Here is a 54,339-nt window from a genome sequence, read left to right on the forward strand (position 1 = left end):
GCCGAGCAGTTGGCCAGCATGGCGGCCATCCATTTGAGCTGGAACAGGCTGCCGTCCAGGCGGATCGCCAGCGGCGCATGTTTCTTGAAGAGCCATTTGATCGCCTTGAGCGGAATGCCGGGCGCGGCCCAGGGCGTGGAATAGCCCGGCGACACCTGACCGGCATTGGCGTAGCTGGTCTCCTGCGCCGCGGCCGGCTGGCGGTCCAGTACGGTCACTTTGGCGCCCTGCCGGGCCAGGTAATAGGCGGTGGTGGTGCCGATGACGCCGCTGCCGAGGACGATCACATGCATGATTCTTTCCGGTATTTGGATTTGTCTGGGAATTTCGGTAGTCTATGACCCCTGCAGCAGTGAAAAACACTGAAAATTTTCCTTCGGCAGTGGTTTTTCTCGGGCCAACCTTGTTTTTCGACCGGCGTTAGTGAAATGCGCGACCTCGACCGAATTGACCTCAAAATCCTCGACATCCTGCAGCGCGAAGGCCGGATTTCGGTCACGGAATTGGCCGAGCGCGTGAGCCTGTCGGCCACCCCCTGCTCCGACCGCGTCAAGCGCATGGAGCGCGAAGGCGTCATCACGGGTTACCATGCGCGCGTCAATCCTGCGGCGCTCGGCAAGAATCTGCTTGTCTTCCTGGAGATCAAGCTGTCGGCCAAGTCGGGCGACGTCTTCGACAAGGTCAAGCAGGAACTGCTGTACGTGCCCGAGGTCATGGAATGCCACCTGGTGTCGGGCGAATTCGACTACCTGGTCAAGGCGCGCCTGTCTGAAATGAATGAATACCGCCGTCTTCTGGGCGAAATCCTGAAGCGGCTGCCCGCGTCCGCCGAGTCTCACAGCTATATCGTGATGGAGGAGATCAAGGAGACGCTCTTCCTGCCGGTGGACCGCTAGGGCCTGTTCACACTAAAAGAAGGGATGCGCCGCGCCCGGCTAGGGGCGCCCGGCCTGGGGCCCCCGGCCAGAGGCGCCCGCCTTGTTACCGATAATTCCTGCGGCGGCTGCTATGCTGCGGCCCTCCCCGGCGAGCCGATGCGCTCGTCCGACCCTAATTTTTGCTCTTGCCCATGACCCGTCTTTATAAATACTTCTTCCGCGGCCTGATCACCGTCCTGCCGCTGGCGCTGACGATCTACCTGCTGTACCTCTTTCTGGCCTGGACGGAAGGCGTGGCGCTGACGTTCCTGCGCCCCTTCATCGGCGGCTTCTATGTGCCGGGCATGGGCCTGGCGCTGGGCATCCTGGGCATTCTGGCCATCGGCTACCTGGTGTCCAAGCAGCGCGTGCAGCGTTTCCTGACGCTGGTCGAGATGCCCTTCACCAATTTGCCGGTGGTCAAGAGCATCTATTCGTCGCTCAAGAGCTTTGCGGATTACTTCTCCCCCAGTTCCAAGAACACGGCCCAGCAGGTCGTTGTCCTGCGCATCCCGGGCCAGCAGCTTGAGCTGGTGGGCCTGGTGACGCGCCGCGGCACCGATGGCCTGCCCGAGGGATTCACCCAGGGCGATCGTGTCGCCGTCTACCTGCCGATGGGCTACATGATTGGCGGCTATACCGTGTTCGTGCCGCAGGAATGGGTGCAGCCCATCCAGATGTCGGTCGAGGAAGCCATGCGCTCGTCGCTGATCGCCTGGATGGCGCGGGCAGAAACCGGCGGCATCCGCCCCGTGCCCACCGCCAGCCCGGACGCGGCCGCGGATAAGCCGGTGGCTCATCCGGTGTCGCAGCCGGCCGCCCAGCCCGCGGGCCAAACCGCCGGCTCGTCCGTTTCCCCGTCCGTCGCCCCGGCCGTCTCCCCGTCCGTCGCGCCGCCCGCAGACCAGCCCGCCGCTACCGGAAACCCGGCCAACCCGGCCAATCCGCGCACCCCCGGCAACGGCCCCGCCTGACCTCGATTTACCGAAGCACTTCCATGTCCATCATCGAATTCACGCTTGCCGAAGGCAGCCCCTACATTGAAATCAATCAGCTGCTGAAGGCGACCGGCGTCGTCGACAGCGGCGGCGCCGGCAAGATGCTGGTGGCCGACGGCCAGGTCAGCGTCGGCGGCGTGGTTGAAACCCGCAAGACGGCCAAGATCCGCGATGGTCAGATCGTCACCTGCGGCGGTGTGCGCATCGTGGTTCGCGCCTTTGCCGGCGGCCACGACGACCACGGCGACAGCGCCTGACTTCCCTGTTGATCCCACCACGCCGCGAGCTGCCATGAAATTCAAGATGTCCCAGAACTCCATCTTTGCCGTGCTGCTGCGCTCGCCGTGGTGGATGAGCGCCGGCGTGGCCGTGCTGCTGAGCGCAGGCGGCTTTGCCGCGCTGCCGCTGGAGTATGCCGCGATGGGCGTCTTTGCCGCGGTGCCGTTTGCCGTGATTTCGATCATGGCCGCCTACAAGCAGCTGCGCGCGCCGTCCGGCGCCCGCGTGCAGGCGGTGACCGAAACCGTTGCCGCCATGTCGTGGGCAGACTTTTCAAAGACCGTTGAAGCCGGTTTCCGCCGCGACGGCTGTGAGGTCGAACGCCTGCAGGCGCCTGGCGCCGATTTCGCGCTGAGCAAGGACGGCCACGTGGCCATCGTCAGCGCCAAGCGTTGGAAAGCCGCCAGAAATGGCGTGGAACCGCTGCGCGAGCTGCAGGCCGTGCGCGAAAAGCGCGGCGCCCGCGAAGCCATCTACATCGCGCTGGGCGACGTGTCGGACAACGCCTTGCAATACGCCAAGGCGCAGGGCGTCTCCCTGATGACCGCCCCGGAACTGACCAAACTGCTGCGCGACCTGAAGGTCTGAAGACCGCCGGGCAGCCTTAGACCACCATCACCGAACTGGCCGCGATGACGCGCCACGCACCTGCCGTGGCACCAGGCGTCGCGCCGGCCCCCTCACCCGCCGCAGCACCCGCCCCCGAATCCGGCGCCCAGGTTCGCATGAACCGGAACGTGCCGTTGGCCGGCACGCCGTTGTAGCTGCCCGCGATGCGGGCCAGCACCGACACCACCGCGCAATCCGCGCGCGGCAGGATGCACTGTTCGGACAGGTCCAGCGCGTGGATCTTCAGCAATCCGCCGCGGTGCGCATCCAGGTCATCCTCGCGCGTGACGGTCCAGCCCATGTGATTGACGAACAGCAGGTCCGGATGCAGCAGCGCTTCCAGCGCGGCAATGTCCGAGGACAGCATGGCCTGGCGCAGCCGTTCCTCGGCGTCCTGGATGGCGGCGGTGATCGAAGCATGCATGGCGCGGGTCCCGGAAGTATCTTGGATTGAACACGCCCGCATTCTATTCGGTCATCAGCCGTCTTGCCTTGTTGCCAATGCCCCGCACGTCGCGTTCGGGCATACGCTTTAATGCACCTCCCGCCGGTTTCCGGCGCCCCGCCATTTACCCATTTCAAAGATGACCTATCGCATCCTTGCCGACCTCGTGCTGGTCATACATGGCCTGTTTGTCGCGTTCGTGGTGTTCGGCGGCCTGCTGGCGCTGTGGAAACCGCGCATGGCGTTCTGGCACCTGCCGGCGCTAGCGTGGGGTGCAATGGTGATCGGCATGGGCTGGATCTGTCCGCTGACGCCGCTGGAAGTGTCGCTGCGCGAACGCGCGGGGCAGGAAGGCTACGCGGGCGGCTTCATCGAGCACTACGTGCTGGGCATCATCTACCCCGAGGGCATCACGCGGGCGACGCAGATGCTGCTGGCGGCGGTGCTGATCGTGGGCAACATCGTCGTCTATACCGTGTGGGCGCGCCGCCGGGCCGATGCGCGCCGCGCGGCTGCGGCTGCGGCTGCTGCCCAAGCGGGGCAGTCCATACAGGGCCGCTCCTGAACAACGCGAACCGCCCCACCCCCGCCCCGCGCCGCTACAGGCTGCGCGCGATCACCAGGCGCTGGATGTCGCTGGTGCCCTCGTAGATCTGGCAGACGCGCACATCGCGATAAATGCGCTCGACCGGAAAATCCTTCAGGTAGCCATAACCGCCCAGCGTTTGAATCGCCGCCGAGCAGACCTTTTCAGCCATCTCGGACGCAAACAGCTTGGCCATGGACGCCTCAGTCAATGCCGGCCTGCCCGCTTCGCGCAAGGCCGCGGCGTGCAGCACCATCTGGCGGGCCGCGTGGATCTGCGTCGCCATATCCGCCAGGCGAAACGACACGGCCTGGTGTTCGATGATGGGTTTGCCGAAGGCTAGTCGATCGCGGGCGTAGTCGCGCGCGCATTCGAAGGCCGCCCGCGCCATGCCCACCGACTGCGACGCAATGCCGATGCGCCCGCCTTCCAGATTGGACAAGGCGATCTTGTAGCCTTCGCCTTCTTCGCCCAGCCGCCACGCCGCCGGGATGCGCATGTCTTCAAATGCAATCTGGCAGGTGTCGGACGCGTGCTGACCGAGCTTGTCTTCCACGCGCAGCACCTTGTAGCCCGGCGTATCGGTGGGGACGATGAACGCCGAGATGCCGCGCTTGCCCGCGTCGGGGTCGGTGACCGCGAACACGATGACCGTCTGCCCGTTGCGCCCGGACGTGATGAACTGCTTGGCGCCATTGAGGATGTAGTGGTCGCCGTCGCGCCGCGCGCGGGTATGCAGGCTGCTGGCGTCGGAGCCGGCCTGCGGTTCGGTCAGCGCGAATGCGCCGATGTGTTCGCCACGCGCCAGCGGCCGCAGGAACTGCGCCTTCTGGTCGTCGTTGCCGAACTTCAGGATGGGCATGCAGCCGACCGAGTTGTGCACGCTCATGATGGTGGAGCAGGCGCCGCTGCCCGCGGCGATTTCTTCCAGCGCCACCGCGTACGAGATATAGCCGCTGTCGTTGCCATCCCACGCTTCCGGCACCAGCATGCCGAAAAAGCCCAACTGCGCCATTTCGGCGATGGCATCCGCGGGATAGTGGTGTTCGCGATCCCAGCGCTCGGCATTGGGCGCCAGGCGCTCCTGCGCAAACCGGCGCGCCATCTCCTGGACGCTTTGCTGTTCGTCGGTCAAAAGCATGCTTGTCTCTCCTGATGCGGCGGGCCGTCGATCGAGCCGCGGCGCGCGTTTTTTGTGGTGTGCATGACCGGCGCCGGGCGGGCGGCGCCGTGTGATTGCGAGAATACACCGGCGCGGGCCCCGGCCGGCGCGCGTTGTGCAACACCCGCGGTGCACCTTTTAAGCCCGCGCGGCCCGTCCCCTATGCCCGCGGCGCGTCCTGTTCCGCACGCTGCTGCGCCGGTCCCATGGCGCGGCTCAGGTTGTAAGCCGTGTTCACCAGGCCGATATGCGAAAAGCCCTGCGGAAAGTTGCCCACCAGGCGGCGGCGCACGACGTCATACTCTTCCGACAGCAGCCCCAGGTCGTTGCGCAGGGACAGCAGACGGTCGAAAAGCCGCTCCGCATCGCCCAGCCGGCCCTGCATGACGTAGGCGTCCGCCAACCAGAAACTGCACGCCAGGAAGACGCCCTCCTCTCCCTCCAGCCCGTCGTCGGTATCCTCGACCGAATAGCGGCGCAGCAGGCCGCCGTGCATGAGTTCGCGTTCAATGGCGTGCACGGTGCCCGCCACGCGCGGATCGCTTGCCGGCAGAAAGCCCACCTGCGGGATCAGCAGCAGGCTCGCGTCCAGCGCCGGCGATCCGTAACTCTGCACGAAGCAGCCCCGGGTGCGGTCGTAGCCATGCTCGCAGATGTCCTTGTGGATGCGTTCGCGCAGCCGGCGCCAGGCATCGACCGGCCCCTTCAGCCCCCAGCGCTCGCAGGCCTTGACCGCCCGGTCGAACGCCACCCAGCACATCACGCGCGAATGCGTGAAGGCGCGCCGTTCGCCCCGGACTTCCCAGATGCCGTGGTCCAGTTCGCGCCAGCGCTGCTCCAGCGGCTTGAGCAGCACGTTCTGCAGGCGCCAGGCTTCGGCCAGCGGCGCCAGATCCGCGACGCGGGCGGCGTAGAGCGTATCAATGAGTTCGCCGTAGATGTCGAGCTGGCTCTGCCCCGCCGCGCCATTGCCCCGGCGCACCGGCTGGCTGCCTTCGTAGCCGGGCAGCCACGGAATCTCCAGCTCGGGCAGCCAGCGATCGCCCGCGATGCCATACATGATCTGCAGCTGGTCGGGGTGACCGGCCACCGCGCGCAGCAGCCATTGGCGCCACGCCTCGGCCTCTTCGCGATAGCCGGCGTTGAGCAAGGCGTACAGCGTCAGCGCCGAGTCGCGCAGCCAGCAATGGCGGTAGTCCCAATTGCGGCTGCCGCCCAGCGCTTCAGGCAGCGAGGTCGTCGGCGCGGCGATGATCCCGCCCGTCGGCTGAAACGTCAGCAGCTTCAGCGTGATCAGCGAACGCACCACGGCATCGCGACGCCCGTCGCCCGGCCCGTCCCAATGACAGCGTTTGGCCCATTCCTGCCACCACGACACGGTGCGGTCCATGCTTTCGACGCGGTCCGGCACGAACCGGGGCGTACGGTGCGAGCGGTGATAGGACAGTGTGAACGGCACGACGCGGCCCGGATGCAGCGAGAACCGCGCCGTGGTCTTCATGTCGTGGCCTTCGAGCTCGATGGGCGTATGCAGCTCGACCGCGTCCGGGCCCGCGATGGCGTTCAGGCCATAATCGCGCCGCCGCACCCACGGCACGCTCTGACCGTAGTTGAAGCGCAGGATCAGCTCCATGTCCATCTGCACATGGCCGGACTCGCCGCGCACGATGCGCACCACGTCCACGCGCTCGTCGTCGTCGCTGAGCGGCATGAAGTCGTACACCAGCACCGAGCCCGTACGGGTCTCGAAGCGGGTCTCCAGCACCGCCGTGTCGGGCACGTAGCGGCGGGACGTCGACTTGATCTTGCCGTGCGGCGCGATCAGCCAGCGCCCGTGACGCTGGTCGCCCAGCAAGGCGGCAAAGCACGCGGGCGAATCGAAATGCGGCAGGCACAGCCAGTCGATCGAGCCGTCGCGCGCCACCAGCGCGGCGGACAGCATGTTGCCGATGAGTCCGTAGTCTTCAAGGGGTTTGGACATGCGCGCCTCAGCCTGCACCGCGGAATTCGGGGTATAGCGTCATGCCGCCGTCCACGAAGAGCGTGGTGCCGGTGACGTAGTCGGACGCATCGCTGGCCAGCCAAACGGCCGCCTGTGCGATGTCCTCGGGCTCGCCGATCCGGCCGTAGGGGATGAGTTCCAGCAGCTTGGCCAGCGCCTGCGGGGTGTCCCACGCTGGCTGGTTGATCGCGGTGCGGATGGCGCCGGGCGCAATGGAGTTGACCCGGATGCGGTCGGGCGCCAGCTCCTGCGCCAGGGATTTCATCAGCAGCGAAATGCCGCCCTTGGACGCGGCGTAGTTCACCTGGAACGCCCAGGGGATCACTTCGTGCACCGAGCTGATGAAGAGGATGTTGCCCACCGAGCGGTTCTGGCGGGAGGGATCGGGCGGCTGCGTCTTGAAGGCTCGGGCCGCCGCACGGGCGCACAGAAAGTGGCCGGTCAGGTTCACGTCGATCACGCGCTGCCAGTCTGCGAGCGTCATGTCGGCAATGGGCGACGGGTGCTCAACCCCCGCGTTGTTGACCAGGATGTCCACCCGTCCGAAGTGCTGCACGGCTTGCTCGAACAGGTGGTCGACGTCGGCTTCCCGGCTGATGTCTGCCGCGGCTGCGACCGCCGTCCCGCCGCTACGCTGGATCGATTCCACCACCGCCGCGCCCCGGGCTTGGGAGTCTCCGCCCGCCCGGTGGTTCACCACCACTCGCGCTCCCGCTTCGGCAAGGCCGATTGCGATGGCGCGCCCAATGCCTGAAGACGCGCCTGTCACCACGGCCACGCGGCCGTTCAGGTCAGTCGTGTGCTGCATGCCAGTCTCCTTGGCGGCCGGCGTGTGGCCGGGCTGCCGGTATAGAGGGTTTCAGGGTAGTCCCGCCCGGGGGGCCGGCGCAACCCGGCGGCGGGGGGATGCCCGCTACGCGCAGCGTGTTCTCTGGACCGCTCAATGCGGCGGGGCGCTCTGCCGCAAGCGGCATTCCTGCCCGCGACCGGGCGAGACGCAACAACATAAGTTGCATAAGATTGAATGCACTTCTATCATGCAACTTATCAAGTATCGTAACCACCGCGCGAGGGTCTCACCATGCACTACGACGTCATCATCATCGGCGGCAGCTTTGCCGGCCTGTCCGCTGCCATGCAACTGGCGCGCGCCCGCCGGCGGGTGTTGCTGGTCGACGCGGCCAAATCCCGCAACCGCTACGCCGCGCACGCGCACGGCTTTCTTGGGCAGGACGGCGTGCCGCCGCACGAGATCGTAGCCACCGCCCGCGCGCAACTTTCCCGCTATCCGACCGTTGCCTTCCTGGACGGCGAGGCGGTCCAGGCCCAGCCGCAAGATGGCGGATTCGGCATCGTCATGGCGGACGGCAAGCAGGTACGCGGCGCGCGCCTGATCCTGGCCACCGGCATGCGCGACGAATTGCCGCCGCTGCCCGGACTTGAGGAACGCTGGGGGCAGACGGTGCTGCACTGCCCGTACTGCCATGGCTACGAAGTCGCAGGCAATCCGCTGGGCGTGCTGGCCGCGCATCCGATGTCCGCCCATCAGGCGATGATGCTGCCCGACTGGGGGCCGACCACGTATTTCACGCAGGATCAATTCGAACCTTCTGCAGAAGACGCGCAGCATCTCGCCGCGCGTGGCGTCCACATCGAGCGCACGCCGGTAGTCGGGCTGCTGGGCGCAGCGCCCGCCCTGGATGGCGTCGTGCTGGCCGATGGACGCGAGGTGCCGCTGCGCGCGCTGTTCGTCGCCAGCCGCGCACACATGGCCAGTCCGCTTGCCGATCAGCTGGGATGCGCGTTCGACGAGGGGCCGCTGGGACCCGTGATCCGCGTGGACGATCTGAAGCAGACCACGGTGCCCGGCGTGTACGCCGCCGGCGACGCGTCCACACCGATGTCCAACGCCACGCTGGCCAGCGCCTCCGGCGTCATGGCCGGCGTCTGCACGCACCGGTCGCTGGTCATGGCGTAAGCGGTCTTTGGCCTGAACCCGAGGCCGTGCATAATGGCGGGATTGGCGGCCCGGTCTCCGGCATGGAGCACGGGCCGCAAGTTCATCCGACCACGAATCCAGGAGCAGCCGTGCTGGATCCCATCCTCGCCGAACTTTCCACGACCCTGCCCGCCGCCAAGTCGGTCGAGCAGTTGACCCGCCCGCTGCTGGACATGCTGGGCGCCGTCACCGGACTTGAATCCACCTACCTCACCGCCATCGACCTCAAGGCCGACCTGCAGCATGTGCGCTACGCGCGCAACGTGGGGCAGCTGCAGATACCGGAAGGACTGTCCGTGCCCTGGGACGACACGCTGTGCAAGCGCGCGCTGGACGAAGGCCGCATGTGCACCAGCGACGTGTCGCAATGCTGGCCGGATTCAGACGCGGCCCGGCAGTTGGGCATCCAGACCTACGTCAGCGCGCCGGTGCGCGCCGATGACGGCGCCCTGTACGGCACGCTGTGCGCCGCCAGTGCGCGGCGCCACAACATCAGCCCGCAGGCCGAAGCGGTGCTGAAGCTTTTTTCCAGCGTGATCGCCAGCTTCATCGAACGCGAAATGCTCGTTGAACAGTTGCACTCGGCCAACGTCCGGCTCATGTCCTATGCGCTGACCGACACGCTGACGGGCCTGCCCAATCGGCGTGCCGTCTATGAGGCGCTGGACCGGCTGCTGGCGCGCGCCGTGCGCGAAAACGGCAGCGTGCTGGTCGGCGTCATCGATCTGGATGGTTTCAAGAGCATCAACGACACGTACGGCCACCAGGCTGGCGACCTCTTTCTGCAAGAAGTCTCGCGGCGCATGGCGGCGGCGCTGCGCGGGTCGGACATGCTGGGACGCGTGGGCGGCGACGAATTCTTGCTCATCGGGCCCGGCCCCGCGCTGACGGGCAAACGTGCCGACGAAGGCGGCGTGAGCCAACAGGCCGAGCCGGACGAGGCCGCCCGCGCGATGGAAGAACGCGTCCTGGCCGCCTCCATGGGCCGTTATCGGCTGGGCGACGCCACCGTGGCCTACGAAGGCGCCAGCGCCGGCGTCGTGGCGCTGGACCCCGCGGGCCTGGACGCGGAGGCTGCCGTCCGACTGGCCGATACCCGCATGTATGAAATCAAGCACGCGCGCCGGGCGGCGCGCGTCATTCACTGATCGACCGCGCGGCGCATTTACCGTTGAAGCGGCGGCGCGCGACCGTTCTCCGATGCGCCGGCGCGCTCGCTCCGGAAAGCGCGGATGCGCGGCTGCTCCTTTGGGACGCGGATGCGCGGCCGTTCCTTTGGAACGCGAATGCGCGGCTATTGCAGCCGCGCCTTGAAGAACGCCGTCACCTGGGCGTTCAGTTCACGATGAAACGCCAGCCGATCAATACCCGCCTCGTCGCGGCAGATGCCGGGCAGCGCCTCGGCCTGTTCAGTCGAGCACGGCGCTAGAAACGCGTAATGTCCCGCGCCCGCAGCAACCCGGAAATCCGGCGTGACGCCCAGGCCCTGGCGCACGGCCTCGACGCTGGCCGGGCTGACCCCTTCGCCGCCCCGCTCCGACGCCCATAGCTGAATGGGCAGCGTCACGCGCTTGAGCGCATCGCCGGGAAACACGTTGAGCGGATCGGCAATGACCGCCGCCTTGATGCGTGGCTCCGCCGGATAGGGTTGCTGCGGCACCTTCCCGGCCGCGATGTCGCGGCACATCGGCAGCGACGGCTGGTCAGCGCAGATCGCCAGCCCCGCCGCCAGATCCGGCGCCGCGCCGGCCAGCACCAGGCCCGTATACCCGCCGCGCGAAAAACCGAAGAAGCCGATCCTGTCGGGATCGATCCTTGCCTTGTCCGGCCACGCGCCCGTCATGTAGTCGATCAGCCGGCGCATTTCGCGGGGCCGGGTGGAAAAGATCGACAAATATCCCTGCCGCGATTTGTCCTGCGCGTTGTCGCCCACGTGGTTGATCGCCGCCACCACGAAGCCGGCATCCGCCAGCGCGGCCGCGGTGTCGTGGTGGCTGAGATACGAGCCCGCCGAGCCGTGCGACATGACGATGAGCGGATAGCGGCCTTCCGGCGCCTTGCAGCCCTGCACCCCTTGAATGGCGACGCGGCCCACCTTGATTTCCGCTGCGGGCTCGGCGCACGGTGTCCAGACCGCGCCTTGCAGGCCCGGGCCGTTCTGGTCCATCGGCAGATTCAGGCGCTGGAAGCCGGCGGCGTGCACTGTACCGCCAGAAAGCGCCAGGACGGCAGGAATCAGAACGTGCAGAAATTTCGAGGCGTAGGTCATACGGGCAAGTTGAGGAAAAGCGTTGAATCGATTTGTCGCGCGCAGGGTATCGGCAATACCAGTATTCGGGCTTGTCTTGTTGCCATTTTCAGCCGGCACCAGAATGCCGCTTTCGACATTCACGAAGCCCAAGGTTTTTCCCCATGCAGATTTCCTTGTTGCACACCATCGACAGCAACCCGGCGATTTTCGAACAGGCGGCCCGCGACGCGGGATTGGCCGCCGACGCGCTGCGCCATGCCGTGAGGCCAGCGTTCAGGCTTGCCGTTGATCAGGCGCGGGCCACGGCCAGCGCAATACCCGGCAGCGTGAAGGACGACATCGCGGCGGCGTTGCAGGCCTTGGCGGCCGGCGCGGACGCCGTGATTGTCACATGCGCCACGCTCGGTCCCGTCGTTGACGGCATCACGGGGATAGGCGCCCCCGTCATCCGCGCGGATGAGGCGCTGGCGCACGCGGCGGCTCGTGCAGGCGCCCGCATCGTGGTGCTGTGCGCCGTCGAATCCACCCTCGAGGCCAATCGCGCACTGTTCGAACGCCAGGCGGGCCCCGTCGGCGGCACGGTCGACGTGCGTCTGGTGCCCATCGCCTGGGATCTGTTCAAGCGCGGCGAGACGGCGGCATGTCTGGCTGCCGTCGCGCAAGCGGCCCGCGACGCCCAGGAAGGCGGCGCGGACGTGGTGGCATTCGCCCATCCGTGGATGGCGGACGCCGCCAGCGCCCTGCCCGCGGAGTGCCGTCCCCTGGACGGCGCCTCCGCATCCTTGGCGCTGGCGGCGCGGTTGACGGCGCCGTTGGTGGCGAGGTTGGCGGCGCCCTGAGCCTGCCGCTTACCTCACCTTCCCTGCCTTCCACGCCGACAGCAGTTGCTCGTAGGGAATCGTCTCGCCCTTCGGCTTTTCATTGGCCAGCTTCTTCCACGGCGCGTGCTGGTCCGACAGCCATTTGCTCGGATCGCTCTTGGGGTTGAGCTTCGGCGCGCACTGCGCCATGCCCGCCCGTTCAAGCCTCGCCATCACCTGATCCATTTCGTTGGCCAGGTTGTCCATCGCGGCCTGCGGGGTCTTTTCCCCTGTGACCGCGGTGGCGACGTTCTTCCACCAGAGCTGCGCCAGCTTCGGATAGTCCGGCACGTTGGTGCCGGTGGGCGTCCATGCCACACGCGCGGGACTGCGGTAGAACTCGATCAGGCCGCCGTAGTTGGCCGCGTTCTTGGTGAAGAACTCGCTGTTGATGTCGCTGTCCCGGATGAAGGTCAGGCCGGTGATGGACTTCTTGAGCGACACCGACTTGGACGTGACGAACTGCGCATACAGCCACGCGGCCGCCATCTTGTCGGGGTTGGTGGACTTGAAGAAGGTCCACGAGCCCACGTCCTGGTAGCCGTTCTGCATGCCGTCCTTCCAGTACGGGCCGTACGGCGACGGGGCCATGCGCCACTTCGGCGTGCCGTCGTCGTTCACGACCGGCAGCCCCTTCTTGGTCATGTCGGCGGTAAAGGCCGTGTACCAGAAGATCTGCTGGGCGATCTGGCCCTGCGCGGGCACGGGTCCCGCTTCCGAGAAGGTCATGCCCATGGCCTGCTGCGGCGCGAACTTCTTCATCCAGTCGATGTACTTGGTCAGCGCGTACACGGCGGCCGGGCTGTTCGTGGCCCCGCCGCGCGACACGGACGCGCCGACCGGCGTGCACTTGTCGTCAGCCACGCGGATGCCCCATTCGTCCACAGGCATGCCGTTGGGCAGGCCCTTGTCGGCCGCGCCCGCCATCGACAGCCACGCATCGGTGAAGCGCCAGCCCAGCGACGGATCCTTCTTGCCGTAGTCCATGTGGCCGTAGACGCGCTTGCCGTCGATCTCCTTGACGTCGTTCGAGAAGAACGTGGCGATGTCTTCGTACGCCGACCAGTTGGTGGGCACGCCCAGTTCATAGCCGTACTTGGCCTTGAATTTTTCCTTCAGGTCCGGCCGCGCGAACCAGTCGGCGCGGAACCAGTACACGTTGGCGAACTGCTGGTCCGGCAACTGGTACAGCTTGCCGTCGGGCGCGGTGGTGAACTTGGTGCCGATGAAGTCCTTCAGGTCCAGATCGGGATTGGTCCATTCCTTGCCGGCCCCGGCCATGTAGTCGGACAGCGGCAGGATGGCGCCGTAGCGGTAGTGGGTGCCGATCAGGTCGGAATCGGAGATCCAGCCGTCGTAGATGGACTTGCCGGACTGCATGGACGTCTGCAGCTTCTCGACGACGTCGCCTTCCTGGATGAGGTCGTGATTGACCTTGATGCCGGTGATTTCGGCAAAGGCCTTGGCCAGCGTCTTGGACTCGTACTCGTGCGTGGTGATGGTTTCGGACACCACGCTGACTTCATTGACGCCCTTGGCCTTGAGCTTGGCCGCGGCGTCGATGAACCATTTCATTTCGGCCATCTGCTGTTCCTTGGACAGCGACGAAGGCTGGAACTCCGAATCTACCCACTTCTTTGCCTCCGGCTCGCCGGCCCAAGCCCCTGACGTTCCGATCAGGGCGATAGCGGCCGCCATGGCGTGCATGCGCAATTTCATGACCTGTCTCCTCGATAAGTCTTCCCCTATCGTGCTGCGGACCGCTGGCCGGGGAAGACGCTGGCCGATAGTCCTTTTCCTGACTGCCCGAAACCAACGAAGGGTCTGGCGCCCTTCTCTCACCCTTTTTTCATGATGAAGGCCAGCAGCAGCATGGACAGCACGAAGCTGATCCACACCGATGGCGGCTGATCCAGCGAAAACCACTCGACCGCCTTCTGGCCAAACCCCAGAAACGCCAGGTTGAGCCACGCCGCGGCCATCAGGCCGATGAAGAGCCGGTCGCCCCGCGTCGTGCGCAGTGGCAAAAATCCCTTGCGCTCCTGCGTGGGCGACTTCAGCTCCCAGATCGTCATGCCCACCAGCATCAGCACGATGCAGCTGAAGAACACGGCAACCGGGGTGGTCCACACCATCCAGCTGAACATGGGCACGCCCTCCTGTAGTCCCGATGCCTACACGCGGCCCATCGCGAAGCCCTTCGCGATGTAGTGCCGAACGAACCAGATGACGATGCCCCCCGGCACGATGGTCAGCACGCCCGCCGCGGCCAGCACGCCCCAATCCATCCCGGAGGCCGATACGGTGCGCGTCATGGTCGCGACGATGGGTTTGGCGTTCACAGACGTGAGCGTGCGCGCCAGCAGTAGCTCCACCCAGCTGAACATGAAGCAGAAGAACGCCGCCACACCCACGCCCGACTTGATGAGCGGCAGGAAGATCGTCAGGAAAAAGCGCGGAAACGAGTACCCGTCGACATAGGCGGTCTCATCGATCTCGCGCGGCACGCCGGACATGAAGCCTTCCAGGATCCACACCGCCAGCGGCACGTTGAACACCAGGTGCGCCAGCGCCACCGCCAGGTGCGTGTCCATCAGGCCGAACGAGCTATAGAGCTGGAAGAACGGCAGCAGGAATACCGCCGGCGGCGTCATGCGGTTGGTGAGCAGCCAGAAGAACACATGCTTGTCGCCGATGAAGCGGTAACGCGAGAACGCATAGGCGGCCGGCAGCGCCACGGCCAGCGAGACGACCGTGTTGATGACGACGTAGATCAGCGAATTGATGTAGCCGGAATACCAGGCCGGGTCGGTGAAGATGGTGCGGTAGTGCTCGAACGTGAAGTCGCGCGGCCAGAGCGTCAGCGTGCTGACGATCTCGGTGTTCGACTTGAACGACATGTTCAGCATCCAGTACAGCGGCAGGATGGCGAACACCAGATATAGCGTCAGAAAGGCGCCGCGCCACCAGGTGGATTTCTCAGGCATTGCCCCGCTCCTCGTCGAAACCGCCCGTGGTGCCCGCGCGCTGCATCCAGTTGTAGAGAATGAAGCAAAGCAGCAGGATGATCAGGAAGTAGATGATCGAAAACGCCGCAGCCGGGCCCAGGTCGAACTGCCCCACCGCCTTTTGCGTCAGGTACTGCGACAGGAAGGTCGTGGCGTTGCCCGGGCCGCCGCCGGTCAGCACGAACGGCTCGGTGTAGATCATGAAGCTGTCCATGAACCGCAGCAGCACCGCAATCATCAGCACGCCGCGCATCTTGGGCAGCTGTATGTACCGGAACACGGCAAAGCGCGAGGCGCCGTCGATCCGCGCGGCCTGGTAGTAGGCGTCCGGAATGGCGCGCAGCCCCGCGTAGCACAGCAGCGCAACCAGCGGCGTCCAGTGCCACACGTCCATGACCAGCACCGTGACCCAGGCGTCGACGTCGTTGCCCGTGTAGTTGTAGTCCACGCCCAGCCAGGACAACGTGGCGCCGAGCAGCCCGATATCGGTGCGGCCGAACACCTGCCAGATGGTGCCCACCACGTTCCACGGAATCAGCAGCGACAGCGCGATGATCACCAGCACGGCCGACGCGCGCCAGCCGCTGGCCGGCATCGACAGCGCCAGCAGGATGCCCAGCGGAATCTGGATGAGCAGCACCGCAAACGAAAACCCGATCTGCCGGAACAGCGCGCCGTGCAGTTCCTCGTCCTGCAGCACCGCGGCGAACCACTCCGTGCCGACGAACACGCGGCGCTCGGGCGAAATGATGTCCTGCACCGAATAATTGACGATGGTCATCAGCGGCAGGATGGCCGAGAACGCCACGCACAGCACAACCGGCATGACCAGGAACCAGGCCCGGTGATCGGTGGGTTTCATCGGATCAGTTCCTCGTCGCGGTAGAAGCAGGTGTGCGGGTTGAGCACGGACAGCCACACCGTGGCGTCCTTGCCGCCGGCCACGACGTTGCTGCCCAGGCGGGCGCGCACCGGCGTGCCTTCAAAGTCAGCCACCAGCAGCGTGTAGGTGCCCACGTCCTGCACGCGTTCCACGCGCATGGGCACGGCGCCGGGCGTCCCGGGATCGGTCACGCGCAGGTATTCCGGCCGCACGCCCAGCTTGACGAGGCCCGCGCCTTCCAGCTTGACGGCCAGCTCGGCCGGCACGCCTTGCAACCGGTGCTGGCCCACCATCAGCGCGCCGTCGCGCCACTGCGCCGACAGGAAGTTCATGCCCGGCGACCCGATGAAATGACCGACGAAGGTGTGCGCGGGCCGTTCGAACAGATCATCCGCGCTGCCCACCTGCACGGCGCGGCCCCGCGCCATGACCATCACCTGATCGGCAAAGGTCAGCGCCTCGGTCTGGTCGTGGGTCACGTAGATCAGCGTCAGCTTGAACTCGTGATGGATCTCCTTGAGCTTGCGGCGCAGTTCCCACTTGAGCTGCGGGTCGATCACGGTAAGCGGTTCGTCAAAGAGAATCGCGGACACGTCGCTGCGCACCAGGCCGCGGCCCAGCGAGATCTTCTGCTTGGCATCCGCCGTCAGCCCGCTGGCCCGGCGGTCCAGCACGTTGGACATTTCCAGCATTTCGGCGATGCGGCCCACGCGCTCGCGGATGCGATCGGGCGCAACGCCCCGGTTGCGCAGCGGAAACGCGAGGTTCTCCGCGACCGTCATGGTGTCGTACACCACCGGAAACTGGAACACCTGCGCGATGTTGCGTGCCTGCGGGGTCTTGTCGGTGACGTCCTGCCCGTCGAACAGGATGCGCCCGTGCGATGGCCGCAACAGGCCCGACACGCAGTTGAGCAGCGTGGTCTTGCCGCAGCCCGAGGGCCCGAGCAAAGCATAGGCCCCGCCGTCGCGGAAGGTGAACTGCAGCGGCAGCAGGGCGTAGTCGTCGTCGGACTTGGGATGGGCGACATACGAATGGGACAGGTCCAGCTCGATCTGCGCCATCAGGCCACCTCCCCCGCCCCCGCCGGCTGCCGGGGCGCCGCGAGCAGCGCGCCGTCCGGGCCAAACGCGTAGGTTTGCGCGGGGTCGAAATACAGCCGCACATGCTCGTCCAGCGTGTACCGGTGCACGCCGGGCAGTTGGGCGACCACGTCGCCCGCAGCCGTCTCGGCATGGACAAAGGTGTCGGACCCGGAGATCTCGGCCAGCTTGACCCGGCCGGGCAGCCCGACGTGTCCGGGCCGCGATTCCACATCCAGCGCGCCGGCGCGCAGACCGGCCGTGATTTCGGCGTCCACGCCCGCCGGCAGCGCGCGGTCCACCGCCACGTCGCCCTGCAGCACGAACCCGCCGTTGTGGCGGCGGGCGGCGAACAGGTTCATGGGCGGGTCGCTGAAGGCGCGTGCCACGCGGATCGAATTGGGCCGGTGAAAAACCTCGGCCGTGGGGCCGTATTGCAGCAGTTCGCCCGCGTCCAGAACGGCGGTGTGGCCGCCGAGCAACAGCGCCTCGCCCGGTTCGGTGGTGGCGTAGACCACGGTCGACCGCCCCTGCGCGAACAATTCCGAGAGTTCGTCGCGCAATTCCTCGCGCAGTTTGTAGTCCAGATTGACAAGGGGCTCGTCCAGCAGGATCAGCGGCGCATCCTTGGCCAGCGCCCGCGCCAGCGCCACCCGCTGCTGCTGCCCGCCCGACAGTTCGGACGGATAGCGGTCCAGCAAATGGTCGATGTGCAGCCGCGCCGCCATGGCGTGGACTTTTTCACGCGTGTCGCGCTCGCCGCGCAGCTTGAGCGGCGAGGCGATGTTGTCGTAGACCGACATGGACGGATAGTTGATGAACTGCTGGTAGACCATCGCCACGTTGCGCTGGCGGACGGGCACGCCGGTGACGTCCGCGCCGTCGACCCGCACGTGGCCCTCGGAAGGCCGGTCCAGCCCGGCCATGATGCGCATCAGCGAGGTCTTGCCGGCCAGGGTGGCCCCCAGCAGGACGGTCATGGCCCCCGGAACCGGGGCCAGGCTCATGGGATACAGGTGCGTCTGCGAGCCGGCCCGCAAAGCTATCCCGTCCAAGGTCAGCTGCATCTAGTCTCCTCAACCTACTTATACGTCCCTGTTTTCTACGGACTTCGGTATTCGGCACAGCGTCCCAGCTTGCGCGCCGCCACGTTCCCGCGCGGGCGCAACACGATGAGCATACTCTTTCAGATGGCTTTCGTTTTTTGTGCGTTTTACTGAAGAAGCGAACAAAAAACAATCTTGCGGTGCGTCATTATTTTTCGCTTTTGTTGTTTTATCATTCGAACATGACACTGAATCCACGACAGAGCGCGCTGATCGAAATGGTGCGGGCCCAGGGCTCGGCCTCGATCGAAGAGCTTGCCAAACGTTTCGACGTCACGCTGCAGACCGTGCGGCGGGACGTCAACATCCTTTCGGAAGCCGGCCTGCTATCGCGCTTTCATGGCGGGGTGCGCATTGAAGCCTCCACCATCGAGAACATCGCCTACCGCAAGCGCCAGGGGCTGCACGCCGCGGGCAAGCAGCGCATCGCCGAAGCCGTGGCCCGCGCCGTGCCGGACGGCTGTTCGCTGATCCTGAACATCGGCACCACCACCGAGGCCATTGCGCGCGCGCTGCTGCGCCATCGCGGACTGCGTGTCATCACGAACAACCTGCACGTGGCCGACATCCTGTCCGACAACCCGGATTGCGAAGTCATCGTCGCCGGCGGCGTGGTGCGCTCGCGCGACCGCGGCATCGTCGGCGAAGCCACGATGGACTTCATCCGCCAGTTCAAGGTCGACATCGGCCTGATCGGCATTTCGGGCATCGAGGCCGACGGCACCCTGCGCGACTACGACTTCCGCGAAGTGCGCGTGGCGCGCACGATCATCGAGCAGTCGCGCGAGGTCTGGCTGGCCGCCGACAGCAGCAAGTTCAAGCGCCAGGCCATGGTGGAACTGGCGCATATCTCGCAGATCGACCGCTTCTTCACCGACGCGCATCCGCAGGAACCGCTGGCACAAGTGTTGCTGGACGCCGGCGTGCGCTGCGACGTCGCCGCCGCGCCGCACGTCCCCAAACCTACACCCTGACCCGAGCGCCGCCGCGGACGCATCGTCCGCGCAAGCCCCGCCGGCAAGCACATCGACGCATTTACCTCGCGGCCCTGCCGCCCTAAAAGAACATGAACCAACCCCTCGCCTCCGTCACCCCGCCCGACCGCAGCCGTCTTCTGAACACGCTGGACAACACGCATTCCTGGGACGTCATCGTCATCGGCGGCGGCGCAACCGGCCTGGGCACGGCGGTCGACGCCGCCGCGCGCGGCTACCGGACGCTGCTGATCGAAGGCGCCGACTTCGCCAAGGGCACGTCCAGCAAGGCTACCAAGCTGGTGCACGGCGGCGTGCGCTATCTGGCGCAAGGCAACGTCAGCCTGGTGCGCGAGGCCCTGCATGAACGCGGCCTGCTCAACCGCAACGCGCCGCACCTGGTGTGGCCGCTGGGCTTTGTGGTGCCGGCCTACACGATGCTGGACCAGCCGTTCTACGGCATCGGCCTGAAGATGTACGACATGCTGGCCGGCAAGCTGAACCTGTCGCCCAGCCGCTGGCTGTCGCGCCGCGAAACGCTGGCCAACGCCCCCACCCTTGCGGAAACCGTCAGCGGGCGCAGCCTGAAGGGCGGCGTGCTGTACTACGACGGCCAGTTCGACGACGCGCGCCTGGCCATGAGCCTGATGCGCACGCTATTCGACCTGGGCGGCACGGCAGTCAACTACGTGCGCGCCACGGGCCTGACCACCACCAACGGCAAGGTCGACGGCGTGACCGCACAGGACGTGATCGGCGGCGCGTCGTTCACGCTGCGCGCGCGCTGCGTGGTCAACGCCACCGGCGTGTGGGTGGACGCCGTACGCCGCATGGAAGACAAGAACGCGCAGACGATGGTCGCGCCCAGCCAGGGCGTGCACCTGACGCTGCCGCAGGATTTCCTGCCCGGCAAGCGTGCCGTGCTGATTCCCAAGACCGATGACGGCCGCGTGCTGTTCGTGGTGCCCTGGAACGGCCACACCATCGTCGGCACCACCGACACGCCGCGCCAGGATCTGCCGCTGGACCCGGATGCCGGCGCACAGGACGTGGATTTCATCCTGAGCACCGCCGCGCGCTATCTCAGCCGCAAGCCGACGCGCGACGACGTGACCAGCGTCTGGGCCGGCCTGCGTCCGCTGGTCAAGGCGACCGGCGAAGCCTCCACCAAGAAGCTGTCGCGCGAGCACACGATTCTGGTGTCCAAGGCCGGCCTCGTGACGGTCACCGGCGGCAAGTGGACGACGTACCGCCGCATGGCGCAGGACGTGGTCGACACCGCCATCCAGCATCAGTTGCTGACGCAGGCCTCGTGCCGCACCGAATCGTTGCCGCTGCATGGCGCCAATGGTCTTGCACCGTCGCAGGAACACGCCGGCACGCCGGACAGCTACTACGGCAGCGATCTGGCGACGTTGCAGGCGTTGCCCGGCGCGCAGCGCATGCTGGTCAAGGCCAGCGGCCTGACCGAAGCGCACGTGCGTTTTGCGGCGCGCTTTGAACTGGCGCGCAGTGCCGAGGACGTGTTGGCGCGCCGCAACCGCGCGCTGTTCCTGGATGCCGAGGCCGCGATGCTGGCCGCGCCGGAAGTGGCCCGCATCCTGGCCGAGGAACTGGGCCACGACGCGGCCTGGCAGCAGCGCACGCTGCAGGACCTGGCCACCGTCGCGGCGACCTATCGCCTGAAGTAGTTCGCTACGGTAAACCGCTACGGCACGCGCAGGCGGCTTTCGCGGATCAACGATTCGAACACGCGCAGCAGGTCGGGATCGAACTTCGATCCCGACTCCTGGTTCAGGATGTCCATGATCTGCGTGTGCGAGCGCGCCGGATGATAGGGCCGCGTATCGCCCAGCGCGTCATAGGAATCGGCCACCGAGATGATCCGCGCATGCAGCGGGATGGCGTGGCCGGCAAGACCGTCCGGATAACCGGAGCCGTCGACATGCTCGTGATGGTGCCGCACCGCCAGCGCAATGGCCTCGCGCTGCGGCATCGCGGTCTGCATGATGAGGGCAGCGCCCGCGGCGGCGTGCGCCTTCATGATTTCCCAGTCTTCCCATACCAGCCGGTGCGGGCTGTGCAGCACACGATCGGGCGTGGCGATCTTGCCCACGTCGTGAAGCCGCGCGGCCACGGCAATGACGTCCACCTCGTGCTCCGGCAGTCCACAGGCTTCGGCCAGCGCCACGCTCAACGCAGCCACTCTATTGCAATGCCGGCCGGTGGCCGGGTCACGCGCCTGTATTGCGGCAAAGAGCGCCGCTTCATAGGATCCTGCGGATATGTCGGGTACGTCGGGGGGCATTGGAAAACTGCGCGCCGCACTGGCATGGCGGCGCGCGCATATCGGAAAGCCGGAATTCTGACACAATTCGCAACGATGTCCGGCCGCCGAGCGTCGAGCGCGGGGCCGCGCTTCGTCTTCCTGCTGTTGTGCCGTGACGGCGTTCAGTCCTTCAGGCGTTCCAGCAGCGCCTTGGCCACGCCCACCGACGAGCCGGGATTCTGCCCCGTGATGAGCAGGCCGTCGCTGACCACATGCGACTGCCAGTCCGGCCCGCTGCTGTACAGCCCGCCCAGCTTTTTCAGCTCGTCTTCCACCAGGAACGGCACCACATCGGTCAACTGCACGGCGGCTTCTTCCGCATTGGAAAAGCCCGTGACCTGCCTGCCCTGCACCAGCGGCTTGCCGTCGGCCGTCTTGGCATGGCGCAGCACGCCCGGCGCATGGCACACCGCCGAGACCGGCTTGCCCGCGGCCAGCATGGTCTCGATCAACGCCACCGATTTGGCGTCCTCGGCCAGGTCCCACAGCGGGCCGTGACCGCCCGGGTAGAAGACCGCGTCGTAGTCCGACGCCTGCACGTCGGATAGCCGGCGCGTGGACGCCAAAACGCGCTGCGCGTCCGCGTCTTTCTGGAAGCGGCGCGTGTCGTCGGTCTGCGCGTCAGGATCGTCGCTCTTGGGATCCAGCGGCGGCTGGCCGCCCAGCGGCGAGGCCAGCGTGATCTTCGCGCCCGCGTCCAGGAACGCGTAGTACGGCGCCGCAAACTCTTCCAGCCAGAAGCCCGTCTTGCGGCCGGTGTTGCCCAGCGTGTCGTGGGAAGTCAGCACGATCAGGATGTTCATGTAGCGCTCCATTCGTCAGGGCCGACGCGCACAATGCGCTTGCCGGCGTTTTCACCCTTGAGCAGCCCAATCAGCCCGCGCGGGGCGTTCTCCAGGCCGTCGACCACGTCTTCACGGTATTTGATGCGTCCTTGCTTGATGAGGTCCTGCATGGCCTCGCGGAATTCGCCGTAGCGATGCGCATATTCGTTGAAGATGATGAAGCCCTGCATCCGCAGCCGCTTTGTCAGGATGGTGCGCATCAGCAGCGCCAGGCGATCCGGGCCCTCGGGCTGGCTGGTGGCGTTGTAAGCCGAGATCAGGCCGCAGACGGGGATGCGGGCGCGCGGGTTCAACAAGGGCAGCACGGCATCGAAGACCGCGCCGCCGACGTTTTCAAAGTACACGTCGATGCCTTGCGGCGCCGCCTTTGCCAGGCGCCCGGGCAGGTCCGGCTGACGGTGGTCCACGCATTCGTCAAAGCCCAGTTCCTCGACCACGTAGCGGCACTTGTCCGGCCCGCCCGCAATGCCGACGACCCTGCAGCCGTGGATCTTGGCGATCTGGCCGACCACCGCGCCGACCGCGCCGCTGGCCGCGGCGACCACAACCGTTTCACCGGCCTTGGGCTCGCCGATGTCCAGCAGCCCCATGTAGCCGGTGAAGCCCGGCATGCCCAGCACGCCCAACGACCACGACGGGTTTTCGGGATTGGCGCCCAGGCGCAAGAGTCCAGCGCCGTCGGACACCGCGAAATCCTGCCAGCCGGTCTGCGCCAGGACCCACTCGCCGACCTGAAACTGCGGATTGTTGGAGGCGTGGACGCGGGTGACCGTACCGCCCACCATCGGCTCGCCGATCTGCACGGGCTCGGCATAGGACGGCGCGTCGCTCATGCGGCCGCGCATGTAGGGGTCGAGCGACAGATAGACGGTGCGCAGCAGCACCTGGCCCGGTCCCGGTTGAGGGATGTCGCCGGTTTCCAGGCGGAAGTCGGCATCGGTGGGTTCGCCGTGCGGCCGGGCGGCAAGCACGATGCGGCGGTTAGTGGATGCGGATTGCGGCATGAGGTTCGGTCTCCTTCGTAGCGCCGGCCGGGCCTTGCGGACAACCCCGGGCGGCAGGTTGGGGAACCGGCCCATTACACCACCCATGGCCGCGCGGCCGGCTTGAAACCCTGTTGATCGAACCCTCTTTTAATTAATTAAGTCTTTAATTAGAATCGGCCGCATGTCTTCCCCCACTCGCCTTCCCGCCCGCCGGCCCGGCCGCCCGCCCCGTCCGGACAACGCCGCCGCCCGCGCCAATCTCCTGGATCTGGCCACGCAATTGTTCGCCGCCCAGGGCGTCGCCGCCACCACCATCGCCAACATTGCGCAGCGTGCCGGCGTGACGCCGGCGATGCTGCATTACTACTTCAAGAGCCGGGATCAGTTGATCGACGCCGTGGTTCTGGAACGGATCGTGCCCGTGATCGGATTTGTCTGGGCGCCCGTGCCGCTGGAGGGCGGAGGGGCCGTCATCGACGGGGCCCCCACTACCGGGCCCGGCGCATCGCCCGACCCGGCCGCCGCCGCCCGCGGTTTCATCACCGAAGTGGTCGGCCGCGTGGTGCAAAGCGCCACGGAAAAGCCCTGGCTGCCGTCGTTGTGGATGCACGAGGTCGTCAACGAAGGCGGCCAGTTGCGAGATCGCGTGCTGCGCCATCTGCCGTCGGACCGGCTGCAGGCGTTCGCGGGCCTCATCGCCGAATGCCAGCGCCGCGGCGCCATCACGCCGGGCGTGGAACCGCGCCTCGTGTTCCTTTCCATCCTGGGCCTGACCCTGTTGCCGCTTGCCACGTCCAACCTGTGGCGCCGCATCTGGCAGGACGACCCGGTGGCGCAGTCGATCGATAACGAGGCGATTGCGGCCCACGCCATTGCCATGCTGACCGGCGGCCTGTTCGCGCCGTCTCTACCCTCCCCGACTCCAGGACGCTGACCATGCGCACCTTACGCCGCCTGTCCGCCCCCCTCGCCTTGCTGCCGCTGTTCGGCTGCGGCAATAACGACCAGCCGTTCTATCAGGGCTATGTCGAAGGCGATTACGTGTATGTTGCCTCGTCCGAACCGGGCCGCCTGGACACCCTGGCGGTGCGGCGCGGCCAGCAGGTCGACGCCAACCAGCCGCTGTACGCACTGGACGCCACACGCGAGGCCGCGGCACGCGATCAGGCGCAGGCAGAAGCGGCCGCGGCGCGCGCGCAACTGGAGGACATCGCCACCGGCAAGCGGGCGCCGGAGGTCGACGTCAGCCTGGCGCAATTGGCGCAGGCGCAGGCCGCCAGCCGCCGGTCCGCGGCGCAGCTGGCCCGCGACAACGCGCAGTTCCGCATCGGCGGCATCGCGCGCTCGCAGTTGGACGACAGCCGCGAACAGGCGCAGTCGGACGCGGCGCGCGTGCGCGAACTTCAGGCGCAGGTCGAGGTAAACCGGCTGCCCGGCCGCGACGAGGCCCGCCGCGCGCAGGCCTCCCAGGTGGAGGCCGCCGACGCCGCGCTGGCGCAGGCCGAATGGACGTTGAACCAGAAGCGGCTGGCCGCGCCGGCCGCCGGGCGGATCTTCGACACGATGTACCGCGTGGGCGAATGGGTGCCGGCCGGCAGTCCGGTCGTGAGCCTGCTGCCGCCCGGCAACATCAAGGTGCGGTTCTTCGTGCCGGAGACGGTGGTCGGGTCGCTGAAGATCGGCCAGCAGGCCACGCTGCGCTGCGACGGCTGCGGCGATCCGATCCCCGTGCGCATCGACTACGTGTCGGACCAGGCCGAATACACGCCGCCGGTCATCTACAGCCGCGAAAGCCGCAGCAAGCTGGTGTACATGGTGGAGGCCCGCCCCGCCGCCGACCAGGCGGCGCGGCTGCATCCGGGTCAGCCGGTGGAGGCGACGCTGCCATGAATGCGCCCAACGCCGGCGGCAACGTCATCGACGTACGCGGCCTGAACAAGCATTTCGGCAACAAGCATGTCGTGAACGACGTGTCGCTGCAGGTTCGCGAAGGCGAGATCTTCGGGTTCCTGGGGCCCAACGGCAGCGGCAAAACGACGTGCATCCGCCTCATGTGCGGCCTGCTCACGCCGGATTCCGGCAGCGGCACATGCCTGGGCTACGACATCCTGCGCGACAGCGCCGAGATCAAGCGCAATGTCGGCTACATGACGCAGAAGTTCTCGTACTGGGAGGACCTGACCATCCGCGAGAACCTGGACTTTGTCGCGCGCATGTACGGCATGCCGCAGCGCAAGGAGGCCGTGGACCGCGCCCTGCAGGAACTCGGGCTGCAAACGCGTGCGGGGCAATTGACGGGATCCTTGTCAGGCGGGTGGAAGCAGCGCCTGGCGCTGGCCGCCTGCCTGCTGCACCAGCCCCGCCTGTTGCTGCTGGACGAGCCCACGGCCGGCGTGGATCCGACGGCGCGGCGCGACTTCTGGGAACAGCTGCATGAACTGGCGGCGCGCGGCATCTCGGTGCTGGTCAGCACGCATTACATGGACGAGGCCGAACGCTGCCACAAGCTGGCCTACATCTCGTACGGCAAGCTGCTGACGCAAGGCACCGCCGACGAGGTCATCGCCGAGCAGCAACTGACCACTTGGGCCATCCACGGCGTCAACCTGGTGCCGTTGGGCCAACAACTGCGCAGTGCGCCCGGCGTTGACCAGACGGTCGCGTTCGGATCTGCGCTGCACGTCAGCGGCCGGGACGCGGCCACGCTGGAAAGCACGCTGCGCGCGGCCATCGCGGGCCAGGATCTGCGCCTGGAACGCATCGACACCAGCCTGGAGGACGTCTTCATCTACCTGATGAACCGGTCCACCGACAACTTCGCGGGCCAGCCATGACCGCGCGCCTGAACGGCTTTTCGTGGTCGCGCTGGTGGAGCATGGTGCTCAAGGAGTTCCTGCAGCTGCGCCGCGACCGCATTACCTTCGGCATGATCGTGGGCCTGCCGATCATGCAGCTCGCGCTCTTCGGTTATGCCATCAACACCGATCCGCGCCAGATGCCCACCGCCATCATCGCGGCGGACCACAGCCCGTTCACGCGCAGCTTCATCGCGGCGATGCGGTCGTCGGACTACTTTCACATCGTCGAGGAACTGGACACCGAAGAAGCGGGCCGCGCCGCGCTGGCGCAGGGCCGCGTGCTGTTCGTCGTGACCATTCCGCCGGATTTCACGCGCAGCCTGCTGCGCGGCGAACGCCCGGCGCTGCTGATCGAAGCCGATGCCACCGACCCCATGGCGACCGGGATGGCGCTGGGCGCAGCAACGCAGCTGACGCAGGCCGTCGCGCAAAAGGATCTGACCGGACCGCTTGCCAGCCTGGCGGGCGGCCAGCCTCCCTTCGACGTGCGCATCCACCAGCTCTACAACGAAGAGCAGATCTCGCAATACAACACCGTGCCGGGGCTGATGGGCGTGATCCTGACGATGACGCTGGTGATGATGACCGGACTGGCGATGACCCGCGAGCGCGAACGCGGCACCATGGAAAACCTGCTGGCGATGCCGGTGCGGCCGATCGAGGTGATGACGGGCAAGATCGTGCCGTACATCGCCATCGGGTTGATCCAGGCCAGCATCATTCTCGCGGCGGCGCATTTCGTCTTCCACGTGCCCATCATGGGCAGCCTGCTGTCCGTGTACCTGGCCGCGCTGCTGTTCGTCGCGGCGAACCTGACCGTGGGCATCACGCTGTCGTCGCTGGCGCAGAACCAGCTGCAGGCGATGCAGCTGACCATGTTCTATTTCCTGCCGAACATGCTGCTGTCCGGCTTCATGTTTCCGTTCCAGGGCATGCCGATGTGGGCGCAGCACCTGGGCAACCTGCTGCCGCTGACGTATTTCAACCGGCTGATCCGCGGCATCCTGCTCAAGGGCAACGGCTGGTGGGACCTGTGGCCCAACATCTGGCCCCTGATGCTGTTCACCGTCATCGTCATGACCGCCGCCGTGAAGTTCTACCGCCGCACCCTGGATTGAAGCCCATGTCCTGCCCCGCCTTCATGCCCGCTTCCCGTCCCCTGGTCTCGATGGCGCTGTGCGCGCTGCTGTCGGCCTGCGCGGTCGGCCCCGACTTCGATACGCCCGCCGCGCCGGACGTTGCAGCCTATACGCCAAACGGGCAGGACGCGCTGCCCGCGGGCCAGCAGCGTCTGCAAGCGGGCGCCGACATTCCCGCGCAGTGGTGGCAATTGTTCCGGTCGGACGCGCTGGACCGGCTGGTGCGGCAGGCGCTGGACGCCAGCCCCACGCTGGAAGAAGCGCGTGCGCGCTTGCGGCAGGCGCAGGAAGACTTGGCCGCGGACACCGGCGGGCGCATGCTGCCCGCGGTGGACGGCAATCTGTCGGCGGCGCGCAAGAAGGTCGATCCCGCCGCCTACGGCGTGCCGGTGGCCGAGCCGCCCCCGCCTTTCACGCTGTACAACGCCTCGATCGACGTGTCCTACACGCTGGACGTGTTCGGCGCCAACCGCCGCGCGCTGGAAAGCCTGGCCGCCCAAACGGATTACCAGGCGCATGAACTGCAGGCGGCGCGCATGTCGCTGGCGGCCAACGTGGTCACCGCCGCGATCCGCCAGGCGGATCTGGCCGAGCGGCTGACCGCCACACGCGACCTGCTGGCGGCGCAAGTCAGCCAGCAGGACATCATGCGCAAGCGCCTGGACGCCGGGGGCATTGCCCTGGCCGATCTGCGCAACCAGGAGCTGCTGGTCGCGCAGACCCGCGCCACCGTCCCGCCGCTGGAATACCAGCTTGCGCAGGTGACCCACCAGCTTGCCACCTACCTGGGCGTGCTGCCCGCCGCCCTGCAATCGCCGCCGCTGCGCCTGGCGGACCTGACGCTGCCGCCCGACGTTCCGACCGGCGTGCCGTCGGCGCTGACGCGCCAGCGGCCCGACATCCTGGCGGCCGAAGCCCTGTGGCGCAAGGCGTCGGCCGACGTGGGCGTGGCGACGGCCAACCTGTATCCGCAGTTCACGCTGACCGCCAGTTTCGGTTCGCAGCGCACGGGCGTGAACGAACTGTCAGACGGCGTCAACGTGTGGAATTTGGGACTCGGGCTGGTTCAGCCTCTTTTTCATGGTGGCGAGCTGCGGGCCCGCAAGCGCTCGGCGGAAGCGGCGTATGACGCTGCCGCCGCATCATTTCGCCAGACGGTGCTTGACGGCTTTCGCCAGGTGGCCGATGCGTTGCGCGCGCTGCAGACGGACGGTGACGCCTTCGCGGCCTACGACGATGCGTGGCGCCGCGCAGACGAGGCCGAACGCATCGCGGCGGGCCGCTACCAGGCCGGCGGCATCAGCCACCTGAGCCTCCTGGACAGCCAGCGGCAGGTGTTGCAGACCAGGATTTCGCGCATCGAAGCGGATGCCGCGCGCTACACCGACACGGCGGCGCTGTTACAAGCGCTGGGCGGCGGCTGGTGGAATGAGGCGGTTGCACCCGCCCCGTAAGCCCGCAAAACGCGCTCTGCGCGGCCATGTCCGAGAATTCGGGTAGGAAAGTGTCGTTGTGCGGGGCTTGGGAAAGCGCGGTATCCCCTCATCATGCAAGCGCTCAAGCTGCATGATGTTTACAACGATTTCATGAATGACCTATTAGACCTGATCGTCTTCGCGCCCGACGCCGGCCAGCGCGTCCGCCGTAGCGACGAACTGGCCGAAATGGGGTTCTCGCCGCGCCCTTGCGAAGACTCCAACGGACTGTTCCGCCTGTTTCAGGCCCGCCGCACCCCGCTGCTCGTGATGCAGGCCGAGTTCACCGATCTCTGCATGGCCGTCGCAGGTCTGCGCGCCATGGACACCACCGCCGGCATCGTTGCCATTTCCGCCTTCGATACCCCTGAGAACCGCATCCTCGGCCTGCATTGCGGCGCCGACGCCTGCTTTTCGCCCGAGGTCGTCACCGGCGAAATCGCCGCAGCCCTGCAGGCGCTGGTGCGCCGCGTCCCCACCTCCGCCAACCGCCGCGGGGCGGCCGAGGCCGATGCCCGGCCCGCGCCGCCGCCCGTGGCGTCCGCCGAGCCGACCGGCAAGTGGCAATTCCTGGACGCCGCCTGGACGCTGGTCAGCCCCCAGGGCAGACGCCTGGCGCTGACCCAGGCCGAGCGCGAGTTCCTGCTCAAGCTGACCGGCGCGCCGGACAAGCGCATGCCGCGCGGCGATCCGCCTGGCATCGACCCGCATTCCGGCCGCGAATCCATGCGCCGCACGGACGTCGTCGTCAGCCGCCTGCGGCGCAAGGCGCAGGACGTCGACGTGGAACTGCCCATTCGCACCGTCTGGGGCTGGGGCTACGCGTTCACCGGGGAAATCTGACGCGCGGCGGGCGTATGATTCCGCGTACAGGGCCGACTCCCGGCCCGCCTCTGCCCCATCCGTCCCATGGAAGTCTTTGAACGCCTGCAAGCCCTGCTCATCCAGAATCGGGCGCGCTACCGCCTGCTCGAACACGCTGCCGCCGGCAAGTCCGTCGAAGTGGCCGCCATCCGCGGCACCGAGGTCAGCCAGGGCGCCAAGGCGCTGGTCTGCCGCGTGAAGATCTCGTCCAACCAGCGCAAGAACGTGCTCGCCGTCTTTCCGGCGGACAAACAGGCCGACCTGGACGCCATCGCGCGGGCGGCCGGCGGCAAGAAGGCCTCGCTGGCATCGCAGGACCTGGCACGTGAACTCACGGGCTGCGAGATCGGCGCCATCCCGCCCTTCAGCTTCAATCCCGACCTGACGCTGCTGGTGGATCCCAGCCTGCGCGAGCGCCACGACGAAATCGTGTTCAACGCCGGACGCCTGGACGCGTCCATCCTGCTGAACACCGACGACTATTTCCGCCTGGCCGCGCCCGACGAGGCGCCGCTGATCAAGGCCTGACCGGCGCCGCCCATGAGGCCACCTTGTCCCGCCCTTTGATGACCCACGGCGCGCGCGCCTCCAACATGCGCTGGCTGATGAGCCTGGCGCACATGGAGCCGTCGCCGGTCAACCCCTGGGTGATGCTGCGCGCCGCCCTGGCCATCGGCCTGCCGACCGCGGTGGGCATGGCGCTGGACCAGGGTGCGGCGGCCGCGCTGGTGGCGCTGGGAGCGCTGCCCGCCATCACGGGCGACAACGGTGGCCCCTACCGCAACCGCGCGCTTTCCATCGGTTCCACGGTGTTCGGCGGCGCGTTCGGTTATCTGTTGGGCAACCTGATGTCGGGCCACGGCCTGTGGACGTCCGCCGGCATGACGCTGCTGGTGCTGGCGGCCAGCCTGGTCGGCACCTTCAACAACATCGCCGCGGTCGCGACGCTGCAATTTGCCACGTATGTCATCGTCGGCTCCAGCTTGACGCCCACGCTGCCGCCCTGGCTGCCGCCGGTGCTGGTGGGCGTGGGCGGTCTGTTCGGGCTGGCGCTGACGCTGTCCGGCTGGGTCGTCAACCCGATCGCGCCGGAGCGGGCCGCCGTGGCGCAGGCCTACCGCAAGCTGGCGGCGATGTTCGCGGCCATCGGCACCTCGCGCGTGATGGCCGCGCGCCGCGACATGGAAGCCGCCATGGCCACGGCCTACGACACCGTCCTGGCCGCGCGGGGCCGGTCGGCGGGTCCGTCGCCCAGACTGGCGCGGCTGGCCGCACAGTTGCAGGCCTGCACGCCGCTCACCAACGCCGCGCTGGCGCTGGCGCGCGCCGGCCGCGTGTTGCCGGACGAATGTGCCCGGGTCATGAACCATCTGGCCGACCGGGTCGAAAACGATGCGCCACCGGACGCCCGCGACGACATCGCCGCGCTGCACCGCGCCGGCATGCCGCAGTTGGCCGAGGCGCTGGAACAGGTGCAGCCGCTGCTGCACGGCGCCCGGGCCAGCCAGGCCAACCAGGCCCCCGGGGCCACTGAAGCCATCCAGGCCACCGAGGCCGACGCCTTCGCCACCCTGCAGCCCGCACCGGCGCGCACGCCGTGGCGGGTGCTGATCCGCACGTACCGGCCCGGGCCGACGACGGTCCGTTACCTGGTCCGGTTGGGCCTGTGCCTCGTCGCCGCCGAGGCCGTCGCCCTGGCGGCCGCGCTGCCGCGGTCCTACTGGGTGCCGCTGATCGTCGTGGTGGTGTTCAAGCCCAACTTCGGCTCGGTGTTCGCGCGCGCGCTGCAAAGCTGCGCGGGCAGCGTGGTCGGCGTGGCGATCAGCGCCACCGTGCTTGCGCTGGATCGCGGCGGTCTGGCCAGCTTGCTCACCGTTGCTGCGCTGGCCGCGTTGCTGCCGTGGTCGATACGGCGCAACTACGGGCTGTTCTCGGCGATTCTGGTGCCGATCCTCATGCTGCTGATCGGGGCGCTGCAGCCGGGAAGCTGGGCTATTGCGCTGGCGCGGCTGATCGATGTGGGGGTTGCGGCGGCCATCGTGCTGCTGGTGGGCTACCTGCCGTGGATCCGCATCGAACGCAGCAACCTGGACCATGCCGTTTCCGCCGCCACGTCCACGCTGGCGGCCTACCTGAACACCGTCTTCCAGACCGACCCCGGCAACCGGCATGACCTGCGCGCCCGCGCCTACGCGCGCCTGTCGGACCTGCGCATCGCCCTGCAGCGCGGGCTGTCCGAACCCCGGCTGGTCAGCCGCCGCGCATTGGCCTGGTGGCCGGTGGAAGTCGCACTGGAACGCGTGGCCAACGCGATTTCGGACACGGCCTGGTCGCTGCCCGCCGGACAGGACGCGCCCGCCGCCGCGCAGGTCGCCCAATTGGCCGCCGCGCTGGACAGCATTGCGGCCGCCGTCGAACAAGGCCTGCCCGTGCCCGCGGCCCCCATCGTGGCGCCATCACCGGCGCTGCGGGACGTCGCCGCCGAAATCGAATCCCTGCGCGTCACGCTGGCCGGCCCCGACTTCACGGCAACGCCCGGCCGCCCCGCCGCCCCTTCCCCCCTTCATCAGGTCTGAATCATGTGTCTTGCCGTACTGGCTCTGCATACGCTGCCCGGCATCCCCGTGCTGATCGCCGCGAACCGCGACGAATTTCATGCGCGCGCCACCCTTCCCGCGGCGCAATGGTCCGACGCGCCGGCCATCTACGCCGGGCGCGATGGCCAGGCGGGCGGCACCTGGATGGGCGCAACCGTTCAGGGCCGCTATGCGTTGGTCACCAACTTCCGCGAGCCCGGCCGGCATCTGGACAACGCCCCTTCGCGCGGCGCGCTGGTCGAGGACTTTCTGCGCGGCGAAATGACGCCGCAGGCCTACCTTGAGACGGTGCACGCCATGGACCAGGCGTACAACGGCTTCAATCTGATCGTGGGCGACACGCGGCAGGCGTGGTATCTGAGCAATCGCGACGGCGGGCCGCGCGCGTTGGACCCCGGCATCTACGCCCTGTCCAACCATCTGCTGGACACGCCCTGGCCCAAACTGGCGCGCACGAAGGCGGCGTTCTCGGCCGTGCTGGAACATCCGTCGCAGCCCGACCTGCCCGCGCTGTTTACCGCGCTTGGCGACCGCAGCCCGGCGGACGACGCCGACCTGCCGGCCACCGGCCTGCCCTTGGCGCGCGAACGCCTCTTGAGCAGCCCGTTCATCGTCAGCCCGGAATATGGCACGCGCAGTTCCAGCGTCATGGCGCTGCACGGCGACGGCGCCGGCGAATTGGAGGAACGGCGGTTCGCCCCGGACGGCTCGGTCAGCGGCGTCAGCCACCTGACGTTTTCCTGGCAGGCGGCCGGCGGCGGCGTGTGATGCGCGGCGCCTGATACAAACGGTTGATTTCCGAGGCGGACGGACGCGAACTCGCCTTGCGCGCGCACGTCGAATGGTTGCAAGCTACCGGCGGAGGCAGCGACAACGCGCTGCCACGCCGGTTTTTCTGCAGGAGAACTCCATGAACAAACGTTTTGAACGCTGCACGATCGCCGCCGCCATGACCCTGGGCACCTTCGCTTTAGCGGGTGTCCTGTCCACCGCCCAAGCGGCCATGCCGCCCGTGCAGCACCAGGGCGCTATCGAATATGTCAGCGGCGGCATCGGCATCGACGAATCCGAATCCATGAAAGCCGCGTCCAGCAGTTATCCGCTGGCATTGACCTTTGCTGCGCAACGCGGCGGCAAGGCCGATTATGTCGCCGACGTGACCGTCGCGATCCGGGATGCGCAGGGCAAGGCCGTGTTGCAGACGACCGCGCAGGGGCCCTACATGCTGGTGAAGCTGCCGGCGGGCAACTACCGCATCTCGGCCACGTTTGATGGCAAGGCGCAGGAGCGCGAGGTCACCGTGCAAGGCTCGGGCACCGCGCGCGCCATGTTCGAGTGGAAGTGATGGCACTGAGGCGCGGCTGATACGGCCGCGCCCCCTATCCTGTTCAAAGGAGCCGGACGCGTCAGACGCCCGCGAACAGGATCGCAATGACAAAGCCCACGCCCGCCGTCCAGACCAGCGAGCGCAGCGCGCCCCAGTTCGCCAGGTACATCGCCAGATAGCCCAGCCGCGTGCCCAGCCAGCACGCCATCAGCGTCGCGACGTGCGCGGGGGACGCCTGGTTATACAGCGCAAACAGCACGGCGGCGTAGAAGAACGGCAGCGCCTCGAAGGTGTTGACCTGCGCGGCGTTGGCCCGCGCGCGCCACCCCTCCTGCCGGGCCAGCCAGGCCCGCGGGTCGTTGTTGTCGAATTTCTTGCCGCCTGCCTTGGCGATGATCGTGGACACGAACGGCAGCAGCGCCGCCGCCAACATCAACCACGCGATTGTCTTCATTCCTGACTCCATTGCTGGCGGCTTGATGTCCGCCGGACGCGCGGGGCGTGTGCCGCCGCTGCCGCATGGTCGCCTGAAAAGCGGGGGAAGGCAAAGGCGCGGTGGGGGGGCTCGGGCGGCTCGGGCTGCTCGAGTGGCGCCGCCGGCTTGGAGTTGAAGTTGGCGTTGGCGTTGGCCGCATCAAACTTGCCGGCGTCGAAAGCGCCAAGGTTGGCGAAGACCGCGCTTACACTCGGTCCTTTGCGATTGCCGCCCGCCCGTCGATGCCGCCTGTCATGCCCTGGTTTGCCCTGTTCCTGGCCGCCGCCTTGCTATGGCCGCCCGGCACCCGCCGCTGGGCGCTTGCCCCGTTGGCGGTGACATGGGCGTGGGCATTGGCCGACGGATCGGTCGACCTCGTTGCGCTCGCATGGCCCGCGTTGCTGCTGATTGCCGCGGCGCTGGTGCGATCCCACGCGGGACCGGCCGCGCGCATGGCCGCGCATGGACTCTTCGTGATCCTGGCCGTGCTGCTCTTCGCACATCTGCTGCCCGGGTTTCACAACCTGCGCGTGATTGATCCCGCGCCGCTCAGTCCGGATGCAGTTCCTTTCAGCATGTACCTGAACCTGGACAAACCGCTCGTGGGCTTCTGGGTGGTGCTGGTGCTGGCGCCGCCCATGGCCGCGGCCCATGCGCGTTTGAGCTTGCAGGCGGCGGTTCTTGCATGCGCAGCCGCGGTGGCGGTCTGCCTGGGATTGGCGCTGGCGCTGGGCGTGGTGGCATGGGCGCCGAAGTGGCCGGCCTCAGGCTGGATCTGGCTGATCAACAATGCCTTGCTGGTGACGCTGGCGGAAGAGGCGCTGTTCCGAGGTTATGTGCAGCAACGCCTGGCGCAGCGGTGGCGCCATCGCGCATGGGGCGCGTGGGCGGCGGTGGCCGTGGCGGCCGTGCTGTTCGGATTGGCCCATTACGCGGGCGGTTGGCAGTGGATGCTGCTGGCTGGCCTGGCGGGTACGGCGTATGGCGCGGCCTATCGTTACGGCGGTTTGGGCGCCGCCGTCCTGGCGCATCTGGGCTTGAACGCGGCGCACTTCGGATTGTTCACCTATCCAATGCGCGCCGCGTTCTGAAAGGCCGCCGCTTCAGGCCGCCAGCGCCGGATAGTCCGTATACCCTTCAGGACCCGAGGCGTAGAAGGTGGCCGGATTCGGCGTATTCAGCGGGGCCTTGCGCGCCAGGCGCTCGGCCAGGTCGGGCGTGGCAATGTACGGCACGCCAAACGCCACGGCGTCGACCTTGCCGGCCGCGATGGCGGCCTCGGCGGTGTCGCGCGTGTAGCCTTCGTTGCCGATATAAACGCCGCCGAACTCGGCCTTGATCATCGGCGCCAGGCTGTCGGGCGCTTCGTGTTCGCGGGCGCAAATGAACGCGATGCCGCGCTTGCCCAGTTCACGCGCCACGTAGCCGAACAGGCCCGGCAGATCCGAATCACCCATGTCGTGGGCATCAGCGCGCGGCGACAGATGCACGCCGACGCGGCCCGCGCCCCACACCGCCACGCAGGCGTCGACCACTTCCAGCAGCAGCCGCGCGCGGTTTTCGATGGAACCGCCGTATTGGTCCGTGCGGTGGTTGGTGCTGTCCTGCAGGAACTGATCCAGCAGGTAGCCATTGGCGGCATGCACCTCGACGCCGTCAAAACCCGCCTCCTTCGCCATCTTCGCGCCGTGGCGGTAGGCTTCGACCACGCCGGGGATCTCTTCGGTTTCCAGCGCGCGCGGCGTCACGTATTCGCGCTTGGGGCGCACGTGGCTGACGTGGCCCTTGGCGGCGATGGCGCTGGGCGCGACCGGCAGTTCGCCGTCCAGGAACATCGGGTCGGAAATGCGGCCCACGTGCCAGAGCTGCGCGACGATCAGGCTGCCCTTGCCGTGCACGGCGTCGACCACCTTGCGCCAACCCTTGACCTGCTCCGGCGACCAGAGCCCAGGCGTGTCGGCATAGCCCACGCCCTGCGGCGTGACCGCCGTGGCTTCCGTCAGGATCAGGCCGGCGCCCGAACGCTGGGTGTAATACTCGACCATCAGATCGTTCGGCACGCGGCCGGCGCTGGCGCGTTGGCGGGTCAGCGGCGCCATCACGACGCGGTTGCGCAGGGTCAGGTCGCCGACTTTCAGCGGTTCAAACAGGGGGTTCATGCAAAATCCTTTCGTCCCGGCAATGGGGCGCTTGCGGGTATGGCAGACGGGCTACATATCCAGATTCAATTGCCGCAGAAATGCGGCAATCACGGGTTCATTGCGACGGAAAAAGACCCACTGCCCCACCTTGGTCGCCGAAATCAGGCCGGCGCGCTGCAACACGGCCAGATGCGACGAGACCGTAGACTGGGACAGGCCGCAGCGATCATCGATGTGGCCCGCGCACACCCCGTGTTCGAAGGTGTGGCCCGGACGCTCCTCGAAATACGCATGCGGCGTCTTCAGCCAGGCCAGGATGTCGCGGCGAACCGGATTGGCCAGCGCCTTGAGGATGGCGTCGGCGTCGATCGCGGGTTGCGCGGCGTTCTGGTCGGAGGGTGAGGAAGTTGCGGTCATATTGGTATATCGCAATTTATCGAATCATATATCGGGTTTATCCGATATATCGTCATGCCCCTGTTGCAATCAAGGATTTCGGGCGCCGGTCGTGCGATCCGGCGACCGGCGATCTGGCCGGCGGCTCTCCGGCTTCAGGCTATCGGCCCAGTCACGGGCAAGGTCGCGCTGTGCCTTCCAGTTGACCAGCGCCGTGATGGCCATGGCAATCACCGCGCCCAGCGCTGCCAGCGCCATGTCCTTCTGCGCGTCCCAGATATCGCCCTGCGTGCCCAGGTAGGCGGCCCCCAAGTCTCCGCCAAAGAACTCCGCGGCGCCCCACTCGATCAGTTCGTAGAGCGCCGAGGTCGACAGCGTCACGTCCATCGGCAGGAAGTACGCCCAGAAGCCGCGCACCTCGGCCACCCGCAGGAAGATCTCGCGGATCGGATAGGCCAGCAGCAGCCCATACGAAAAATGCACGACGCGGTCGAAATTGTTGCGTTCCCACCCGAGCACGCTGTTCAGGGTGCGGCCGGTCAAGGCGCGCCACCAGTCGTCGTACGGCACGAGCGAATACGTGTAGTGCGCGCCCACCGTGTGCAAGCACAGGAACAGAAAGATCAGCGTGTATGACACCCGCGAAAACACGAACGCCCGCCGCGTGGCAAACAGCACGGCGCCCAGTCCCAGCACCAGCGCGTTCTCCAGCGCCCAGGCCGAGCGGTCATGCGGATTGATGGCCAGCGCCACCCAGATGACGGCGAACACGCCGGCCAGCGTGACCAGATAGCGGCGGCGCGCGTCGGCCATGGTGCGTCCTAGTCGCCCTGCACCCGGCCGCGCAGCCGCTTGACCTCGCCATGCAGCACCTTGCGCTGCACGCGGCGGCGTTGCGACGAGCGCGTCGGCTTGGTGGGGCGGCGCGGCTTGTCGACCTGGATGGCTGATCGCACCATGCCCACCAGCCGTTCGATGGCCTCGGCACGGTTCTTTTCCTGGCTGCGGAAGGATTGCGATTTGATGACGATCACGCCCTCTTTCGAGATGCGGTGGTCGTTGACGGCGCACAACGCATCCTGCACCTCGGGCGGCAGGCGCGAAGCGCGCACATCGAAGCGCAGGTGGACGGCGCTGGACACCTTGTTGACGTTCTGCCCGCCCGCGCCCTGGGCGCGAATCATGGTGAAGGTCAGGTCGCGCTCGTCGATGAAAAGCGAATCTTGGACGTGAAACATAGGCGGGAAGTCTACAGGGCCGGCCGTCTTCCTGCACCCGGCGGTTGAAACCGCTGGATCCGCGGCTTGGCGCCACACAGCGGCCATGCGCCGCCCGGCGGCGGACCCGTCTTGCAGGGTCTTTCGGCGGATATCGGCCGCGCCAAGTAAAATAGTGCGCTTTTGCTCGAATTCCGTGGCGCCCAGCCGCCCGCATCTCCTATGACTTACTCCGCCAAAGAAATCTTCAAGACCCTGCAAGGCGAAGGCGCCCACGCAGGCCGCGCGGCGGTATTCTGCCGGTTTGCGGGCTGTAATCTGTGGTCCGGCCGCGAAAGCGACCGTGCCAGCGCCGCCTGCACCTTCTGTGACACCGATTTCATCGGCACCGACGGCGACGGCGGCGGCAAGTTCGCCACGGCCGAATTGCTGGCCGACGCCATTGCCGCGGCCTGGGGCCCGGACGCCGGCAACCGCTACGTCGTCTTTACGGGCGGCGAGCCGCTGCTGCAACTGGACGCGCCGCTGCTCGACGCGATCCACGCCCGCGGCTTTACCGTCGCCATCGAAACCAACGGCACGATCAAGCCGCCTGCCGGCATCGACTGGATCTGCGTCAGCCCCAAGGGTACGGCCCCGGTCGTGATCGAACGCGGCAATGAGCTCAAGCTGGTCTATCCGCAGCTCAACGCCCTGCCCGACGCCTTCGCACATCTGGATTTCGAGCATTTCTTCCTGCAACCCATGGACGGACCGGCGCGCGCAGCCAACACCGAGCAGGCCGTTCAATACTGCATGCAGCATCCGCAATGGCGGCTCAGCCTGCAAACCCACAAATACATAGGCATTCCATGATTTACCCCCACGCCTTGCGGAGCACGCGATGATTTCCGTGACCCGCAGGCTCGAGTTCGACGCCGGCCACCGCATCCCCGACCACCGCAGCCAGTGCCGCAATCTGCACGGCCACCGCTACGTGCTGGAAATCACGCTGACGGGTGACATCGTGCAGGCGCCCGGCGAGTCCGACAACGGCATGGTCATGGACTTCTCCGAGATCAAGCAAATCGCCAAGACGCATATCGTGGACGTCTGGGACCATGCGTTCCTGGTCTACGAGGGCGACGACGCCGTGCGCGGCTTTCTGGATACCCTGCCCGGCCACAAGACCGTCGTGCTGGACCGGATTCCCACCGCTGAAAACCTGGCCACCATCGTTTTCGAGACGCTGGCGCCGCAATACCACGGCCATTACGGCGCCGAACTGCGCCTGACGCGCGTGCGTCTGTACGAAACGCCGAACTGCTGGGCCGACTGCAACGGTTGATCCCCGATAGCGCATGAAGGCGGGCTTCGGGCCCGCCTTCAGTTTTCCACCCACGGAAAACCGCACCGCCATCTTCCCAATTGAAAGAATCTATCGCGATAGTCGCCATTTTCAATCATTAGTAAGCTAATAGATAGGATACAATCGAATTCATGCTTACTCCATCCGACTCCCAGCTCATGGCCACCACCGCCAACCTGATGGTGCTGTCGCGCGCCTACCGCGGCGCCGCCGATAAAGCGCTCGCCGACTACGGCCTTTCTCAAGCGACTGCGTGGCCCGTCATTCTGGCCGGCCGTCTTGGCGACGGAGTTCGCCAAGGCGCGCTGGCCGAAGCTTTGGGCGTCGAAGGCCCCTCCCTTGTGCGCGTGCTGGATCAACTTGTGGCCGCCGGCCTGATGGAACGGCGCGAAGACCCCCACGATCGCCGCGCACGCACCCTGCACCTGACCGAAGCCGGCCACGCGCTGCGCGCGCAGGTCGAAGACGTGCTGGTTGAACTTCGCCGCCGCATCTTTCACGACGTCAGCGAATCCGATCTGCAAGCCTGCCTGCGCGTCTTCGACGCCATGAAGGTGTCGCTGGGCCGCAGCGGCGCCGGTGCGCAAGAGGACGCCCGGCCATGAAACTGCCCAACGTCCGCGAAACCATCTTCTCGCTCAAGAGCTACCTGAGCGCCATCATGGCGCTCTATCTGGCTTACAGCATGGGTTTGCCGCGTCCGTTCTGGGCCATGACCACCGCCTACGTCGTGGCGCAGCCCTGGTCCGGCGCGGTGCGTTCCAAGGCGCTGTACCGTCTGGTCGGCACCTTCTTCGGGTCGGCGGCCACCGTGTACATGGTGCCGCGGCTGTCGAACTCGCCCGTCGTCATGACCGGCGCGATGGTGCTGTGGGTGGGCGCCTGCCTGTACATGTCGGTGCTGGACCGCACACCGCGGTCCTATCTGTTCATGCTGGCCGGCTACACCGCCGCGATGATCGGCTTTCCCAGCGTCACCGACCCTTCCCTTGTGTTCGACACGGCGCTGGCCCGTGTCGAGGAAATCAGCCTGGGCATCGTGTGCGCCACGCTGATCCACAGCATCGTGCTGCCGCGCGGCCTGGCGCCCGCGCTGACGCTGCAATTGGACAAGGCCGTGCGCGATGCGCGCAACTGGATGCACGACACGCTCAGCGGCAAGACCGCCGAACAGCGCGACAAGGACCGCCGCGAGCTGGCCAACGACATCACGCAACTGCGCCTCTTATCCACGCACGTTCCCTTCGACACCAGCAACCTGCGCTGGACCGCGGGCGCCGTGCGCGCCATGCAGGACCAGATCGCAGCGCTGACGCCGGCCGTGTCCGCCGTCGAAGACCGTATGCGCGCCTTGCAGGCCAATGGCCAGCCGCTGTCCGAACCCGTGCAGTCGCTGCTTGCCGATATCTCGGAATGGATCAACGCCGGCCCGCAGGCCTCGCACGAAACCGCCGTCCAGTTGCGCGCCGCCGTGACGCGGCTGACGCCCGGCATCGACAGCCGCTCCACGTGGCGCGACGCGCTGCTTGCCAGCCTGATGGCGCGCCTGCGCGAACTGATCGACACCTATGACGAATGCCTGGCGCTGCGCCGCGACATCCGGGCCGGGCTGCAGGGCGCGCCGATTCGCGCCCCGCGCACGACCCGCGATCCGAACTCGGCGCTGCACCGCGACCACGGCATGGCGCTGCTGTCGGCGCTGGCCGCGGCGCTGGCGATTTCGGTCTGCTGCCTCTTCTGGATCGGCACGGCCTGGAGCAACGGCGCTACCGCCGCGCTGATGGCCGCGATCTTCAGCTGCTTCTTTGCGTCGCAGGACAATCCCGTGCCGGGCATCATGCAGTTCCTGACCTACACGGTGTATTCCATTCCGCTGTCGGCGCTATATCTGCTGGGCATCATGCCGGCCATCCACTCGTTCGAGATGCTGGCGCTGTCCATGCTGCCGACCGCCTTCGTGCTGGGCGTGTTCATTGCCCGCCCGGCCAGCACCGGCAAGGCCATGGCCATGCTGTTCGGGTTCCTGGGCACCATGGCGCTGCAGGACACCAACACCGCCGACGTCGTGTCGTTCATCGACACGCAGGTTGCGCAGTGCATGGGCGTGGCCACGGCCGCGATCATCGCCGCCATCTTCCGCACCGTCAGCGTCGACTGGAGCGCGCGCCGCATCCAGGCCGCCAACTGGAAGGAACTGGCGACGCTGGCCAGCTCGCCCCGCGCGCCTTCGCGCCATACCTACACCGCCCGCATGCTGGACCGCATCGGCCTGTTGCAGCCGCGCCTGGCGCTGGCCAAGCGGCCCGACGACCTGGTGGCCGCCGATGCGCTGAAGGACCTGCGCGTGGGCCGCGACATTACCGAGCTGCAGCGGGCCCGCCGCCATCTGCCGATGGCCGAGCCCACGATCCAGCCGGTGCTGAACAGCCTGGCGCAGTTCTTCAAGATCCGTTCGTCGGGCCGCATGCAGGACAAGACGCCGGAGTTCCTGGCGCAGATTGATCGCGCGCTAAGCAGTGTGGCCGCCACCCCGCAAGGCCCCCATGCGCGCGACCGCGCCGTGGTGGCGCTGGTCGGCATCCGCCGCGCCTTCTTTCCCGACGCGCCCGACTATCAACCCGCCCATCCGACCCTGGAGGGCCAAGCATCATGATTGGCGAATTCAATCTCTACGGCATTTATTTCCCCTGGCTGCTCGTGCTGGGCGTCGTCACCCTGGCCGTGGCCTGGGGCGTGCGCCGCGTGCTGGCACGCGCCGGGCTGTATCGCCTGGTGTGGCACCCCGCGCTGTTTGACCTGGCGCTGTTCGTGGTGCTGCTGTACGGCGTCTCCCTCATTTCCCCTTATTTTCTTCAGAGATAGGTATGAAACTCCCCAATGCCCTTCGCCCTGCTGCTATCGGCAAGTTCGCAGTGACGGCTGTCGTCGTCGCCGCCGCCGCTTACGCCGGCTGGCAGCTTTGGGATCACTATGAAGTCGAGCCCTGGACGCGCGATGGGCGCGTCAAGGCCTATGTGGTGCAGGTGGCGCCCGACGTCTCCGGCCTGGTCACCAGCGTGCCCGTGCACGACAACCAGGACGTGAAGGCCGGCGACCTGCTGTTCGAAATCGATCGCGCCCGCTTCCAGTTGGCGTTCGACCAGGCGCAGGCCTCGGTCCGTTCGCAGCAGGTGGCGCACGACCAAGCGCTGCGCGACGCCAAGCGCAACCGCTCGCTGGGCCAGCTTGTCGCGGCCGAAGCGGTGGAACAAAGCCAGACCAAGGTGCAGCAGACTGAAGCCGCGCTTGCGCAGGCACAGGTGCAACTGAACACCGCCCGCCTCAATCTGGAACGCAGCCGCGTCGTGGCCGCCAGCGATGGCCGCATCACCAACCTGGACCTGCGCGCGGGCTCCTACGCCACCGCCGGCCACGGCGTGATGGCGCTGGTGGACGCCGGTTCGTTCTACGTGGAAGGCTACTTCGAAGAAACCAAGCTGCCCGGCATCCACGAAGGCGACCCCGTCACCGTGACGCTGATGGGCGAACCGCGTCACATCCGCGGCCACGTCGAAAGCATCGCCCTGGGTATCGCGGACCGCGACCGCAGTACCGGCGCCAACCTGCTGCCCAACGTGAACCCGACCTTCAACTGGGTCCGTCTTGCGCAGCGCATCCCGGTGCGCGTGAAGATCGACGAGGTGCCCGAAGGCGTACGCCTGGTCGCCGGCCAGACCGCCACGGTGTCGGTGGACGACCGCCCGGCCCAGTCCGCCGCCGCGCCCCACGCGTCCTGACGGGACGCAGAACCTCTTTTCTCCGGAAACTCCGCAATTTCTTATCGACGCCAAGCCGTACCTGCCATGAAAACCAGACTCCTCCTTCCGCTGACGCTGGCCCTCGCGCTGGCCGGATGCGCCTCCGTGGGCCCCGACTACAAGGTGCCGCCGGAGGCCGTCTCCCAGCGGCCGAGCGCGCAATCCTCCTTTGTGGAGGCGCAGGCCGGCGTGTATCGGCAAGAGGAAGTCCCCGGCCACTGGTGGCGCCTGTACAACGACCCCGTGCTGGATGGTCTGGTGGAAAAGGCCCTGGCCGCAAACACCGACCTGCGCGTGGCCAGCGCCAATCTGGAACGCGCGCAGGCCGCGGTGCAGGAAACGAAGGCGCAACAACAGCCGACGATCGGCGTCAATGCCTCGCCCACGTTCGGCCACGTTTCCGGCTTGCAGGAACTGCAACCCGGCATCGATCCGCCCAATCGCTGGTCGTACTCCACCGGCGCCAGCGTGTCGTATCAGCTGGACCTTTTCGGCCAGATCCGCCGCGCCGTGGAAGCCTCCACCGGCGACGCGCAGGCCGCCCAAGCCGCCTATGACGCCACCCGCGTCACCGTCGCGGCCGAGACCGCGCGCGCCTACGCCAACCTGTGCGCGGCAGGCATGCAGCTTGCCTCGGCGCAGCATTCCGTGCAGGTGCAGAAGGAATCGGTCGACGCCGTCAGCCGCCTGCAACGTGCCGGGCGCGGCACCGCGCTGGACGTCACACGGGCGCGCAGCCAGCTCGAACAATTGCAGGCCAATCTGCCGCCGTTCCAGGCGCAGCAGCGCACCGCGCTGTACCGGCTGGCTGCATTGACCGGCCAGACGCCGGGCCAGATTCCGCAAGCCCTGCTGCAATGCGCCAGCGCCCCCAAACTGACCGAAACCATCCCCGTCGGCGACGGCGCCGAACTGCTGCGCCGCCGTCCCGACATCCGTCAGGCCGAACGGACGCTGGCCGCCTCCACCGCCCGCATCGGCGTGGCCACGGCCGATCTGTACCCGAAGATCACGCTGGGCCTGTCCGCCGCTTCGGGCGGCCCGGCCGCCATGTTCGGCGACCGCGGCACGTTCAGCTGGAGCGTGGGCCCGCTGATCTCGTGGACCGTTCCCAACACCGGCGCCGCGCAGGCCCGCATCGCCGAAGCCGAAGCCAACACCAAGGCCGCGGCCGCGCGTTTCGACGCGGCCGTGCTGAACGCCTTGCGCGAAACCGAAAGCGCGCTGGTCGTCTATGCCCGCCAGCTGGACCGCGACACCGCCCTGCGCGCGGCCCGCGACCAAAGCGCCGAAGCGGCCTCGCAGGCGCGCCGCCTGTTCCAGTACGGCAAGACGGATTACCTGACCGTGCTGGACGCCGAGCGCACGCTGGCCAGCAATGAAAGCGCGCTGGCCGCATCGCAGGCGGATTTGAGCAGCGACCAGATCGCGTTGTTCCTGGCGCTGGGCGGCGGCTGGGAGAAGTAGCCCGCCAAAAATTGATTTCCATATTATGGGGATGACATTGATCTCCCCAAACCCCCGCTCCTAGAATCGTCTCAAGCCAATAACTACATCAGACGATTCGACGGCATCGCACCGGCCACGCCGGCACGATGCTCGAGGACGGGGACAATTCATAATATGGAACAACCTGCAAGCGCCGGCGACGCGCGCGTGCTGGACAGCATCACCAAGCTCACACCGCAGGATGCCGGGCGCGTCGTGATCGCCGGGTCGCATGGCGGCAGCTATGCCGCCTACTGCGCGGCGCGCGGTGGCGTGCTGGCCGTCGTCCTGAACGACGCCGGCGTGGGCTGGATGCGTGCCGGCATTGCAGGCCTGGACGACCTGCAACGCTGGGGCGTGCCCGCCGCCACCGCAAGCTATCAAAGCTGCCGCATCGGCGATGGCGCGGACATGGCGCGGCACGGCGTCCTCAGCTTTGTGAACGCGCTGGCGCAAGACCTGGGCTGCAAACCGGGTATGCCAGTGGCCGAGGCCGCCTCGCGGCTGGCGCGCGCGTCGCGCAGCGCCCGTCCGCCCGCCGACGTCAAGGAATCCCGCACTGTATTCAAGACAGGCCCGGACGGCGCTCCGCTCGTGATCGGCGCCGACTCCGTCTCGCTGGTCGACTCCCGCGACGACGGTCTCATCGCCATCACGGCCTCGCACGGGGAGCGGCTGGCGGGCCTGCAATCGGACGGTGTCCGCGCGTCTCCGCGCCTCGTCACGTTCAACGACGCGGGCATCGGCAAGGACAGCGCCGGCATCGGCCGCCTGCCTTTGCTGGACCAACGCGGCATTGCCGCCTTGACCGTGTCCGCGCAAACCGCCCGCATCGGCGACGCCCGTTCCTGCTACGAGGAAGGGACCATTTCTTCTGCCAACGCCCGCGCCCGAAACCTGGGCTGCCGCGTCGGCACGCCGCTCAAAACCTTCATCGACGCCCTGCTGACCGGGCGAGACCCCAACTAGGAGCATCACCCGCATGTCCGAAAAACTGGAAATCACCGGCGGCGAAGCCATCGCCCGCATGTTCGCGGCGCACGACGTCGGCCTGATGTTCGGCATGGGCGGCTTTCAACTGCTGCCTTTCTATGACGCGGCGCGCCGCCTGAAGCTGAATCACAACCTGATCAACGACGAGCGCTGCGCGGTGTTTGCCGCCGACGCCTATACCAAGGTCAGCGGCCGTCCCGGCGTGTGCGACGCGACGCTGGGTCCAGGTGCGACCAATCTGGTGACCGGCCTGGCCGAAGCCTACAACGCCGGCACCGCGCTGGTCGCGCTGGTCGGCGACGCGCACCGGATGCACGCGTGGAAGAACATGACGCAGGAAGCCCGGCAACTGGAGGTGCTGCGCCCGGTCGTGAAAGACGTGCTGCGCGTGGAGATGGTCGAGCGCATTCCCGAACTGGTGCGGCGCGCGTTTGCCGTGGCGACCAGCGGACGTCCCGGCCCCGTGGTGCTGGACGTGCCCGAGGACATCGCACACGCCGTCCATGCCTTTGATGCCGACGACTTTTATTCCAGCCCCAACTACCGGCGCTCGCCCGCGCTGCGCTGCCGGCCATCGGCCGAGGACGTGGCGCAAGCCGCCAGCATGCTGGCCGGCGCCGACCGCCCGCTGATGCTGTGCGGCGGCGGCGTACACATCAGCGATGCGGCCGAGACGGTCCAGGCCTTCGCGCGCAAGTTCGGCATCCCCGTCGCCCATACCATGAGCGGCAAGGGCGCGATCGCCTGCAACGACCCGCTGAACGCGGGGCTGTTCGGCCGCTACAGCCGCATTGCCAACGACCTGATCGCCAAGTCCGACTGCCTGTTCGTCGTCGGCTGCAAGCTGGGCGAAGTGGCGACGCGCCGCTACGACCTGCTGGCCGCCGGCGCGCCGATCATTCATCTGGACATCGTGGCCGAGGAATTCGACCGCACCACCACGCCCGCCCTGCGGCTGTGGGGCGACGTGCGCGCCACGCTGGAAGACCTGGACACGCGCCTGGCCGCCCACGGCGAGCACGCGCGCCAGGACTACGTGGACGAGGTCGGCCAGGCCATGCACGCATGGCGCGAATCCGTGAACGCCAAGCTGACGTCGGCCGACCGTCCCGTCGGCATGGCGCGGCTGCTGCACGAGATCAACGCCTCGCTGCCGGAGGACGGCATCCTGGTGGCCGACGGCGGCTTCGCGGCGCACTGGGGCGGCCTGCTGTTCGACACCAAGCGCGCGGGCCGCGGCTTCGTGCCGGATCGCGGCTTTGCTTCCATCGGCTACGGCATCCCCGGCGCCATCGGCGCAGCCGCGGCGGCGCCGGGACGCCAGGTGGTCAGCCTGACCGGCGACGGCGGCTGCAACATGTCGCTGGGCGAACTGGAAACCGCGGTGCGCATGAAGCTCGCCTTTACGCTCGTGGTGGTCAACAACGCGGCCTCCGGGTACATCAAGGCGCTGCAGCACCTGATGTACGGCGAAGGCAGCTACCAGTCTTCGGACCTGGTCGACACCAATTACGCCAATGTGGCGCGCGCGCTGGGCTGCCATGGCATCCGCGTCGAAGACCCCGCAGAGCTGCCGGCCGCGCTGGCAGAGGCGTATGCCTGCAAGGACCGTCCCACCATCCTGGACGTGGTGGTCACGCGCGACCCCGCGCACATGCTGCCGGGTGTGGACAGCCGGGCGGCCAAGATCAAGCCGGGCGACCGCATCGCCTGACGGCGGCGCGCAACGCCCGGTTCAAGACACAACAAAATCAAGCAAGGAGACAACCCATCATGAAGCGCAGAACCTGGATCAAGCTGGCGGCCGCCGCTGCAACGCTGTCGCTGGCGGGCGCCGCCGCGGCGCAGGCCACCTACCCCGACCGCCCCATCCGCCTGATCGTGCCCTTCCCGCCCGGCGGCACGTCCGACGTGGTCGGCCGCATCTTTGCCGAGGCGCTGGCCAAGCAGATCGGCCAGCCGGTGGTGGTGGAGAACCGGGGTGGCGCGGGCGGCACCGTCGGCAGCCGCGCCGTGGCCTCGGCCGCGCCGGACGGTTATACGCTTCTGCTGGGCACGTCCAGCACCAACGGCACCAACCCCGCCGTGTACAAGAACCTGCCCTACGACGCGGTGAAGGACTTCACGCCGGTCACACAGATCATCCGCGTGCCGGGCGTGATCGTCGTGAACAAGAACTTTCCGGCCAAGGACTATGCGTCGTTCACCGCCTTGATCAAGGGCGCGCCCGGCAAGTATTCCTATGCCTCGTCGGGCAATGGCGGCGCCACGCACATGGCGATGGAGTACTACAAGTCGCTGTCCGGGCTGGACATGATGCACGTGCCTTACCGTGGCACCGGCCCCGCGCTGAACGACGTGATCGCCGGCCAGGTGCCCATCCTGTGGGATACGGCCGCGTCGTCGATGGCGCACATCCAGTCGGGCAGTCTGCGCCCGATCGTGGTGGCCGCCAAATCGCGCCTGCCGCAATTGCCCGACGTGCCCACCTTTGCTGAGGTCGGCCTGCCCAACTACGACGCAGAAATGTGGAACGGCCTGCTGGCCCCCGCCGGCCTGCCGAAGGACGTGCTGGCCAAGCTGAACGACGCATCCCGCAAGGCGTTGGCCGACAAGGACGTGCAGGCCAAGTACGCGGGGGTTGGCGCGTATGTGGTCGCCGACAAGCCCGAGGCCTTTGCCGCGATGATCCAGGACGACGTGGCCAAATGGAAGAAGGTGGCGGACTTCGCCCACATCTCGGCGGAATGACATGGGCGAGCGGCTGAAGGACAAGGTGGCGCTGGTGTTTGGCGCGGGGTCGTCGGGGCCGGGCTGGGGCAACGGCAAAGCCGCGGCGGCGCTGTATGCGCGTGAAGGCGCGCGGGTCTTCGCGGTGGACGTCAGGGAGGACGCCGCGCGCGAAACCTGCGCCATCATCGAGGCCGAAGGCGGCCGTTGCCAGGCGTTGACCGCGGACGTAACGGACTCCGCGCAGATCCAGGCCGCGGTCGCCGCCGTGCTGGCGGCCGCCGGACGCATCGACGTGCTGCACAACAACGTGGGCATCACCGAAATGGGCGATCCCATCGAGGCCAGCGAGGAAAGCTGGCATCGCGTGCTGGACGCCAACCTGACCGGCGTGTTCCTGACCTGCAAGCATGTGCTGCCCGCCATGCTGGCGCAGGGCTCGGGCAGCATCGTCAACATTTCGTCGCTGGCGTCGATTCAGGTCAATTCGTATCCGTACACCTCGTACTACGCGGCCAAGGCGGGGCTGAACCATCTGACGCGGTCGCTGGCGGTGCGTTATGCGCCGGACAATATCCGCGTGAACGCCGTGCTGCCCGGCGTCATCGACACGCCGTTGATCTACAAGCAGATTGCGGGGCAATTCGACGATGTCGAGGAAATGCGGCGGCGGCGCAATGCCGCCAGTCCGATGGGCCGGATGGGGGATGCGTGGGACGTCGCCCATGCGGCGCTGTTTCTGGCGAGCGACGAGGCCAAGTACATCACCGGCGTCTGCCTGCCGGTAGACGGCGGCAAGGCCTGCGCGGGGCGTTGACGCGGCGGGCGCGCGGCCTTTCGCGGAGGCGCCGGCTGCGCCGCGTTTCCTGATGAGCCGGGCGCCGGACTTCCGTTTGCCCGGCAGCGATCAGAAGCGCGGGGCCAGGTCCGCGGACAATTCCGAAGCCGCCCGCTGCAACGCGGCCACCACGTCCGCAAGGCGCGCGCCGGACAGGCGCGAACGGATCGCCGCCACGCTCAGCGCCGCCACCACGTGCTGTTCGCGGTCGAACACCGGCACGCCCACGCCCAGCATGTCGGGAATGATGCGGCCCGGGTTGAGCGCGTAGCCGTTCTTGCGCGCGGCGGCGATGTCTTCGCGCAGCATGTCGGTGGACGGCAGATCGGGCGCGGCGCTGGCGTCGTAGCGCGCCAGTACGCGGTCGATATCGTCGTTGGGCAGGAATGCCAGCAGCGCCAGGCTGCCCGCCCCCACGCCCAGCGGGCGGCGGTGGCCGACTTCCAGCGTCAGGATCTTGATGGGAAAGTCGCCCGTCTTGCGGTCCACGCAGACCGCTTCGTGCCCCGACCGCACCGACAGGAAGCTGGTGTCGCCCGTGGACTGCGCAAGCCGAAGCACGGCGGATTCGGCGATGGCCTTGATGCCGTGCCGGCTTTCGGCGGCCAGCCCCAGGATGTAGGACTCGCGGCCCAGGCTGTAGGTCTTGAGCCGCGGATTGAGCGACAGAAAGCCTTCCTGCAGCAAGGCCGACAGCATGCGGTGCGCGGTGGGCGGCGTCAGGCCGACGTCACGCACCACATCCGTCAGACCGACGCCGCGCGCGGGCGCCGCCCCAACGTATTTAAGGATGCGCAGCACGCGGAAGATGCTTTGCGCGCCGCCGACGGCATCGGCCGCGCGTTGCTGCGCGGGCGCGGAGGCTTTCGCGCCGGTCGTGGCAGATGCCGCCATCAATGCACCGTCGTCCCGTCCGGCGGCGTCTGGTTCAGGCCCAGCGCGGCCTCCCAACTGCGCAGCGGCACGCAGGTCTGCAGGCGGACGATGGCGCGCTGGATCAGGGCGGGATGCAATTCGTGACCGACGTGGGTGGCGATGTCGATGGTGGAGTCGCCGTGCAGTTCGGCCAGGCGGGCCTGCGCGGCCTGCGCCTGCGAAACGCTCATGACCGCGTCGTCGGCGCCGTGCAGCAGATGAATCGTGGTGTATAGCGGGGCGTTCTTGGGCAGTTGCGCATAGCGGCCCGAGAACGCGATGACGCGGCCGGCCATGCCGTCGTGCGCCTGCACCAGTTCCAGCGCCATGATGGCGCCTTGCGAAAAGCCAGCCACCGCGGTGTCGGACTGCAGCAGGCCGAAGCGCGCCTGGGCTTGCCGCACATAGGTTTCCAGTTGCGGCATGGCCTGGGCCACGCGCTCGGCGCGGTTGTCTTCGGTGACGCCGCGCACGGAGAACCATTGCCGGCCCGTCCCGCCGCCGTCAAAGGCCTCGAAACCTTCGGGGATCAGCACGGCCGCCGTCGGAAAGGCCGCGCGCACCGCCCGGGCCAGGGGTTCCAGGCTGGCGGGCGATCCGCCCACGCCGTGCAGCAGGATGAAGAGCTGGCGCACGTCGACGCCCGGGTCGGGAAGAAATTCGATAGAACTGGAAGACGCCATGAAACTGCTCCGTGCTGGCCTGGGACGGTGGGACTGCGCCCCGATTGCCGCATTGTAAAATGCGCCGCGCCTGGCATCGCACCGATGACGCCGGGCTTTTTTGCACGCCGCCCCGCGCTTGCCCGCAACGACGGGCGCCCGCCGTTGGCAATGTCCAGCGCCGGCGATGCCCGGCGGCGGCCACCACACGCCTTGTCATGCACACACCGAACATCGAGTCGGGCGCCGCCGCGCCTGTCTGCAACACTACCGGCGACACCGCCGGCAACAATCAGCTGCACCGCGTGCTCAAGGCACGCCACCTCACGATGATAGCGCTGGGCGGGGCCATCGGCACCGGCCTGTTCGTCGCTTCCGGCGCGGCCATCGCGCAGGCGGGCCCCGGCGGCGCGCTGATGGTCTACCTGGTGATCGGCCTGATGGTGTACTTCATCATGACCAGCCTGGGCGAGCTGGCCACCTTCATGCCGGTGTCGGGTTCGTTCTGCACGTATGCGTCGCGCTACGTGGATCCGGGTTTCGGCTTTGCGCTGGGCTGGAACTTCTGGGTCAGCTGGGCCACGGTCGTGGCGGTGGACGTCGTGGCGGCGCAGCTCGTTATGGCGTACTGGCTGCCGGACACGCCAGGCTGGATATGGAGCGTGGCGTTTCTGGCGCTGACCTTCGGGCTGAACGCTTTCTCGGCGCGCAGCTTCGGCGAGGCCGAATACTGGTTCGCCATCATCAAGGTGGTGGCAGTGCTGTGCTTCATCGTGGTGGGCGTGGCGATGCTGGCCGGCATCATCCACGGCGGCGGACCGGTGGGACTGGACAACTGGAAGGTGGGCGACGCGCCCTTCGTTGGCAACGCGGCGACGTGGGTGGGCGTGGCGATGGTGGTGGCCTACTCCTTTCAGGGCACCGAACTGGTGGGCGTGGCGGCCGGCGAGTCCGAAAACCCCCGGCGCAACGTGCCGCGCGCGATCAACAGCGTGTTCTGGCGCATCCTGCTGTTCTATGTGCTGGCCATCCTGATCATCGGCCTCTTGGTGCCCTACACCGATCCGCAACTGCTGCGCAACGAGGTCGAGGACATCGCGGTCAGCCCCTTCACGCTGGTGTTCGAGCACGCGGGCCTGCTGTCCGCGGCCACGGTGATGAACGCGGTGATCCTGACGTCCGTGCTGTCGGCCGGCAATTCGGGCATGTATGCGGCGACGCGGATGCTGTTCAACATGGCGGCCGAGGGCCAGGCGCCCGCCCTCTTCAAGCGTCTGACCCCGCGCGGCGTGCCGCTGTATGCGCTGCTGGCCACGACGCTGCTGGCGTGCCTGTGCCTGTTCAGCGTGGTGTACAGCCCGAAGGCCGTGTACATCTGGCTGCTCAATTTTGCGGGCATGACGGAATTCATCGTGTGGCTGAGCATCGCGGTCAGCCATTACCGCTTCCGCCAGGGCTACGTGAAGCACGGTTACGACACGGCCGACCTGCCCTACAAGGCAGGACTTTTTCCGTTCGGGCCGCTGCTGGCCTTCGTGCTGTGCCTGGTGGTCACGCTGGGACAGAACTATCAGGCTTTCCTTGAAGAACGCATCGACTGGATCGGCGTGGTGTCGACGTACCTGGCCATTCCGCTGTTCCTGGGACTGTGGATCGGCCATCGGCTGCTGCGCGGCTCGCGGTGGGTGAAGTACCAGGACATGCGGTTCTAGCACTTTTCGGGGACACATTCGGGACACATTCGGGGGCACTATTCGATACGTCCGCCCGGCGCAAAGCCCGGTACAATACTGTACATTCATACAGGTATTGAGCACCGGGCGCTTTCGCCATGCAGTCCCCCGAACAGATCCATCCCGCGTTGTGGCGCGCCACGCAGTTGGCCAAAGGCGCCGCACGCACCCTGCCAACCGGGCACGCGGCGCTGTCAGCCGAACTGCCGGATAACGGCTGGCCGCTCGGATCGCTCGTTGAACTGCTCACCCCCCATCCCGGCATCGGAGAAATCCGCCTGCTGCGTCCCGCGCTGGCCCAACTGGAAACCCGTCGTCCCATTGCCCTGGTGCAGCCGCCGCACGTGCCGCACATCGCCAGCTGGATGAGCTGGCGGCTGGATCCCCGGCAACTGCTGTGGGTGGCGCCCGAAAAGCCGGTCGACGCGCTGTGGGCCAGCGAACAGATCCTGAAAAACGCCAGTTGCGGCGCGCTGATCTGCTGGCTGCCCCATGTGCGCCCCGAATCCCTGCGCCGCCTGCATCTGGCCGCCCAGGCCAGCGACCTGCTGTTCATCGCCGTGCGCCCGTCCCGCGCCGCGCAGACCGCCACGCCCGCCGCCTTGCGGCTGGCGCTGGCGCCCGCGCCCGGCGGCCTGTCCGTCCACATCCTGAAGCGCCGGGGGCCCGTCTGCGACACCCCGCTGTACGTAGGCCTGGAGCCCGGCGCGCTTACCCCCTCTTCTCCCCGCCATGCGCCTCTGGATCGCCGCCTACCTGCGCTGCCTGCCGCTGGACGCCATACGCCCGCACTGGCCGCATGAACAGGAGGCGTTCGCCGTTCTGGATCAGGAACGGGTCGCCGCCCTGACCCCCGCCGCCCGCCAGGCCGGCGTGACGCCCGGCATGCGCCGCGCGGGCGCGGCGGCCATCGCCCCCGGCGTGGAACTGCTGCCCCGCAATGCGCTGGCCGAAGCCGACGCCCTGCACGGCGCGGCGCTGGCCCTCTTGCAGTACACCCCGGAAATCGCCCTGGCCGACGGCGACACCGTCCTGCTGAACGTGGGCGCCAGCCTGATGTTCTTCCGCGGGCCGCGCGCGCTGAGCCGGCGGGTGGCCGCCACGCTGCGGGCGCTGGATCTGCGGGTGTCGCTGGGCATGGCGCCCACGGCCAAGGGCGCCTGGCTGCTCGCGCGGCGCGCCGGCCGGCGCGTGCCCCGGCGCACACTGAAGCTGCCCACCCTGGCGCGGCGGCTCGATGCCCTGCCGCTGTCGCTGCTGCCCCAGGCGCAAGACCGCCGCAACTGGCTGGACGACATCGGCTGCCACACGCTGGCGCACCTGCGCGCCCTGCCGCGCGGGGGGCTGCAGCGGCGCAGCGCGCCCGATCTGCTGCAGGCGCTGGACGCCGCCTACGGCCAGGTGCCCGAACTCTACCGCTGGCTCGAACCGCCCAACCAGTTTTCGCGGCGGATCGAACTCATGGACTACATGGAGAACACCGACGCCGTGCTGGCCGTGGCGGGCCGGCTGGCCGAGCAGCTGGGCGGCTGGCTGACCGCCCGGCAACTGGCCGTGCGGCGCGTGGTGCTCAGCATGGACCACGAACGCGGCCGCCACGCCCGCCCGCCCACCGAACTTGAAGTGGCCCTGGCCCAGCCCATCTGGCAGGCGCCGCAACTGCTGCATCTGCTGCGCGAAAAACTCAACCACTTCACGCTGGAAGCCCCCGTCATCGCCGTGACGCTGCACGCGCCCGACACCGTCGAGCAACCCGCGGCCAGCACCACCTTGTTCCCCGAACCGGGCGGCACCGCCGCCGACCACGCGCGGCTGCTGGACCTGCTGGTGGCGCGGCTGGGCCGCGACCGGGTGCGCCATGCCCAGCCCACCGCCGACCACCGCCCCGAAGCCGCCAATTCCTGGGGCGATGCGCTGGCCGCGCCCGAACGTCCCGCCCCCCTGCCGCCGCTGCTCGACCGGCCGTTCTGGCTGCTGGAAACCCCGCAGCCCCTCAAGCTGTCCGGCCATCGCCCCCACTACGCC

At 67.5% G+C, this 54,339-nt stretch carries 56 protein-coding genes and 1 pseudogene (2 of these 57 running past the window's edge); 35 read left to right on the forward strand and 22 right to left on the reverse strand.

What is annotated here, in order from left to right:
- A protein-coding gene (locus B2W22_RS06005) for a D-amino acid dehydrogenase (protein ID WP_286936616.1) crosses the window boundary here: on the reverse strand, positions 1-293 show its start. Its footprint begins 1,009 nt before the window's first position; 293 of the gene's 1,302 nt are visible here — the first part of the coding sequence; its start codon is at positions 291-293; its stop codon lies beyond the left edge, outside the window.
- Between the two features lie 135 nt (positions 294-428).
- Here B2W22_RS06005 and B2W22_RS06010 point away from each other — a divergent pair, with 135 nt between their 5' ends.
- The 4 genes and pseudogenes from B2W22_RS06010 to B2W22_RS06025 all read left to right on the forward strand — a co-directional run bounded on the left by B2W22_RS06010 (position 429) and on the right by B2W22_RS06025 (position 2,782).
- Positions 429-896 (forward strand): winged helix-turn-helix transcriptional regulator, encoded by a 468-nt coding sequence (locus B2W22_RS06010; RefSeq protein WP_175121736.1) that lies wholly within the window; start codon positions 429-431, stop codon positions 894-896.
- 173 nt (positions 897-1,069) lie between these two features.
- Positions 1,070-1,658 (forward strand): annotated as a pseudogene (locus B2W22_RS06015) (DUF502 domain-containing protein); the annotation flags it as partial.
- Positions 1,659-1,914: 256 nt separating this feature from the next.
- Positions 1,915-2,172 (forward strand): RNA-binding S4 domain-containing protein, encoded by a 258-nt coding sequence (locus B2W22_RS06020; protein WP_175136648.1) that lies wholly within the window; start codon positions 1,915-1,917, stop codon positions 2,170-2,172.
- Positions 2,173-2,206: 34 nt separating this feature from the next.
- Positions 2,207-2,782 carry a restriction endonuclease gene (locus B2W22_RS06025; RefSeq protein WP_175121738.1) on the forward strand — a complete coding sequence of 192 codons (576 nt, stop codon included), beginning with the start codon at positions 2,207-2,209 and terminating at the stop codon, positions 2,780-2,782.
- A gap of 16 nt (positions 2,783-2,798) precedes the next feature.
- Here the strand turns inward: B2W22_RS06025 and B2W22_RS06030 are convergent, their stop codons facing one another.
- The gene (locus B2W22_RS06030; protein ID WP_175136649.1) at positions 2,799-3,227 is read right to left on the reverse strand and encodes a nuclear transport factor 2 family protein; all 429 of its coding nucleotides are present in this window, start codon (positions 3,225-3,227) and stop codon (positions 2,799-2,801) included.
- 160 nt (positions 3,228-3,387) lie between these two features.
- Here B2W22_RS06030 and B2W22_RS06035 point away from each other — a divergent pair, with 160 nt between their 5' ends.
- Positions 3,388-3,813: a DUF2784 domain-containing protein gene (locus B2W22_RS06035; protein ID WP_175185377.1), complete on the forward strand. Its 426-nt coding sequence runs from the start codon at positions 3,388-3,390 to the stop codon at positions 3,811-3,813.
- Between the two features lie 34 nt (positions 3,814-3,847).
- Here the strand turns inward: B2W22_RS06035 and B2W22_RS06040 are convergent, their stop codons facing one another.
- The 3 genes from B2W22_RS06040 to B2W22_RS06050 all read right to left on the reverse strand — a co-directional run bounded on the left by B2W22_RS06040 (position 3,848) and on the right by B2W22_RS06050 (position 7,806).
- Positions 3,848-4,975, reverse strand: a complete 1,128-nt coding sequence (locus B2W22_RS06040; RefSeq protein WP_175136651.1) for an acyl-CoA dehydrogenase family protein — start codon at positions 4,973-4,975, stop codon at positions 3,848-3,850.
- A gap of 181 nt (positions 4,976-5,156) precedes the next feature.
- Positions 5,157-6,977 (reverse strand): glycoside hydrolase family 15 protein, encoded by a 1,821-nt coding sequence (locus B2W22_RS06045; RefSeq protein ID WP_175136652.1) that lies wholly within the window; start codon positions 6,975-6,977, stop codon positions 5,157-5,159.
- A 7-nt stretch (positions 6,978-6,984) separates the two neighbouring features.
- On the reverse strand, positions 6,985-7,806 hold the full coding sequence (locus tag B2W22_RS06050) for an SDR family oxidoreductase (RefSeq protein ID WP_175121743.1): 822 nt from the start codon (positions 7,804-7,806) through the stop codon (positions 6,985-6,987).
- A 273-nt stretch (positions 7,807-8,079) separates the two neighbouring features.
- On the opposite strand from B2W22_RS06050, the gene B2W22_RS06055 reads away from it, so the two are divergent.
- Both B2W22_RS06055 and B2W22_RS06060 read left to right on the forward strand, forming a co-directional pair.
- Positions 8,080-8,976, forward strand: a complete 897-nt coding sequence (locus B2W22_RS06055; protein ID WP_286936622.1) for an NAD(P)/FAD-dependent oxidoreductase — start codon at positions 8,080-8,082, stop codon at positions 8,974-8,976.
- 113 nt (positions 8,977-9,089) lie between these two features.
- Positions 9,090-10,145 (forward strand): sensor domain-containing diguanylate cyclase, encoded by a 1,056-nt coding sequence (locus B2W22_RS06060; RefSeq protein ID WP_286936763.1) that lies wholly within the window; start codon positions 9,090-9,092, stop codon positions 10,143-10,145.
- A gap of 146 nt (positions 10,146-10,291) precedes the next feature.
- Here the strand turns inward: B2W22_RS06060 and B2W22_RS06065 are convergent, their stop codons facing one another.
- Entirely contained in the window at positions 10,292-11,266 is a 975-nt protein-coding gene (locus tag B2W22_RS06065; RefSeq protein WP_286936623.1) for an alpha/beta hydrolase family protein, read from the reverse strand.
- Positions 11,267-11,409: 143 nt separating this feature from the next.
- Here B2W22_RS06065 and B2W22_RS06070 point away from each other — a divergent pair, with 143 nt between their 5' ends.
- Positions 11,410-12,087 carry an aspartate/glutamate racemase family protein gene (locus B2W22_RS06070; protein WP_286936624.1) on the forward strand — a complete coding sequence of 226 codons (678 nt, stop codon included), beginning with the start codon at positions 11,410-11,412 and terminating at the stop codon, positions 12,085-12,087.
- A 9-nt stretch (positions 12,088-12,096) separates the two neighbouring features.
- On the opposite strand, the gene B2W22_RS06075 is transcribed toward B2W22_RS06070, so the two are convergent.
- From B2W22_RS06075 to B2W22_RS06100, 6 genes are all read right to left on the reverse strand, one after another.
- On the reverse strand, positions 12,097-13,827 hold the full coding sequence (locus B2W22_RS06075; RefSeq protein ID WP_175121748.1) for an ABC transporter substrate-binding protein: 1,731 nt from the start codon (positions 13,825-13,827) through the stop codon (positions 12,097-12,099).
- A 119-nt stretch (positions 13,828-13,946) separates the two neighbouring features.
- Positions 13,947-14,255, reverse strand: coding sequence for a DUF2160 domain-containing protein (locus B2W22_RS06080; RefSeq protein WP_056317261.1), 309 nt, complete (start codon positions 14,253-14,255; stop codon positions 13,947-13,949).
- Between the two features lie 27 nt (positions 14,256-14,282).
- Positions 14,283-15,095 carry a carbohydrate ABC transporter permease gene (locus B2W22_RS06085; protein ID WP_175121749.1) on the reverse strand — a complete coding sequence of 271 codons (813 nt, stop codon included), beginning with the start codon at positions 15,093-15,095 and terminating at the stop codon, positions 14,283-14,285.
- Entirely contained in the window at positions 15,088-15,978 is an 891-nt protein-coding gene (locus B2W22_RS06090; RefSeq protein ID WP_175121750.1) for a carbohydrate ABC transporter permease, read from the reverse strand. The genes B2W22_RS06085 and B2W22_RS06090 overlap by 8 nt, the downstream gene beginning before the upstream one ends.
- On the reverse strand, positions 15,975-17,063 hold the full coding sequence (locus tag B2W22_RS06095) for an ABC transporter ATP-binding protein (RefSeq protein ID WP_175121751.1): 1,089 nt from the start codon (positions 17,061-17,063) through the stop codon (positions 15,975-15,977). The genes B2W22_RS06090 and B2W22_RS06095 overlap by 4 nt, the downstream gene beginning before the upstream one ends.
- A complete protein-coding gene (locus B2W22_RS06100; protein ID WP_286936628.1) occupies positions 17,063-18,148 on the reverse strand; it encodes an ABC transporter ATP-binding protein in 1,086 nt (361 codons plus the stop codon). The genes B2W22_RS06095 and B2W22_RS06100 overlap by 1 nt, the downstream gene beginning before the upstream one ends.
- 221 nt (positions 18,149-18,369) lie before the next feature.
- Between B2W22_RS06100 and B2W22_RS06105 the strand changes: the two genes are divergently transcribed.
- Together B2W22_RS06105 and B2W22_RS06110 are read left to right on the forward strand one after the other, a co-directional pair.
- On the forward strand, positions 18,370-19,161 hold the full coding sequence (locus tag B2W22_RS06105; RefSeq protein ID WP_224776955.1) for a DeoR/GlpR family DNA-binding transcription regulator: 792 nt from the start codon (positions 18,370-18,372) through the stop codon (positions 19,159-19,161).
- A 92-nt stretch (positions 19,162-19,253) separates the two neighbouring features.
- Entirely contained in the window at positions 19,254-20,852 is a 1,599-nt protein-coding gene (locus B2W22_RS06110) for a glycerol-3-phosphate dehydrogenase/oxidase (protein ID WP_175121754.1), read from the forward strand.
- Positions 20,853-20,869: 17 nt separating this feature from the next.
- On the opposite strand, the gene B2W22_RS06115 is transcribed toward B2W22_RS06110, so the two are convergent.
- The 3 genes from B2W22_RS06115 to B2W22_RS06125 all read right to left on the reverse strand — a co-directional run bounded on the left by B2W22_RS06115 (position 20,870) and on the right by B2W22_RS06125 (position 23,339).
- On the reverse strand, positions 20,870-21,469 hold the full coding sequence (locus B2W22_RS06115; RefSeq protein WP_175185388.1) for an HD-GYP domain-containing protein: 600 nt from the start codon (positions 21,467-21,469) through the stop codon (positions 20,870-20,872).
- A 143-nt stretch (positions 21,470-21,612) separates the two neighbouring features.
- Positions 21,613-22,293 (reverse strand): type 1 glutamine amidotransferase domain-containing protein, encoded by a 681-nt coding sequence (locus B2W22_RS06120; protein WP_175121756.1) that lies wholly within the window; start codon positions 22,291-22,293, stop codon positions 21,613-21,615.
- Positions 22,290-23,339: an NADP-dependent oxidoreductase gene (locus B2W22_RS06125; protein WP_175121757.1), complete on the reverse strand. Its 1,050-nt coding sequence runs from the start codon at positions 23,337-23,339 to the stop codon at positions 22,290-22,292. Before B2W22_RS06125 ends, B2W22_RS06120 begins: the two co-directional genes overlap by 4 nt.
- A 163-nt stretch (positions 23,340-23,502) precedes the next feature.
- Here B2W22_RS06125 and B2W22_RS06130 point away from each other — a divergent pair, with 163 nt between their 5' ends.
- The 10 genes from B2W22_RS06130 to B2W22_RS06175 all read left to right on the forward strand — a co-directional run bounded on the left by B2W22_RS06130 (position 23,503) and on the right by B2W22_RS06175 (position 33,599).
- Positions 23,503-24,255 carry a TetR/AcrR family transcriptional regulator gene (locus B2W22_RS06130; RefSeq protein ID WP_175121758.1) on the forward strand — a complete coding sequence of 251 codons (753 nt, stop codon included), beginning with the start codon at positions 23,503-23,505 and terminating at the stop codon, positions 24,253-24,255.
- A gap of 2 nt (positions 24,256-24,257) precedes the next feature.
- On the forward strand, positions 24,258-25,211 hold the full coding sequence (locus B2W22_RS06135) for an HlyD family secretion protein (RefSeq protein WP_175185390.1): 954 nt from the start codon (positions 24,258-24,260) through the stop codon (positions 25,209-25,211).
- Complete coding sequence (locus B2W22_RS06140; protein WP_175121760.1) at positions 25,208-26,155, forward strand: ABC transporter ATP-binding protein; 948 nt, start codon at positions 25,208-25,210, stop codon at positions 26,153-26,155. Before B2W22_RS06135 ends, B2W22_RS06140 begins: the two co-directional genes overlap by 4 nt.
- Complete coding sequence (locus B2W22_RS06145) at positions 26,152-27,297, forward strand: ABC transporter permease (protein WP_175121761.1); 1,146 nt, start codon at positions 26,152-26,154, stop codon at positions 27,295-27,297. The genes B2W22_RS06140 and B2W22_RS06145 overlap by 4 nt, the downstream gene beginning before the upstream one ends.
- 5 nt (positions 27,298-27,302) lie before the next feature.
- Positions 27,303-28,772, forward strand: a complete 1,470-nt coding sequence (locus B2W22_RS06150; RefSeq protein ID WP_286936632.1) for an efflux transporter outer membrane subunit — start codon at positions 27,303-27,305, stop codon at positions 28,770-28,772.
- Between the two features lie 132 nt (positions 28,773-28,904).
- Positions 28,905-29,636: a response regulator transcription factor gene (locus B2W22_RS06155; RefSeq protein WP_175121763.1), complete on the forward strand. Its 732-nt coding sequence runs from the start codon at positions 28,905-28,907 to the stop codon at positions 29,634-29,636.
- 66 nt (positions 29,637-29,702) lie between these two features.
- Positions 29,703-30,185 carry a YbaK/prolyl-tRNA synthetase associated domain-containing protein gene (locus B2W22_RS06160; protein ID WP_175136669.1) on the forward strand — a complete coding sequence of 161 codons (483 nt, stop codon included), beginning with the start codon at positions 29,703-29,705 and terminating at the stop codon, positions 30,183-30,185.
- 23 nt (positions 30,186-30,208) lie between these two features.
- The gene (locus B2W22_RS06165) at positions 30,209-32,233 is read left to right on the forward strand and encodes an FUSC family protein (protein WP_286936634.1); all 2,025 of its coding nucleotides are present in this window, start codon (positions 30,209-30,211) and stop codon (positions 32,231-32,233) included.
- A gap of 3 nt (positions 32,234-32,236) precedes the next feature.
- On the forward strand, positions 32,237-33,022 hold the full coding sequence (locus tag B2W22_RS06170; RefSeq protein WP_286936636.1) for an NRDE family protein: 786 nt from the start codon (positions 32,237-32,239) through the stop codon (positions 33,020-33,022).
- Positions 33,023-33,164: 142 nt separating this feature from the next.
- The gene (locus B2W22_RS06175; protein WP_175121766.1) at positions 33,165-33,599 is read left to right on the forward strand and encodes a carboxypeptidase-like regulatory domain-containing protein; all 435 of its coding nucleotides are present in this window, start codon (positions 33,165-33,167) and stop codon (positions 33,597-33,599) included.
- Positions 33,600-33,660: 61 nt separating this feature from the next.
- Here B2W22_RS06175 and B2W22_RS06180 read toward each other — a convergent pair whose 3' ends face one another.
- On the reverse strand, positions 33,661-34,035 hold the full coding sequence (locus tag B2W22_RS06180; protein WP_056560668.1) for an MAPEG family protein: 375 nt from the start codon (positions 34,033-34,035) through the stop codon (positions 33,661-33,663).
- Positions 34,036-34,310: 275 nt separating this feature from the next.
- Between B2W22_RS06180 and B2W22_RS06185 the strand changes: the two genes are divergently transcribed.
- The gene (locus tag B2W22_RS06185; RefSeq protein WP_254594878.1) at positions 34,311-35,147 is read left to right on the forward strand and encodes a CPBP family intramembrane glutamic endopeptidase; all 837 of its coding nucleotides are present in this window, start codon (positions 34,311-34,313) and stop codon (positions 35,145-35,147) included.
- Between the two features lie 12 nt (positions 35,148-35,159).
- Here B2W22_RS06185 and B2W22_RS06190 read toward each other — a convergent pair whose 3' ends face one another.
- The 4 genes from B2W22_RS06190 to arfB all read right to left on the reverse strand — a co-directional run bounded on the left by B2W22_RS06190 (position 35,160) and on the right by arfB (position 37,831).
- The gene (locus B2W22_RS06190) at positions 35,160-36,215 is read right to left on the reverse strand and encodes an alkene reductase (protein WP_175121768.1); all 1,056 of its coding nucleotides are present in this window, start codon (positions 36,213-36,215) and stop codon (positions 35,160-35,162) included.
- Between the two features lie 51 nt (positions 36,216-36,266).
- A complete protein-coding gene (locus tag B2W22_RS06195; RefSeq protein WP_056560656.1) occupies positions 36,267-36,614 on the reverse strand; it encodes an ArsR/SmtB family transcription factor in 348 nt (115 codons plus the stop codon).
- A gap of 69 nt (positions 36,615-36,683) precedes the next feature.
- A complete protein-coding gene (locus B2W22_RS06200) occupies positions 36,684-37,406 on the reverse strand; it encodes a DUF2238 domain-containing protein (RefSeq protein WP_175185397.1) in 723 nt (240 codons plus the stop codon).
- An 8-nt stretch (positions 37,407-37,414) separates the two neighbouring features.
- On the reverse strand, positions 37,415-37,831 hold the full coding sequence (arfB, locus tag B2W22_RS06205; RefSeq protein WP_175121770.1) for an alternative ribosome rescue aminoacyl-tRNA hydrolase ArfB: 417 nt from the start codon (positions 37,829-37,831) through the stop codon (positions 37,415-37,417).
- Positions 37,832-38,032: 201 nt separating this feature from the next.
- On the opposite strand from arfB, the gene queE reads away from it, so the two are divergent.
- The 11 genes from queE (at position 38,033) to B2W22_RS06260 (ending at position 48,983) form a co-directional block, all read left to right on the forward strand.
- Positions 38,033-38,665 (forward strand): 7-carboxy-7-deazaguanine synthase, encoded by a 633-nt coding sequence (gene queE / locus B2W22_RS06210; protein WP_286936640.1) that lies wholly within the window; start codon positions 38,033-38,035, stop codon positions 38,663-38,665.
- Between the two features lie 28 nt (positions 38,666-38,693).
- The gene (gene queD / locus B2W22_RS06215; protein WP_175121772.1) at positions 38,694-39,137 is read left to right on the forward strand and encodes a 6-carboxytetrahydropterin synthase QueD; all 444 of its coding nucleotides are present in this window, start codon (positions 38,694-38,696) and stop codon (positions 39,135-39,137) included.
- Positions 39,138-39,289: 152 nt separating this feature from the next.
- Positions 39,290-39,763, forward strand: a complete 474-nt coding sequence (locus B2W22_RS06220; RefSeq protein ID WP_175121773.1) for a MarR family winged helix-turn-helix transcriptional regulator — start codon at positions 39,290-39,292, stop codon at positions 39,761-39,763.
- Entirely contained in the window at positions 39,760-41,811 is a 2,052-nt protein-coding gene (locus B2W22_RS06225; RefSeq protein ID WP_286936641.1) for an FUSC family protein, read from the forward strand. The genes B2W22_RS06220 and B2W22_RS06225 overlap by 4 nt, the downstream gene beginning before the upstream one ends.
- On the forward strand, positions 41,808-42,020 hold the full coding sequence (locus B2W22_RS06230) for a DUF1656 domain-containing protein (RefSeq protein WP_175121775.1): 213 nt from the start codon (positions 41,808-41,810) through the stop codon (positions 42,018-42,020). Before B2W22_RS06225 ends, B2W22_RS06230 begins: the two co-directional genes overlap by 4 nt.
- 2 nt (positions 42,021-42,022) lie before the next feature.
- Positions 42,023-42,934, forward strand: a complete 912-nt coding sequence (locus B2W22_RS06235) for an HlyD family secretion protein (RefSeq protein WP_175185399.1) — start codon at positions 42,023-42,025, stop codon at positions 42,932-42,934.
- Between the two features lie 66 nt (positions 42,935-43,000).
- On the forward strand, positions 43,001-44,422 hold the full coding sequence (locus B2W22_RS06240; protein ID WP_286936644.1) for an efflux transporter outer membrane subunit: 1,422 nt from the start codon (positions 43,001-43,003) through the stop codon (positions 44,420-44,422).
- Between the two features lie 156 nt (positions 44,423-44,578).
- The gene (locus tag B2W22_RS06245) at positions 44,579-45,412 is read left to right on the forward strand and encodes a hypothetical protein (RefSeq protein WP_239214573.1); all 834 of its coding nucleotides are present in this window, start codon (positions 44,579-44,581) and stop codon (positions 45,410-45,412) included.
- A 13-nt stretch (positions 45,413-45,425) separates the two neighbouring features.
- Positions 45,426-47,150 carry a thiamine pyrophosphate-binding protein gene (locus B2W22_RS06250; RefSeq protein WP_175136680.1) on the forward strand — a complete coding sequence of 575 codons (1,725 nt, stop codon included), beginning with the start codon at positions 45,426-45,428 and terminating at the stop codon, positions 47,148-47,150.
- Positions 47,151-47,209: 59 nt separating this feature from the next.
- Positions 47,210-48,187, forward strand: a complete 978-nt coding sequence (locus tag B2W22_RS06255) for a Bug family tripartite tricarboxylate transporter substrate binding protein (protein WP_286936647.1) — start codon at positions 47,210-47,212, stop codon at positions 48,185-48,187.
- Position 48,188: 1 nt separating this feature from the next.
- Positions 48,189-48,983: an SDR family NAD(P)-dependent oxidoreductase gene (locus B2W22_RS06260; protein WP_286936649.1), complete on the forward strand. Its 795-nt coding sequence runs from the start codon at positions 48,189-48,191 to the stop codon at positions 48,981-48,983.
- Between the two features lie 90 nt (positions 48,984-49,073).
- On the opposite strand, the gene B2W22_RS06265 is transcribed toward B2W22_RS06260, so the two are convergent.
- On the reverse strand, positions 49,074-49,898 hold the full coding sequence (locus B2W22_RS06265; protein ID WP_175121782.1) for an IclR family transcriptional regulator: 825 nt from the start codon (positions 49,896-49,898) through the stop codon (positions 49,074-49,076).
- On the reverse strand, positions 49,898-50,602 hold the full coding sequence (ypfH, locus tag B2W22_RS06270; protein WP_286936651.1) for an esterase: 705 nt from the start codon (positions 50,600-50,602) through the stop codon (positions 49,898-49,900). The genes B2W22_RS06265 and ypfH overlap by 1 nt, the downstream gene beginning before the upstream one ends.
- A 197-nt stretch (positions 50,603-50,799) precedes the next feature.
- Here ypfH and B2W22_RS06275 point away from each other — a divergent pair, with 197 nt between their 5' ends.
- The 3 genes from B2W22_RS06275 to B2W22_RS06285 all read left to right on the forward strand — a co-directional run.
- A complete protein-coding gene (locus B2W22_RS06275) occupies positions 50,800-52,293 on the forward strand; it encodes an amino acid permease (protein ID WP_286936654.1) in 1,494 nt (497 codons plus the stop codon).
- Between the two features lie 119 nt (positions 52,294-52,412).
- A complete protein-coding gene (imuA, locus tag B2W22_RS06280; protein WP_175121783.1) occupies positions 52,413-53,117 on the forward strand; it encodes a translesion DNA synthesis-associated protein ImuA in 705 nt (234 codons plus the stop codon).
- A protein-coding gene (locus B2W22_RS06285; protein ID WP_218343645.1) for a Y-family DNA polymerase crosses the window boundary here: on the forward strand, positions 53,047-54,339 show its 5' portion. Its footprint extends 177 nt past the window's final position; the window shows 1,293 of its 1,470 coding nt (coding positions 1-1,293); its start codon is at positions 53,047-53,049; its stop codon lies beyond the right edge, outside the window. Before imuA ends, B2W22_RS06285 begins: the two co-directional genes overlap by 71 nt.

The sequence above is a fragment of the Achromobacter sp. UBA4530 genome (assembly GCF_002388205.1).
Lineage (GTDB): Bacteria > Pseudomonadota > Gammaproteobacteria > Burkholderiales > Burkholderiaceae_B > Achromobacter > Achromobacter animicus.

What these genes read in the sequence shown, in the direction of transcription:
- B2W22_RS06010 (WP_175121736.1), top strand. Translation starts at nt 429, where the DNA reads ATGCGCGACCTCGACCGAATTGACCTCAAAATCCTCGACATCCTGCAG.
- B2W22_RS06020 (WP_175136648.1), top strand. Translation starts at nt 1,915, where the DNA reads ATGTCCATCATCGAATTCACGCTTGCCGAAGGCAGCCCCTACATTGAA.
- B2W22_RS06025 (WP_175121738.1), top strand. Translation starts at nt 2,207, where the DNA reads ATGAAATTCAAGATGTCCCAGAACTCCATCTTTGCCGTGCTGCTGCGC.
- B2W22_RS06030 (WP_175136649.1), bottom strand. Translation starts at nt 3,227, where the DNA reads ATGCATGCTTCGATCACCGCCGCCATCCAGGACGCCGAGGAACGGCTG.
- B2W22_RS06035 (WP_175185377.1), top strand. Translation starts at nt 3,388, where the DNA reads ATGACCTATCGCATCCTTGCCGACCTCGTGCTGGTCATACATGGCCTG.
- B2W22_RS06040 (WP_175136651.1), bottom strand. Translation starts at nt 4,975, where the DNA reads ATGCTTTTGACCGACGAACAGCAAAGCGTCCAGGAGATGGCGCGCCGG.
- B2W22_RS06045 (WP_175136652.1), bottom strand. Translation starts at nt 6,977, where the DNA reads ATGTCCAAACCCCTTGAAGACTACGGACTCATCGGCAACATGCTGTCC.
- B2W22_RS06050 (WP_175121743.1), bottom strand. Translation starts at nt 7,806, where the DNA reads ATGCAGCACACGACTGACCTGAACGGCCGCGTGGCCGTGGTGACAGGC.
- B2W22_RS06055 (WP_286936622.1), top strand. Translation starts at nt 8,080, where the DNA reads ATGCACTACGACGTCATCATCATCGGCGGCAGCTTTGCCGGCCTGTCC.
- B2W22_RS06065 (WP_286936623.1), bottom strand. Translation starts at nt 11,266, where the DNA reads ATGACCTACGCCTCGAAATTTCTGCACGTTCTGATTCCTGCCGTCCTG.
- B2W22_RS06070 (WP_286936624.1), top strand. Translation starts at nt 11,410, where the DNA reads ATGCAGATTTCCTTGTTGCACACCATCGACAGCAACCCGGCGATTTTC.
- B2W22_RS06075 (WP_175121748.1), bottom strand. Translation starts at nt 13,827, where the DNA reads ATGAAATTGCGCATGCACGCCATGGCGGCCGCTATCGCCCTGATCGGA.
- B2W22_RS06080 (WP_056317261.1), bottom strand. Translation starts at nt 14,255, where the DNA reads ATGTTCAGCTGGATGGTGTGGACCACCCCGGTTGCCGTGTTCTTCAGC.
- B2W22_RS06085 (WP_175121749.1), bottom strand. Translation starts at nt 15,095, where the DNA reads ATGCCTGAGAAATCCACCTGGTGGCGCGGCGCCTTTCTGACGCTATAT.
- B2W22_RS06090 (WP_175121750.1), bottom strand. Translation starts at nt 15,978, where the DNA reads ATGAAACCCACCGATCACCGGGCCTGGTTCCTGGTCATGCCGGTTGTG.
- B2W22_RS06095 (WP_175121751.1), bottom strand. Translation starts at nt 17,063, where the DNA reads ATGGCGCAGATCGAGCTGGACCTGTCCCATTCGTATGTCGCCCATCCC.
- B2W22_RS06100 (WP_286936628.1), bottom strand. Translation starts at nt 18,148, where the DNA reads ATGCAGCTGACCTTGGACGGGATAGCTTTGCGGGCCGGCTCGCAGACG.
- B2W22_RS06105 (WP_224776955.1), top strand. Translation starts at nt 18,370, where the DNA reads ATGACACTGAATCCACGACAGAGCGCGCTGATCGAAATGGTGCGGGCC.
- B2W22_RS06110 (WP_175121754.1), top strand. Translation starts at nt 19,254, where the DNA reads ATGAACCAACCCCTCGCCTCCGTCACCCCGCCCGACCGCAGCCGTCTT.
- B2W22_RS06115 (WP_175185388.1), bottom strand. Translation starts at nt 21,469, where the DNA reads ATGCCCCCCGACGTACCCGACATATCCGCAGGATCCTATGAAGCGGCG.
- B2W22_RS06120 (WP_175121756.1), bottom strand. Translation starts at nt 22,293, where the DNA reads ATGAACATCCTGATCGTGCTGACTTCCCACGACACGCTGGGCAACACC.
- B2W22_RS06125 (WP_175121757.1), bottom strand. Translation starts at nt 23,339, where the DNA reads ATGCCGCAATCCGCATCCACTAACCGCCGCATCGTGCTTGCCGCCCGG.
- B2W22_RS06130 (WP_175121758.1), top strand. Translation starts at nt 23,503, where the DNA reads ATGTCTTCCCCCACTCGCCTTCCCGCCCGCCGGCCCGGCCGCCCGCCC.
- B2W22_RS06135 (WP_175185390.1), top strand. Translation starts at nt 24,258, where the DNA reads ATGCGCACCTTACGCCGCCTGTCCGCCCCCCTCGCCTTGCTGCCGCTG.
- B2W22_RS06140 (WP_175121760.1), top strand. Translation starts at nt 25,208, where the DNA reads ATGAATGCGCCCAACGCCGGCGGCAACGTCATCGACGTACGCGGCCTG.
- B2W22_RS06145 (WP_175121761.1), top strand. Translation starts at nt 26,152, where the DNA reads ATGACCGCGCGCCTGAACGGCTTTTCGTGGTCGCGCTGGTGGAGCATG.
- B2W22_RS06150 (WP_286936632.1), top strand. Translation starts at nt 27,303, where the DNA reads ATGTCCTGCCCCGCCTTCATGCCCGCTTCCCGTCCCCTGGTCTCGATG.
- B2W22_RS06155 (WP_175121763.1), top strand. Translation starts at nt 28,905, where the DNA reads ATGAATGACCTATTAGACCTGATCGTCTTCGCGCCCGACGCCGGCCAG.
- B2W22_RS06160 (WP_175136669.1), top strand. Translation starts at nt 29,703, where the DNA reads ATGGAAGTCTTTGAACGCCTGCAAGCCCTGCTCATCCAGAATCGGGCG.
- B2W22_RS06170 (WP_286936636.1), top strand. Translation starts at nt 32,237, where the DNA reads ATGTGTCTTGCCGTACTGGCTCTGCATACGCTGCCCGGCATCCCCGTG.
- B2W22_RS06175 (WP_175121766.1), top strand. Translation starts at nt 33,165, where the DNA reads ATGAACAAACGTTTTGAACGCTGCACGATCGCCGCCGCCATGACCCTG.
- B2W22_RS06180 (WP_056560668.1), bottom strand. Translation starts at nt 34,035, where the DNA reads ATGAAGACAATCGCGTGGTTGATGTTGGCGGCGGCGCTGCTGCCGTTC.
- B2W22_RS06185 (WP_254594878.1), top strand. Translation starts at nt 34,311, where the DNA reads ATGCCCTGGTTTGCCCTGTTCCTGGCCGCCGCCTTGCTATGGCCGCCC.
- B2W22_RS06190 (WP_175121768.1), bottom strand. Translation starts at nt 36,215, where the DNA reads ATGAACCCCCTGTTTGAACCGCTGAAAGTCGGCGACCTGACCCTGCGC.
- B2W22_RS06195 (WP_056560656.1), bottom strand. Translation starts at nt 36,614, where the DNA reads ATGACCGCAACTTCCTCACCCTCCGACCAGAACGCCGCGCAACCCGCG.
- B2W22_RS06200 (WP_175185397.1), bottom strand. Translation starts at nt 37,406, where the DNA reads ATGGCCGACGCGCGCCGCCGCTATCTGGTCACGCTGGCCGGCGTGTTC.
- arfB (WP_175121770.1), bottom strand. Translation starts at nt 37,831, where the DNA reads ATGTTTCACGTCCAAGATTCGCTTTTCATCGACGAGCGCGACCTGACC.
- queE (WP_286936640.1), top strand. Translation starts at nt 38,033, where the DNA reads ATGACTTACTCCGCCAAAGAAATCTTCAAGACCCTGCAAGGCGAAGGC.
- queD (WP_175121772.1), top strand. Translation starts at nt 38,694, where the DNA reads ATGATTTCCGTGACCCGCAGGCTCGAGTTCGACGCCGGCCACCGCATC.
- B2W22_RS06220 (WP_175121773.1), top strand. Translation starts at nt 39,290, where the DNA reads ATGCTTACTCCATCCGACTCCCAGCTCATGGCCACCACCGCCAACCTG.
- B2W22_RS06225 (WP_286936641.1), top strand. Translation starts at nt 39,760, where the DNA reads ATGAAACTGCCCAACGTCCGCGAAACCATCTTCTCGCTCAAGAGCTAC.
- B2W22_RS06230 (WP_175121775.1), top strand. Translation starts at nt 41,808, where the DNA reads ATGATTGGCGAATTCAATCTCTACGGCATTTATTTCCCCTGGCTGCTC.
- B2W22_RS06235 (WP_175185399.1), top strand. Translation starts at nt 42,023, where the DNA reads ATGAAACTCCCCAATGCCCTTCGCCCTGCTGCTATCGGCAAGTTCGCA.
- B2W22_RS06240 (WP_286936644.1), top strand. Translation starts at nt 43,001, where the DNA reads ATGAAAACCAGACTCCTCCTTCCGCTGACGCTGGCCCTCGCGCTGGCC.
- B2W22_RS06245 (WP_239214573.1), top strand. Translation starts at nt 44,579, where the DNA reads ATGGAACAACCTGCAAGCGCCGGCGACGCGCGCGTGCTGGACAGCATC.
- B2W22_RS06250 (WP_175136680.1), top strand. Translation starts at nt 45,426, where the DNA reads ATGTCCGAAAAACTGGAAATCACCGGCGGCGAAGCCATCGCCCGCATG.
- B2W22_RS06255 (WP_286936647.1), top strand. Translation starts at nt 47,210, where the DNA reads ATGAAGCGCAGAACCTGGATCAAGCTGGCGGCCGCCGCTGCAACGCTG.
- B2W22_RS06260 (WP_286936649.1), top strand. Translation starts at nt 48,189, where the DNA reads ATGGGCGAGCGGCTGAAGGACAAGGTGGCGCTGGTGTTTGGCGCGGGG.
- B2W22_RS06265 (WP_175121782.1), bottom strand. Translation starts at nt 49,898, where the DNA reads ATGGCGGCATCTGCCACGACCGGCGCGAAAGCCTCCGCGCCCGCGCAG.
- ypfH (WP_286936651.1), bottom strand. Translation starts at nt 50,602, where the DNA reads ATGGCGTCTTCCAGTTCTATCGAATTTCTTCCCGACCCGGGCGTCGAC.
- B2W22_RS06275 (WP_286936654.1), top strand. Translation starts at nt 50,800, where the DNA reads ATGCACACACCGAACATCGAGTCGGGCGCCGCCGCGCCTGTCTGCAAC.
- imuA (WP_175121783.1), top strand. Translation starts at nt 52,413, where the DNA reads ATGCAGTCCCCCGAACAGATCCATCCCGCGTTGTGGCGCGCCACGCAG.